The 53,183-nt window shown below is 52.5% G+C and carries 42 protein-coding genes and 2 pseudogenes; 37 read left to right on the forward strand and 7 right to left on the reverse strand.

Annotated features, from left to right (window positions below; translation table 11 throughout):
* Window positions 1-536 precede the first annotated feature (536 nt).
* From CHH67_RS07275 to CHH67_RS07365, 18 genes and pseudogenes are all read left to right on the forward strand, one after another.
* A complete protein-coding gene (locus CHH67_RS07275) occupies window positions 537-1,985 on the forward strand; it encodes an MDR family MFS transporter (RefSeq protein WP_230875613.1) in 1,449 nt (482 codons plus the stop codon).
* Between the two features lie 31 nt (window positions 1,986-2,016).
* The gene (locus CHH67_RS07280) at window positions 2,017-2,613 is read left to right on the forward strand and encodes a TetR/AcrR family transcriptional regulator (RefSeq protein ID WP_155617571.1); all 597 of its coding nucleotides are present in this window, start codon (window positions 2,017-2,019) and stop codon (window positions 2,611-2,613) included.
* Window positions 2,614-2,987: 374 nt separating this feature from the next.
* On the forward strand, window positions 2,988-4,316 hold the full coding sequence (locus CHH67_RS07285) for an MFS transporter (protein ID WP_095264506.1): 1,329 nt from the start codon (window positions 2,988-2,990) through the stop codon (window positions 4,314-4,316).
* Window positions 4,288-5,202, forward strand: a complete 915-nt coding sequence (locus tag CHH67_RS07290; protein ID WP_095264508.1) for a polysaccharide deacetylase family protein — start codon at window positions 4,288-4,290, stop codon at window positions 5,200-5,202. The genes CHH67_RS07285 and CHH67_RS07290 overlap by 29 nt, the downstream gene beginning before the upstream one ends.
* A gap of 285 nt (window positions 5,203-5,487) precedes the next feature.
* Complete coding sequence (gene aspA, locus CHH67_RS07300; RefSeq protein WP_095264549.1) at window positions 5,488-6,906, forward strand: aspartate ammonia-lyase; 1,419 nt, start codon at window positions 5,488-5,490, stop codon at window positions 6,904-6,906.
* Between the two features lie 20 nt (window positions 6,907-6,926).
* Window positions 6,927-8,120, forward strand: coding sequence for a M20 metallopeptidase family protein (locus CHH67_RS07305; RefSeq protein WP_095264512.1), 1,194 nt, complete (start codon window positions 6,927-6,929; stop codon window positions 8,118-8,120).
* Between the two features lie 569 nt (window positions 8,121-8,689).
* Window positions 8,690-9,358 carry a helix-turn-helix transcriptional regulator gene (locus CHH67_RS07310; RefSeq protein ID WP_095264550.1) on the forward strand — a complete coding sequence of 223 codons (669 nt, stop codon included), beginning with the start codon at window positions 8,690-8,692 and terminating at the stop codon, window positions 9,356-9,358.
* Window positions 9,359-9,802: 444 nt separating this feature from the next.
* The gene (locus CHH67_RS07315) at window positions 9,803-10,957 is read left to right on the forward strand and encodes an alanine racemase (protein ID WP_244908119.1); all 1,155 of its coding nucleotides are present in this window, start codon (window positions 9,803-9,805) and stop codon (window positions 10,955-10,957) included.
* Between the two features lie 94 nt (window positions 10,958-11,051).
* Window positions 11,052-12,215: a M20 family metallopeptidase gene (locus CHH67_RS07320; RefSeq protein WP_095264514.1), complete on the forward strand. Its 1,164-nt coding sequence runs from the start codon at window positions 11,052-11,054 to the stop codon at window positions 12,213-12,215.
* A gap of 30 nt (window positions 12,216-12,245) precedes the next feature.
* A complete protein-coding gene (locus CHH67_RS07325) occupies window positions 12,246-12,704 on the forward strand; it encodes a RidA family protein (protein WP_095264517.1) in 459 nt (152 codons plus the stop codon).
* A 445-nt stretch (window positions 12,705-13,149) separates the two neighbouring features.
* Complete coding sequence (locus tag CHH67_RS07330; RefSeq protein ID WP_095264518.1) at window positions 13,150-14,766, forward strand: Na/Pi cotransporter family protein; 1,617 nt, start codon at window positions 13,150-13,152, stop codon at window positions 14,764-14,766.
* A 224-nt stretch (window positions 14,767-14,990) separates the two neighbouring features.
* The gene (locus tag CHH67_RS07335; protein WP_095264519.1) at window positions 14,991-16,337 is read left to right on the forward strand and encodes a hypothetical protein; all 1,347 of its coding nucleotides are present in this window, start codon (window positions 14,991-14,993) and stop codon (window positions 16,335-16,337) included.
* 201 nt (window positions 16,338-16,538) lie between these two features.
* The gene (gene sdaAB / locus CHH67_RS07340; RefSeq protein WP_095264520.1) at window positions 16,539-17,222 is read left to right on the forward strand and encodes an L-serine ammonia-lyase, iron-sulfur-dependent subunit beta; all 684 of its coding nucleotides are present in this window, start codon (window positions 16,539-16,541) and stop codon (window positions 17,220-17,222) included.
* Entirely contained in the window at window positions 17,219-18,130 is a 912-nt protein-coding gene (sdaAA, locus tag CHH67_RS07345; protein ID WP_095264521.1) for an L-serine ammonia-lyase, iron-sulfur-dependent, subunit alpha, read from the forward strand. Before sdaAB ends, sdaAA begins: the two co-directional genes overlap by 4 nt.
* Window positions 18,131-18,739: 609 nt before the next feature.
* Window positions 18,740-19,969 carry a family 8 glycosyl hydrolase gene (locus CHH67_RS07350; protein WP_095264522.1) on the forward strand — a complete coding sequence of 410 codons (1,230 nt, stop codon included), beginning with the start codon at window positions 18,740-18,742 and terminating at the stop codon, window positions 19,967-19,969.
* Between the two features lie 352 nt (window positions 19,970-20,321).
* Window positions 20,322-20,722, forward strand: a pseudogene (locus CHH67_RS07355) (DoxX family protein).
* Window positions 20,723-20,740: 18 nt separating this feature from the next.
* Window positions 20,741-21,367, forward strand: a complete 627-nt coding sequence (locus tag CHH67_RS07360; protein ID WP_095264523.1) for a nitroreductase family protein — start codon at window positions 20,741-20,743, stop codon at window positions 21,365-21,367.
* 214 nt (window positions 21,368-21,581) lie between these two features.
* Window positions 21,582-22,715, forward strand: a complete 1,134-nt coding sequence (locus CHH67_RS07365; RefSeq protein WP_095264524.1) for a hypothetical protein — start codon at window positions 21,582-21,584, stop codon at window positions 22,713-22,715.
* 116 nt (window positions 22,716-22,831) lie between these two features.
* Here CHH67_RS07365 and CHH67_RS07370 read toward each other — a convergent pair whose 3' ends face one another.
* From CHH67_RS07370 to CHH67_RS07390, 5 genes are all read right to left on the reverse strand, one after another.
* Window positions 22,832-23,275, reverse strand: a complete 444-nt coding sequence (locus tag CHH67_RS07370) for a DUF6376 family protein (protein WP_095264525.1) — start codon at window positions 23,273-23,275, stop codon at window positions 22,832-22,834.
* Between the two features lie 199 nt (window positions 23,276-23,474).
* Window positions 23,475-24,125, reverse strand: a complete 651-nt coding sequence (locus CHH67_RS07375) for an amino acid ABC transporter permease (RefSeq protein ID WP_095264526.1) — start codon at window positions 24,123-24,125, stop codon at window positions 23,475-23,477.
* 46 nt (window positions 24,126-24,171) lie between these two features.
* Window positions 24,172-24,786: an amino acid ABC transporter permease gene (locus tag CHH67_RS07380; RefSeq protein WP_425320434.1), complete on the reverse strand. Its 615-nt coding sequence runs from the start codon at window positions 24,784-24,786 to the stop codon at window positions 24,172-24,174.
* Window positions 24,787-24,902: 116 nt separating this feature from the next.
* Complete coding sequence (locus tag CHH67_RS07385; protein ID WP_095264528.1) at window positions 24,903-25,754, reverse strand: ABC transporter substrate-binding protein; 852 nt, start codon at window positions 25,752-25,754, stop codon at window positions 24,903-24,905.
* Window positions 25,755-25,781: 27 nt separating this feature from the next.
* Window positions 25,782-26,510 carry an amino acid ABC transporter ATP-binding protein gene (locus CHH67_RS07390; protein ID WP_095264529.1) on the reverse strand — a complete coding sequence of 243 codons (729 nt, stop codon included), beginning with the start codon at window positions 26,508-26,510 and terminating at the stop codon, window positions 25,782-25,784.
* 184 nt (window positions 26,511-26,694) lie between these two features.
* On the opposite strand from CHH67_RS07390, the gene CHH67_RS07395 reads away from it, so the two are divergent.
* From CHH67_RS07395 to CHH67_RS07440, 10 genes are all read left to right on the forward strand, one after another.
* The gene (locus CHH67_RS07395; protein ID WP_095264530.1) at window positions 26,695-27,909 is read left to right on the forward strand and encodes an acyltransferase; all 1,215 of its coding nucleotides are present in this window, start codon (window positions 26,695-26,697) and stop codon (window positions 27,907-27,909) included.
* Between the two features lie 27 nt (window positions 27,910-27,936).
* Complete coding sequence (locus CHH67_RS07400) at window positions 27,937-28,413, forward strand: pyridoxamine 5'-phosphate oxidase family protein (RefSeq protein ID WP_095264531.1); 477 nt, start codon at window positions 27,937-27,939, stop codon at window positions 28,411-28,413.
* Between the two features lie 303 nt (window positions 28,414-28,716).
* Window positions 28,717-28,917: a cold-shock protein CspD gene (gene cspD, locus CHH67_RS07405; protein ID WP_006207896.1), complete on the forward strand. Its 201-nt coding sequence runs from the start codon at window positions 28,717-28,719 to the stop codon at window positions 28,915-28,917.
* Between the two features lie 119 nt (window positions 28,918-29,036).
* Window positions 29,037-29,273, forward strand: coding sequence for a cold-shock protein (locus CHH67_RS07410; RefSeq protein WP_095264532.1), 237 nt, complete (start codon window positions 29,037-29,039; stop codon window positions 29,271-29,273).
* A gap of 274 nt (window positions 29,274-29,547) precedes the next feature.
* Window positions 29,548-30,768 carry a multidrug effflux MFS transporter gene (locus CHH67_RS07415; protein WP_095264533.1) on the forward strand — a complete coding sequence of 407 codons (1,221 nt, stop codon included), beginning with the start codon at window positions 29,548-29,550 and terminating at the stop codon, window positions 30,766-30,768.
* A gap of 384 nt (window positions 30,769-31,152) precedes the next feature.
* Window positions 31,153-32,154, forward strand: coding sequence for an ABC transporter permease (locus CHH67_RS07420; protein WP_095264534.1), 1,002 nt, complete (start codon window positions 31,153-31,155; stop codon window positions 32,152-32,154).
* An 18-nt stretch (window positions 32,155-32,172) separates the two neighbouring features.
* Window positions 32,173-33,054: a carbohydrate ABC transporter permease gene (locus CHH67_RS07425; protein WP_095264535.1), complete on the forward strand. Its 882-nt coding sequence runs from the start codon at window positions 32,173-32,175 to the stop codon at window positions 33,052-33,054.
* Between the two features lie 110 nt (window positions 33,055-33,164).
* The gene (locus tag CHH67_RS07430) at window positions 33,165-34,829 is read left to right on the forward strand and encodes an extracellular solute-binding protein (protein WP_176475642.1); all 1,665 of its coding nucleotides are present in this window, start codon (window positions 33,165-33,167) and stop codon (window positions 34,827-34,829) included.
* Window positions 34,830-35,006: 177 nt separating this feature from the next.
* A complete protein-coding gene (locus CHH67_RS07435) occupies window positions 35,007-36,938 on the forward strand; it encodes a sensor histidine kinase (protein ID WP_095264536.1) in 1,932 nt (643 codons plus the stop codon).
* Window positions 36,913-38,514, forward strand: a complete 1,602-nt coding sequence (locus tag CHH67_RS07440; protein WP_095264537.1) for a response regulator — start codon at window positions 36,913-36,915, stop codon at window positions 38,512-38,514. Before CHH67_RS07435 ends, CHH67_RS07440 begins: the two co-directional genes overlap by 26 nt.
* Window positions 38,515-39,035: 521 nt before the next feature.
* Here the strand turns inward: CHH67_RS07440 and CHH67_RS26155 are convergent.
* Window positions 39,036-39,197 carry a hypothetical protein gene (locus CHH67_RS26155; protein WP_179292079.1) on the reverse strand — a complete coding sequence of 54 codons (162 nt, stop codon included), beginning with the start codon at window positions 39,195-39,197 and terminating at the stop codon, window positions 39,036-39,038.
* Window positions 39,198-39,361: 164 nt separating this feature from the next.
* Window positions 39,362-40,231 (reverse strand): helix-turn-helix transcriptional regulator, encoded by an 870-nt coding sequence (locus CHH67_RS07445; protein WP_095264538.1) that lies wholly within the window; start codon window positions 40,229-40,231, stop codon window positions 39,362-39,364.
* Between the two features lie 158 nt (window positions 40,232-40,389).
* Between CHH67_RS07445 and CHH67_RS07450 the strand changes: the two genes are divergently transcribed.
* The 9 genes and pseudogenes from CHH67_RS07450 to CHH67_RS07495 all read left to right on the forward strand — a co-directional run bounded on the left by CHH67_RS07450 (window position 40,390) and on the right by CHH67_RS07495 (window position 52,493).
* Window positions 40,390-41,793: an MATE family efflux transporter gene (locus CHH67_RS07450; protein ID WP_095264539.1), complete on the forward strand. Its 1,404-nt coding sequence runs from the start codon at window positions 40,390-40,392 to the stop codon at window positions 41,791-41,793.
* A gap of 179 nt (window positions 41,794-41,972) precedes the next feature.
* Window positions 41,973-42,965, forward strand: a complete 993-nt coding sequence (locus tag CHH67_RS07455; RefSeq protein WP_095264540.1) for a LacI family DNA-binding transcriptional regulator — start codon at window positions 41,973-41,975, stop codon at window positions 42,963-42,965.
* A 173-nt stretch (window positions 42,966-43,138) separates the two neighbouring features.
* Complete coding sequence (locus CHH67_RS07460; protein WP_095264541.1) at window positions 43,139-44,635, forward strand: glycoside hydrolase family 32 protein; 1,497 nt, start codon at window positions 43,139-43,141, stop codon at window positions 44,633-44,635.
* Complete coding sequence (locus CHH67_RS07465; protein WP_095264542.1) at window positions 44,632-46,053, forward strand: sucrose-specific PTS transporter subunit IIBC; 1,422 nt, start codon at window positions 44,632-44,634, stop codon at window positions 46,051-46,053. The genes CHH67_RS07460 and CHH67_RS07465 overlap by 4 nt, the downstream gene beginning before the upstream one ends.
* 276 nt (window positions 46,054-46,329) lie before the next feature.
* On the forward strand, window positions 46,330-46,869 hold the full coding sequence (locus CHH67_RS07470) for an RNA polymerase sigma factor (protein WP_095264543.1): 540 nt from the start codon (window positions 46,330-46,332) through the stop codon (window positions 46,867-46,869).
* Window positions 46,859-47,704, forward strand: coding sequence for a hypothetical protein (locus tag CHH67_RS07475; protein WP_095264544.1), 846 nt, complete (start codon window positions 46,859-46,861; stop codon window positions 47,702-47,704). The genes CHH67_RS07470 and CHH67_RS07475 overlap by 11 nt, the downstream gene beginning before the upstream one ends.
* A 130-nt stretch (window positions 47,705-47,834) precedes the next feature.
* On the forward strand, window positions 47,835-48,473 hold the full coding sequence (locus CHH67_RS07480; RefSeq protein WP_095264545.1) for a hypothetical protein: 639 nt from the start codon (window positions 47,835-47,837) through the stop codon (window positions 48,471-48,473).
* A gap of 1,197 nt (window positions 48,474-49,670) precedes the next feature.
* A pseudogene (locus CHH67_RS26715) lies at window positions 49,671-50,858 on the forward strand (right-handed parallel beta-helix repeat-containing protein); the annotation flags it as partial.
* Between the two features lie 420 nt (window positions 50,859-51,278).
* Window positions 51,279-52,493 carry an asparaginase gene (locus CHH67_RS07495; RefSeq protein WP_095264547.1) on the forward strand — a complete coding sequence of 405 codons (1,215 nt, stop codon included), beginning with the start codon at window positions 51,279-51,281 and terminating at the stop codon, window positions 52,491-52,493.
* Window positions 52,494-53,183 lie beyond the last annotated feature (690 nt).

A 53,183-nucleotide genomic window follows, 5' to 3' on the forward strand; every position in this document is an offset into this window, starting at 1 on the left:
CTTCATCGCGATCAACGCCTCCATGCAGGCTTCCTCGCTGTGGTAACGGCTGTGGAATGGTTGAAGCACTGTCTCCTCACGAAACTCCATATCTGCTCATCCTCCCGAACTTGAAATCCACGCACATACGTTCCCTTTCTCCTATATTATACCAAACGTACGTTCTGTTATCAAATGAAATTATTAGTTCAGCACAAAAAATGTATCTTTAGCATAGAAAAGTCGCATTCTATCGCTTTCTTCGACCTTTTTGCATTTGCCCGTTATTCTGGAAACTGTCCTAGCGCTCAACCGCTAAACCTGAACGAAAGGGATAATCGTGAAAGGGGGAGGAGGCAGGGATACCAACAGCAGGAGAGCACGAGGACAAAGGCGATAACAAGCTGTTAATAGCGTGATCTATCACTTACGAAGCGTGTGAAAATAATAAAATTTAAAGGAATTGACGACCGGACAATTGTCCGTTACAATAGAACAGCGTTGCCGGACAATTGTCCGGCAATACATAGATATAAAGGAGGATTAAGGTCTTGGATATGGGAGTGGGGCCTGGGCAGGCCAACATTGATTTAAGCAAGATAAAGAGAGGGCCCATCGTGGCTGCGTTAATTATCGGGGCGTTCGTATCCATACTGAACGAAACGCTGCTGAACATTGCATTTCCGGCTTTGATGACCCAATTCGGGATCGGAGAGGCTACGGTACAATGGCTGTCAACGTCATACCTGCTGGTGGTTGGTATTTTGGTGCCGGTAACGGCGCTGCTTCAGCTGTGGTTTACGACAAGGCAGATGTTTATTGGGGCGATGAGCCTGTTTTTGATCGGTACGATTGTTTGTGGATTTTCGCCGGTATTTGGCATGTTGCTGTTTGGCCGGATCTTACAGGCGGTCGGAACAGGGCTAATGCTGCCGGTTCTTATGAATACAATTCTGAGTATCTATCCGCCGGAAAACCGCGGTGCGGCAATGGGAATGATCGGTCTCGTTATTATGACGGCTCCGGCGATCGGCCCGACGCTTTCCGGTTTCATCGTAGAGGCGCTGAACTGGCGCTGGTTGTTCTATCTGGTTATTCCGCTGGCACTCTTCTCGATTGTGTTCGCAGCGATATATTTGAAGAACGTGTCGGTGCTGACCAAACCGAAGGTGGATTACCTCTCGATTATTCTGTCGACGATTGGCTTCGGCGGTATCGTATATGGTTTCAGCAGTGCGGGTGAAGGTTCTTGGTCGGATCCGCTCGTGACGTGGTGCATTCTTGCCGGTGTGATTGGCTTGGGGCTCTTTGTTTGGCGCCAGTTGACGGTGAAGGAGCCAATGCTGGATCTGCGCACCTTTAAATATCCGATGTTCGCACTTGTAACGGTGCTGATGCTAGTTCTGATGATGAGCATGTTCTCCACCATGATCATGCTGCCGCTGTTCCTTCAGAATGCGCTCGGATTGACGGCACTTGCCGCCGGTCTCGTCCTGATGCCGGGCAGTATCGTCAACGGTCTGATGGCGCCGATTACAGGCAGGCTGTTTGACAAATTCGGACCTCGGGTGCTTGTCATCCCAGGACTCAGTCTGATGGTGATTGCTGTGTTCCTGTTCTCGCGTATCGACTCTTCTTGGACTGGTGGTAACGTCATCTTTATCCATGTTATGATGATGCTGGGAATTTCAATGGTTATGATGCCGGCTCAGACAACGGCGCTAAATCAGCTGCCGCGTCTGTTGTACCCGCACGGGACGGCGATTATGAATACGTTGCAGCAGGTAGCCGGGGCTGTCGGGATGGCGCTGTTCATCAGCATCATGACAGCTGGTGCGAGAAATTATGCGGTCACAACCGGAGATCTGAATCCTGTGGAAGCGATGGTTGCAGGTTTGCATAATGCGTTTATCGTCGGTCTGGTTATGGCCGGGATCGCCTTGGTGCTGGGCTTGTTCGTGAAGCGGACGTACTCTCCTACAAGTGAGGAGAAGTCTGCTGCGTAACTCCAAGCATGGTTCAGAAGGGGAAACAAGCATGCGGATAAGAAAAGAGAATGATGAGCTGAGTCAAAAAATTCTGGATACGGCACAGGCCTTGTTTGACAAATACGGGGTTGAGGATGTTTCCATGCATCAGGTCGCAAAGACCGTCGGTATAGGTCAGGGAACGTTGTACCGGCGCTATCCGAGCAAAAGCAAAATCTGCTTTTCGCTAATGGAAACGAAGATCGACCGCTTTATGAAGGAAATCAAGGCCTACCTCGAATCAAATGGGGAACTTCCGGTGGCGGTCCGGCTGCGGACGGTGCTGACCCGGGTCATTCTTCACTTCAATGAGGATTTGGAATGGCTTCGTGTGATGCTGACTGCCGACAGGCTGGAGGAAACCAAGAAGAATGTGTGTGAGTCCCCACCCTTTGATTTTCTGCAAAAGGAGATCCAAGGACTACTGGAGGAAGCTGCCGAACAGGAAGGACTGATGCCGGTTGACCCGGGGTTTACGTCCATCATGCTTGCTTCTCTGCCACGTGCTGACGTCATTTTGTATTTTCGGGATCATGGACATAGTGCCGAGGATATTGCAGAGCAATATTGCCGGAGCTTTGTGGATCCGCTGTTTATAAGCCGTTGAAACACAGCTAACGCTGCTCGTGTTAGTGTTAGGCTAAGGTAGTGCTAATGCTAATAATGTTAAGGCTAGTGCCAGTGTTAAGGCTGAGGCTAAGGCTAGACTAATGCTAGTGCTAATGCTAATGCTAATGCCAGTACTATCGTTAGTGATCAGGCGGCCTAAGCTTGATCGGGGCTTGCATTTCATACAAAACAGAGCTGTCCGCCAATTGGCAATCAAGAGCCGGACCGTGCAGGGGATAATCCCTGGCGGTCCGGCTTTTCGCATGGAGATTTAACTTATTACAGCTCCTGGGCGGGCAGGTATATTCTTCTTCCTTGCAGAATACTGTACAACAAAAGCATCCGGACATGGACCTTATGGGGGGAAGCGCTATGCATCGCCTGCGCCGCTGGATCAATTCACCGTATTCATTCTCGCTCGGCATGTTTGCGATGATGGTGCCGAGTCAGGCTTTCAGTTCCTTTTATAGCTACTTTTATGTAGAGAAGCTAGGTCTGGGCATCGGGCTGGCCACGCTGGCAAGAATGATCTTTCTGATCTGGGATGCGGTTAACAACCCGCTTATGGGTTATTGGTCCGACCGGACCCGGACGCGCTTCGGACGGCGAAGACCGTGGGTGTTTGGCGCGATGCCGGTGTTCATGCTAATGTTCATCATGGTATTCTCGCCTCCGTCGGGACTTGCCCAAGGCGGATTGTTCGCGTGGTTCTTGATCGCGCTGCTGCTGTTCGAGGCAGCGGCTACGGTGCTGTGGGTAAACTACGGCGCATTATTTCCCGAGCTGTTCAGAGGAGATCGGCTGCGTGCCAAAGCCTCCGCTATCCAGCAGGGCTACCAGGTGGTGGCGCTGCTCATCGGAACGGCGCTGACCCCCATTTTGTTTGACGCGATAGGCTTTTCCCGCATGGCTGTCCTGTATGCGTTCCTGTTCGGAATATTCATGCTGCTCTGCATGTTATCGGTACGGGAAAACGAGACATACGCTCAACAGAAGCCGCTTAAACTGGTGCGGGCATTTCGGGAAACATTGAACAACCGCAAGTTTTGGGTGTTTCATATATCGAATTCATTTGCTCAGACGGTTAACGGACTAATTAGCTCGATGATTCCGTTCTACGCCAAATATGTGCTTGGCATACCGGAGGCGCTTGTATCGGTGCTGCTTGCTTCGGTTTTTGTATCTGTCATCCCGCTCGTGTTTGTGTGGTACTGGATTATTCGCACGATGGACGGCGTGAAGGCATGGCGGCTGTCGCTGGCAGCTTACGGGCTATCCGTCATCCCGCTCTGGTTCGGTCAGGATCTGACCAGCGGCATTCTGGCAGGCGTTATGGTCGGATTCGGCCTGGCTGGCTTTCTCGTTACGCCAGCGATCGTCAGCGGGAGAATTATCGATGAGGATGAGGCGCGAACCGGGCTGCGCAGGGAAGGGATCTATACGGCTGTGGGTGGATTTATTACACGTTCAAGCGGGTTGATCTCGGCCATTGCCTTCTGGATCGTAGGCATCATATTCGGATATGAAAGTGGCGACAACCCGGGGAACAATCCGGAAGCGACCTTCCGGTACCTGACAAGTGTGGTTCCGCTGATACTGCTTGGAATCGCCTTCCTCATATCTTTTATGGTCAAAATGGATTTCAACAACACACTAAAAGGGGAACTCGAACATGGAACGAAGACTGATCATCAACTGTGATGATTTTGGACAGAGCCCGGCAGCAAACAAAGCGATCTTCCACCTGCTGGAAGAGGGCAAGGTATCGTCGGCAACAGTCATGGCGGTTGCGCCCGGTTATGAAGAAGCTGCGTCCTGGTGTGCCCGCAGGCAGCAGCCCAATGTGGGACTTCATCTGACCTTGACCAGCGAGTTTGAGGCGCTTCGGTGGGCCAGTCTGACGGGACACCCGTCGCTTCATGATGAGACTGGCCATCAATACCGGACTGTGCAGGAGTTCGAGACTGGTGCAGCTGCTGGCGCAGTGATGAAGGAACTTGAGGCCCAATATCAGTTGGCCCGGAAATCCGGAATCCGGCTTAGCCATATCGATAACCATATGGGGAGCCTGTATGGTGTGGAGACCGGCCGTAGCCTGATTCCGCAAATGCTGTGGAAAGCCAGGCGCTGGCGGCTGCCGGCCAGGCTGTTCCGCTATATTGATCCGAGCGATCCGCTGCTCAGCACCTTGTCGAATATCCAGCGGCCGGTGGCGCTGGCTTCCGGACTGGCCGATGCCTTCGGCGTACCGATCCCGGATTATTTGCTGTCCCACCCTTACCGGATTGTGGAGGGGGAGAGGTATGATCGCTTCAAGCAGTCGATCATCGCCAGGCTGTACAAGCTGCCGGAAGGCGTGTGCGAGACGTACGTTCATCCAGGCGCGGAGGATGAATGGATGCAGGCATCGATTCCGAACTGGGACAAGCGGATATGGGAATTCCGGCTTTTGTTTGATGATGATTTTGCCTATGCTATGAAAGATGCGAAGGTGATTTTGACAGACTACCGGTATGTCGAGCGATATTTGCGGCGCCCTCGCGGGCGGTCGGCAGTGAAGCTGATGAAGGTGCTGATCGCTAAATAAGGTGGCTGTCAGGCCGCAACTATAGCGGTCGTCCTTACGAGGAGGGACGATCGCCTTTTTATGACAGAAAGTGCGCACCTATCCGTCGATTCCGGGCGATGTCGGACGTACATTAGAGATAAGATAAGAAAAAGGAAAAGAGACAGTCCAAGGAGAATTGTTATATATCCGGGAATGCTGGATATTAACAGGATCACTTTACAAGAGGATTATGTTCTGATGCACTGGGAGTCGTTCGGCGCATAATCCCGACAAATACAGACAAAGGCGGCGGTGATGTTGTCCATGGTACAGTTTCGGATTGAGAAGGATTTTCTGGGGGAAAAGCAGCTTCCATTGGAGGCCTACTACGGAATTAACACGGTCAGGGCTGTTGAGAACTTTCCGATCAGCGGCGTGCCGATCCACAGCGAGCTGATCACGGCGCTTGCCGAAGTGAAGAAGGCGGCTGCAATCGCCAATATGGAGCTGGGCTGGCTTCCGAAGCGGATCGGTAACGCCATTTCGGAGGCAGCCGACGAGATTATTGAAGGCAATCTTCGTTCGGAATTCATCGTGGACTCGATTCAGGGAGGTGCAGGCACCTCGATCAACATGAACATGAATGAGGTGTTGGCCAACCGTGCGCTGGAGCTGATGGGCCAGCAAAAAGGGGAGTATTTCCATTGCAGTCCAAACAACCATGTGAACATGTCCCAGTCCACGAACGATGCAATCCCGACAGCGATCCGGATCGCTTCGTTTCGACTGACGCAGGATCTGCTTCAGGTGTTTCGCACATTGGTGACAGGAATCCGGGCGAAGGCCGAAGAGTTTGATGATGTCATCAAGATGGGGCGCACTCATCTACAGGATGCGGTTCCGATTCGTCTCGGACAAGAGTTCGGTGCTTACGCCAACGTGTTGGAGCGGGATATAGCCCGTATTGAACGTGCGGCGCAAGGGCTGCTGGTTGTGAATATGGGGGCGACGGCTGTCGGTACCGGGCTGAATGCCACACCGGATTACATGCGCAGCGTCGTGCAGCATTTGAACGAGCTGACCGGCTTCTCGCTCAGGCAAGCGGATGATCTGGTCGATGCGACACAGAACACCGATGCGTATATGGAATTGTCAGCGGCGCTAAAAGTATGTGCCGTCAATATATCGAAGATGTGTAATGACATCCGCTTGATGGCGTCAGGGCCACGGGCAGGGCTGGGCGAGCTCAACGTGCCGCCAAGGCAGCCGGGATCGTCGATCATGCCGGGCAAGGTAAACCCGGTTATGGCTGAGGTGATGAACCAGATTGCATTCCAGGTCATCGGCAACGATCATACGATCAGCCTGGCCTGCGAAGCAGGGCAGTTCGAGCTGAACGTAATGGTTCCGGTGGCAGCCAACAATCTGATGCATTCCCTGAAGATTTTGAAGAACGGCATGGATGTATTTTATAAAAACCTGATGATTGACCTGAAGGCGAACAGAGAGAGCTGCAAGTATTATGTTGATAACAGCTACGGCATTATTACAGCATTGAATCCGCATCTGGGCTACGATGTGGCTTCCAGATTGGTGAAGGAAGCGCAGCAGACGGGCCAGGGTATTCGGGAAATCATTCTGGAGAAGGGCCTGCTGACCGAAGAACAGATCAATGTGATTCTAGACCCGTATCATATGACGTCTCCGGGGATCGCAGGCGAGGAGTTTTTGCTGAATCAGTAGGCGAGTGAGGGGGAGGCCAGATGGATATCCAAGCGATGTTCAAGGAGATTGAAGAGGAATTTCAGACAGTGGTGGAATGGAGACGGCATTTGCACCAGCATCCGGAGCTGTCTTTTCAGGAGCAGAATACAGCGGCGTTCATCACGGACAAGCTGACAAGCTTTGGTCTGGAGGTTCGGACCGGCATTGGCGGCTATGGGATCGTGGCTGTGCTGAAGGGCCGGGAGGAAGGCAAGCGAATCGCCCTCAGAGCAGACTTTGACGCGCTGCCGATCGCCGACGAGAAGGAGGTGCCGTACAAGTCACGGTATGATGGCGTAATGCACGCCTGCGGCCACGACGGCCATACGGCGGCGCTGCTCGGCACGGCGAAGGTGCTGTCCCGATATCGCGATCAGCTGAAGGGAACGATCCATTTCATATTCCAGCCTGCAGAGGAGCTTCCTCCTGGCGGCGCCAAGGCAATGATCGAGGAAGGAACTCTGGATGAGGTTGATGCGGTATTCGCTATTCATCTCGCCACCGATGTGCCTGTCGGTAAGATCGCGGTCGGTGCGGGCTACCAGATGGCCGCGGTGGATAAATTTGATATCGTGATCCATGGAAAAGGGGGCCACGGCGCCAGACCGCATGAAGCGATTGATTCCATTGTCATCGGCAGTGAACTTGTCGGGGCGCTGCAAAAGATCGTCAGCCGCCGAATCAACCCGCTTCAGGCAGGTGTTGTCACGGTAGGCCAGTTCCATGCTGGCTCGGCCTTTAATGTCATCGCCGACACGGCTCGTCTGGAAGGGACAGTACGCTCCTTCGATGAAGGCGTGCGCGACTTGATTGAAGAGGAGATCCGCTCGATCGTGGATGGCATCGTGTCCGGGGCGCATGCCTCGTACAGCATAGACTATTTGCGCGGCTATCCGGCACTCTTTAACCATAAGGAGGCGACGGAGGCGACTCGAAGGCTACTGGCCGAATCATTCGGGGAAGATGCAATGATGGAGATGGAGCCGAGCATGGGGGCGGAGGATTTTGCTTATTTTCTGAAGGAGAAGCCAGGAACCTACTTCAAGGTCGGCGCCAGAAATGAACATGAGTCCACCCAATATCCGCATCATCATCCGAAGTTTGATTTTGACGAGCAGGCGCTGCTGATTATGCAGAAGGCTTTTATTGAGATTGTACGGGGATATGCTCTATTAGAGAACGAAGGAGAGTAAACATTAATCGCCTCATACCTTAACGGTATGGGGCTTCTATGCGGTGGAGTCCGACTCGTGGAATGCTGTGCGGACTGTGGAGTGCGGCGTCTGCTGGTGAAGTGCGGACTGTGCTGTGCAGTTCGGACTTGTACCGGGAGAGCCTTGCATGATTATCCCGTTAGATCAGGAGTTTTTTGCCTGTTCCGCCTATCTGCCATCTTCTTTTCCTGCTCACCAGCCTTCCTGACTTCTACCCTCATATCCTCATACCCTCGCATCCTCACATCCTCACATCCTCACATCCTCACATCATCATATACTCGTATACTTCTGTCCCCCTGTCTCCCTGAACGAAAGGGATAATCATGCAAGGGGTGGGGGAGAGACTAGTGTTGTAAGGAGGAAAGGGGGAATAAAGCGTTGCTCGTACTGCGCATCTCATTCGCTTGACAAAGCGCTGAACATTAAGGACACTAAGAGCGATAACTGTGACAGTTCCAAACATGATTCTATAGATTGTACAAAAACACTTGTACCAAGGTGATTTGCACCAAATTGACGAAATCAAAGCAGAAAGTGTGTGAATGATGGAAAATATCAAGGACGAATTGAATGTGCTTCTGCCGGTTGTGCGCTGTATCGCTGCCCAGTTTGGCAACCAATGTGAAGTGGTGCTTCACGATCTGAGCCAAGGCTATGAAAGCACGATTGTGGCGATCGAGAACGGGCATATTACGGGCAGAAAGGTGGGGGACTGCGGAAGCAATCTCGGGCTGGAAGTGCTTCGGGGAACTGTGACCGAAGGCGATCGGTACAACTATATCACCCAGACGAAGGATGGGAAGATTCTGCGGTCATCGTCCACGTACTTCAAGAACAGCAAGGGCGAAACAATTGGTGCGCTGTGCATTAATTTTGATATTTCGGATTTTCTGGTGGCGGAGAATACGCTGCGGTCGCTTACGATGCATAGCCTTGATCAAGAGGTTAAGGAAGTATTCGTGAATGACGTGAACGATCTGCTTGAATATCTTCTGCAGGAGTGCCAGAAGGAGATCGGCAAGCCGGTATCTCACATGAACAAGGAGGATAAGCTGAAGGCGATCCAGTTCCTGGATATGCGCGGCGCGTTCCTGGTCAAAAAAGCAGGGGACAAGGTGTGCCAGTTTCTGGACATTTCGAAGTTCACACTGTACAACTACCTTGATGAAGTCAGAGCCGGTAAGGACAAGACCCCTTCGGAGAATCTGCTTTAATCCTCGCGCAGGCAAGGGCAGATACATGAAAGACTCCCGAAGTCCCGCAGTCCCGAGGTTTCTGAAGTTGCCTATGGTGCATCTGAATCTGAAGTGCCTCTGAAAGGCCTAAGTGCCTCTGAAAGGCCTAAGTGCCTCTGAAAGATCTTATAGTACCTCAAAAGTACCTCTGAAAAAGTGCCTGTGGTGCCTCAAAAGTGCTTACCAGTGTATTTAGGTGCCTAAAAGTGCTAGGCATCATAGGTGCCTCTATAGTGCCCCTATCGCTTCGCATGCTCCCGCCGTACGAATAGATCATCGGCAATGGCGTCCTCGAAGCAGGGGCCTAACATCCCCCTGTCACCCCTCGATTTATGATTGACAAATTGATCGGGCACCCTTCATAATTTGATTAATCTAAAAAATATTCTTATTATCTAATTATTTTTATTGTGGAAAGAACGGATGCCAATAAAAGGCCGGATTGCGGTGGAGCAGGTTCTTGGTTGGAATGCTTCCGGAAAGGATCGTGAACAGATGAACGTATCTACGCCCGCTGTCGTTGTTGATCTGGATATTGCCGAGCGCAATATCAGGAGAATGGCCGACGTTGTTAGGAGTGCCGGTATCCGCCATCGTCCGCATATCAAGTCTCACAAGTCGGTTTATTTTGCGCGCAAGCAGCTTGAGGCCGGGTGTGCGGGAATTACATGCGCCAAGCTTGGCGAAGCTGAAGTGATGGCCGAGGCTGGCATCGATGATATTCTCATCGCTTTTCCGATTATCGGAGCGGACAAGCAGGAGCGGCTATTTCGCCTGGCGCAGCATACCCAGGTTACATGTGTAGCTGATAGCCTGGAAGCGGCCGTCTCGGTATCGCAAGTTGGCGAGCGTCTGCAGCGCACAATTCCGCTATACATCGAGGTGGATGGGGGGATTGGCCGCTGCGGGCGTCAGCCGGGGCAGGATACGGCCGAATTTGCCTTGCAAATTTGTGATCTGCCGGGGATTGAGGTTGTCGGGGTGCTGTCGTATGCGGGGCAAATCTATGCCGAACAATCCCGAGAAGATATCCGGGAGATGGCGAAGCAGGAAGCGTGTCTGCTGAAGCAGTCGGCCGATATGATCCGCGCAAACGGCATGACCCTGCCGGTGGTTAGCGGCGGCTCCTCGCTCTCTTCGAAGTTTGCCCAGGACCTGGACGGCGTGACGGAGGTCCGTGCCGGGAACTATCTGTTCCACGATGTGGGCCAGCTGTCGATGGGCATGGTTGGCGTTGAAGATTGCGCGTTGCGGGTCGTGACCACGGTGGTCAGCACTCCGGCTCCCGGCAGAGCGATCATCGATGCAGGATCGAAGACGCTGACAACAGACACAATGCCCTTCTCCAAGGGCTACGGATATATTGTCGAGCATCCGGAGATCGAGATTTTCAAGCTGAACGAGGAGCACGGCTTTCTGCGTTATCCGCCTGAACTTTCGGTTCGGATTGGCCAGCAGCTGACGATTATCCCCAATCATGCCTGCGTGATTCCGAATTTGTGCGATGAGGTGCTGGGCGTTCGGGACGGCGAGGTCGTGCTTAGCATCAAGATCGATGCGAGGGGCAAGAGTAGCTAGACGCAAGAGAGCAGGGCAAGAGAGCGGGGGCAAGAGCAGTCAGGGGCAAGAGCAGCTAACGGCTAACTACACATGGGAAAGGAGTGGTCTGACAATGAACCGTTCTTGGGAGGACGTGTTTGACGAGCAGGAGCTGCTTGACATTACCTCCGGTCTTATCCGATGCCAAAGTGTAAATCCTCCAGGGCATGAGGAAGTTGCGGCACGATACATAAAGGAACTGCTTGAGCGAGAGGGCATACAGGCCGAGCTTCAGTGGCCCGCGCCAGGACGGGCGAATCTGACGGCAGTTCTGACGGGACAGCGGCCGGGTCCGAGGCTGCTGCTGAACGGGCATCTTGATGTGGTCCCAGCCGGAGAGGATTGGAGTGTAGACCCATTTGCAGCGACGATAAAGGATGGCTTTCTGATCGGCAGAGGGGCCGCGGATATGAAGTCAGGGGTAGCGGCGATGCTGTATGCTGCTATTTGCCTGCAGCGGTCGGGCAATCCGTTCGCCGGCGAACTGATCCTGTTCTTTAATGCCGATGAGGAGAGGGTTAACCTTGGAATGCGTCATTTCGTGGAACACCCGATACACGCAGATTACGCGGTCATCGGCGAGCCGACAGAGCTTGACATCTGCATAGCGCATAAGGGGATTGGGCGGTACCGGGTCCGCACCTCTGGCGCGGCGGCTCACGCGGGGAAGGTGAAGTCTCCGGACAACGCCATTCCGAAAATGGCCGCCCTGATCGCGGGGCTGCAGCCGCTTCGAAGCCATCTTCAAACGCAATCTCATCCCATTCTGGGCAGCCCGGCGCTGAATGTGACCCAGATCAAGGGAGGCACAGCTCCGAATATTATTCCGCAAAGCTGTGAGATCGAAATTGATCGCCGCTTGATTCCAGGAGAGACGCGGGAGCGTGTGCTGAAACAGTTGAACGATGCTTTGACCGCTGCGGCGGGAGGCAGCGATTTTGATTACGAAATCGAGGATTATTTGTTCCTCCCTGCCACCTTAATCGAGGAGGATCATCCACTGGTGCTTGGACTTGCCGATGCGGTCCAGGTTGTGCGTGGCAGTACCCCGGTAGTGGGCGTATTCGAAGCTTTCTGCGAAGCTCCGTTTCTAAGCGGGGATCTGGGGATCCCGACGGTTATTTTCGGGCCCGGGTCGCTGCTGCAAGCTCATGTGAAAGATGAATATGTTCCGGTAATCGAGATCGTTCAGGCAGCGAGAATTTACGGGAATCTGGCGATCGGCATACTGCAATAATCGACTTTTGATCAGGAGGAGAAATATAAAATGACAATTCAGGACAGATTAAAGGCATTGAACATTGAACTTGAAGAGGTCGGCACGCCCAAATTCTCATACGTTCCGGTAACCCAGACGGGAAATCTGCTGTATACATCCGGCCATGATTGCCGCAAGAACGGGGAACTGATTCTAACGGGCAAGCTGGGATCAGATCTCACGATTGAACAGGGGCAGGAAGCGGCGCGCCGTTGTGTCATCAACATTTTGTCATCACTGCAGGCGCATCTCGGGGATCTGAACCGGGTCACCAAAGTGGTGAAAATGCTTGGCTTCATCCAAAGCGCCGAAGGGTTTAAAGATCAGCCTTATGTGTTGAATGGCGCCTCCGATCTGTTGATTGACGTTTTTGGCGATAAGGGCCGCCACGCGCGTTCGGCCATCGGGACCAATGAACTGCCGTTCGATACACCGGTCGAGGTGGAAATTATTGTCGAGGTTGAATAGCCTCTATCCTGCGAACGAATAATAGACACTGAAATGTCACAAAGCATGGCGGCACCCAGGAAGTTAGCCTCTATTCAATATATTCCAGACGGAGCGTGCGATCTTAGCGTACTGTTACCCACTTCTCCGACATGAAAATTCGATTAATCCAATAAAAGCTTCATTAATATACTCGTTCGATGCTCTCCTTGGCTATGGAGGTTAACGCGGCTTAACCCCGGGCTGAAGGGGAGCTTTTTACACCTGAACATAGAGGTTGTCTATCATTTCCAGCTAAAGATTGAATATGTCTTAATTTAAATAGCTGTTTCTAAGTAACATATTATGATAAATTATTAGAGGGTTTTTTACAGATCGGACGGAGAGGCCTGCCGGAAGTTCCGCCGGTCACAGTTATTTCGGTTAAACCAATATATTAGGCGCACACTAGAAGGAGGATTCTCGCTTGGATTGGCAGGATATATTGTTTAAGTTTATTGGGGGTCTGGGTATCTTTCTGTTCGGCATCAAGTACATGTCGGACGGGCTGCAAAAATCAGCTGGTGACAAAATGCGGGGGTTACTTGCAAAATATACGTCAAATCCGGTTCTTGGCGTATTGGTCGGCATCGGGGTCACGATTCTGATCCAGTCCTCCAGCGGAACGACGGTCATGGCCATCGGATTGGTGAATGCCGGGCTGATGACACTTAGACAAGCTATTGGCGTGGTTATGGGGGCCAACATCGGTACAACCATGACCGCATTCATTGTAGGGATCAAGATTGAGGAATATGCGCTGCCTATCATCGCGTTGGGGGGATTCTTTTTATTCTTTTTAAGCAAGAAAACCTATCAATACATCGGACAGATTATATTCGGATTCGGGACGCTGTTCCTGGGTCTGTCTACCATGAGCGACGGGATGAAGCCGCTGCGGGAACTGCCTGCCTTTACCGATTTCATGATTAATCTGGCGGACCAGCCGGCGCTGGGGCTGCTCGTGGGTACTGTGTTCACGGCGATTGTGCAAAGCTCGAGTGCCACCATCGGTATTCTGCAGACGATTGCGGATGAAGGCATGGTGAGTCTGATCGGAGCGCTGCCGATTCTGTTCGGGGACAATATTGGTACCACCATCACAGCTGTACTTGCTTCAATCGGGGCTACAGTTGCTGCGAAACGCACGGCTCTTGTACACGTCATTTTCAACGTCATTGGAGCCGTGATCTTCACGCTGCTGCTGCATCCGGTCCATTCCCTGATAATGTGGATCGGCGAGGGCGTGAATATCCGGATGCAGATTGCCTATGCACACGGCATTTTCAATTCCTTAAATACCCTGATCTTCCTGCCTCTCATTCCTGCGCTGGCCTGGATTGTGACGAAGGTGATTCCGGGGAATATGTATGAGCTTGAGTTCAAGCCTAAGTTTCTGGATGATCGGCTGCTGGCAACGCCTAACGTGGCGCTTGGACAAGCCCAGCATGAGATTCTGCGGATGGGTCAATATGCTCGTGAAGCGTTGAATGATGCGTCGGACTTCTTCTTCGAGAGAGACCCGAAGGTGGGCGAGCTAGCCTTGCAGAAGGAAGAGCTGATCAACGAACTGAACCGCAAGATTACGGACTATATGGTGAAAATCCATCAGAGCGGCCTGTCCGAAGCCGAGTCGGAGAAGGCAACCGGATGGTTCCAGCTCGTCAATGATATTGAACGCATCGGCGACCATGCGGAAAATGTCGTTGAGCTGTCGGAATTCAGCATCAACAATAAAGTGGAATTTTCGAGCGAAGCCGAGCGCGAGCTGAAGGAAATGCTCAGCCTGGCCGACAAGGCGGTGGAGCGGGCGCTCTACGCGCTGGAGCACAACGACCTGAAGGCTGCGGAAGAGGTTCTATCCTACGAGCTTGAGCTGGATGAGCTGGAGGTTCGGTTCCGCAAAAGTCATATTCAACGCTTGAACCAGAATCTCTGTTCTGGCAATTCAGGGGCCGTGTATCTGGATATCTTGAGCAATCTGGAGCGGATTGGGGACCATAGCAAGAACATCGCCCAATTCGTCCAGCATGAGGAAGCTTAATTCCTGGGATTTCAATAACATGATTTCAGCAACGCTTTTCAGCGCCGCCTGTTCCTGTTTGAGGGAGGGCGGCGTTTTTTGTCTGAATACAGCAATGAAAAAAACTGACAAAGCTGGTGACGTTGCGAAAATGGCGGGAGCGAGTATGATTTTAGGTATCCGTTCCTGCCTCAGGGGGTGGGCAGACACGCTTGCGGATAAGAGAATGAAGGGGAGTGGAGAGGATGATTGAACATCATCAGTTACCTATTCATCAGATCCGTATTGGCATTTACGGCACCTCAACCATTGTTGATCGCATTATGAAGGTGATGGCTTCCTTCCCCGTCTTTGCTCCGGTTCCGGTCGTTGTTTCGGAGGAGCAGGAAGCTCCTGAGCTGACGGATCGCATGCAAGGAGAAATGGAGGCCATGCTGCTCGCCGATCCGCTCGCTCAGCGCAAGCTGGCGACAGGTGAATGGCTGCCGCTGCCTGTGTATCCCGTCCCGGTGAACGAGGCCGGATTCTACAGGGCGCTGTTCGCTGCCGAGCGCCAGGGGAAGCTCACCGGCGGCATCTCGGTTGACACGATGCCGGAGGGTGTGGTGAGGCAGGTGATGCAGGCGCTGGATCTTTCGAATGTTCAGGCAGCGATATACGCTGGACCTGAACGGGAACCCGGGACTAGTGCCCCGGGTGAGCGCATCGCGGATTTCCATCAGGCCTGGTATGACTCGGGAGCATGCTCCGTTGCGTTAACCGGCATTGAGTCGGTAGCCAGAGAGCTGAGCAAGCGCGGCATCCCTCATGAGCGTGTGCTCCCTTCGGATCAGGATATTCAGATGTCGCTGGAGCAGGCTATGCTGTCCGCCGTCTCGCGCCGCAGCAGGGAAGGGCAGATGGTGGTGGGCATGATCCGCATCGACGATTTTGCTGCCCAGGCCTTGAAGCGCAACAACGAGCATGAGGTGCAGAAGCTGAAACTGGATATCCATCGTATGATGCTGGATTATGTGGAGTCGCTGGACGGCTGCCTGAGCCACTTGGGAGGAGACGAGTATATGTTCTTCACCACGCGCAGCGTTTTCAGGCGGGAGACCGGGGGCTATAAAGCAATTCCGCTGGCAAAGGCTGTGAATAAGACATATGGCATTTCGCTGAGCATCGGCATCGGATTCGGCCATTCCGCGAGCAGCGCGGGCACGAACGCTCGAATCGCGCTTAGCAAGTCGAAGGAGGCTGGCGGCAACGCCTGCTTCATCATCCGGGAGGATCGCACGCTGATCGGGCCGCTGGCGATGGCTGAGCCGGAACGAGACGCGCTGTCCTTCACGGATGCCTCATTCATCAAGCGGGCGGAGGAAGCTGGCATGGCCAGTGCCTATCTAAGCAAGCTGCTGCATCAGCGCGCCCGGTTCGGGAAATATGAATACAAGGTGCACGAGCTGGCTCATCTGCTCGGCATTACGGTCCGCAGCGCGCACCGGCTGCTGCAGCTGTGGTCAGATCATGATCTGGTCGAGATTTCGGGCATTGAGAAGGTACCGCGGGGCAGGCCTCGGCAAATTTTTAAATTTTCGTTTCTGGAGTAGCCTTGAGGACTGCTATGTAGGGAGATCAAGCCGTTTTGTTACCGGGCGATTCACAACGCAGCAGGCAATGTTAATATGATATGACAGAGGCTCTTCTTGGAACAGCGGGACGAGCAGATGATTCGCGCGGTCATCTGGAACAATCGGTGACGGACTGATACAATGAGGGCATATACAGAAAGAAAGCGGGGACAATCGCGTATGCGGTTTAAAGATGTTTTTTCCATAATCGGACCCAGCATGGTGGGACCATCCAGTTCGCATACCGCAGGAGCGGTGCGAATCGGCAGAGCGGCCCGGCGTATATTCGGAGCGTTTCCGGAGGAAGCCGAAATTATATTCTATGGCTCGTTCGCAGAGACGTACAGAGGGCACGGGACCGATCTGGCGGTGGTCGGGGGATTGATGGATTATGATACAGATGATATGCGAATTCGCAGCTCCATTGAGCTGGCGGAGGCGGCAGGGATGAAATTGACCTTTAAAACCGCTCAAAATGTTGCATTCCATCCCAACACCGTGATGCTGAAGCTGAAGGACGGGCAGCGTGAAGATACGATTGCGGGAGCCTCGATCGGCGGCGGCAGTGTGGAGATGCTTCGGGTGAACGGATTTGATGTCAAATTCACGATGAATTATCCGGTGCTGCTTGTATTCCATGATGATGTGCCGGGCATGGTTGCGCATATCGCCCGCATCCTGGAGGGCGGGGGCGTCAATATCGCCTATATGGATGTGGATCGTAAGGGACGCGGCGGAGATGCCATTACGGTGGTCGAGTCCGATGAGGTCGTGCCGGCGAGTCTGATCGCGCATATTGAAGGCCTGGAGAGCGTGCGCCGCGTCGTGTTCGCCGATTTGACATCGAAGGAGGGGCAGTCATGAAGTTTTCTACACTGCAGCAGATCATCGAAATGTGCAGCGCAGATCAGGTGACGATCGGCGAGCTGATGTTGCGCGAGCAGGTGAGAGAGACCGGGAAGAGCCGGGAGGAAACGTTCAAGCAGATGAAGGATTACTATGCGATCATGAAGGAAGCGGTGCATAGAGGAATTCATGAACCGGTTCCATCCCGCAGCGGTCTGACCGGCGGGGATGCCGTCCGTGTTCACGAGTTCATGACCAGCGGCGTTCCGGCACTGGGTGAAGAAGCCTGCACCGCTTTGGCTTACGCCTTGTCCGTTTCCGAGGTGAACGCCTCAATGGGACGCATCGTAGCTACGCCGACAGCCGGCTCTTGCGGCATTATTCCGGGAGTGTTCGTCAGCACGCAGCAGCGCTATGGCTGGGACGATGACGACATGGTGATGGGGCTGTTCAGCGCCGGTGCGATCGGTTATGTCATCGCCAACAATTCCTTCATCTCTGGCGCCGAGGGCGGCTGTCAGGCCGAAGTCGGCTCTGCGATCGGCATGGCGGCCGGGGCGCTCACGGAGCTGAGAGGGGGCACGCCGGAGCAGGCCGTGCATGCGGTCGGCTTGGCGCTGAAGAACTCGCTCGGCCTGATCTGTGATCCGGTGGGCGGTCTGGTCGAAATTCCGTGCATTGTCCGCAACGGCTTCGGCGCCGTGACGGCGCTGGCTGCCTCGGATATGGCGATGGCCGGCGTCCGCAGCGTCATCCCTTCCGATGAAGTGATTGATGTGATGCTGGAGGTGGGGACGGCTATGCCTTCCAAGCATCGCGAGACAGCCAAGGGCGGGCTGGCGCAAACGCCGACAGGGAAGAAGATTTTGCGTGACCTGTACGGCAAGGACGGCAAGCGGGTCAGGGAGAAGGGCGCGAAGCAGTAGAGGAGGCAGCCTTTGTCCACCGACATTGCTTCACCGACATTGTCTCACCGACACTGTCGCACCGCGTGCAGCTTCCGGTACGCTAAGCCTTGATGCTTGATGTATGAAGGCGGTCGGCTTGACCACGCGGCCCTGAACGAAGTGATCGCGAATATTCGGAATTAACCGTGTGCAGCGATAAGACATCGACTTGGATATCGGCATGAACAGAGGCTTTCCCGATCGGGGAAGCCTTTTTGGCAAGCCTGGATTTATGTGCATAAAGTACGATTTACAAAAATATACAGCTCACGTATACTTGGACTAACCCACCTTATTCACGCATCCGCACCTGAAGATCTGTCATAAAGTCATGTTGTCTCCTCCTAGGCAGCCACCTTCTAACGCTCGTGATTTTACTTCCTAGTATGCAGCAGTCCGTGCTCGGCATTGACAAGCAGACCCGCTGAGCCCAGGCTGAGGCGGCAGTGTAAAGCAAGGCGCGGTTTCCATATCCTGCGTAGAATTAGTCGCTCCGAAAGGAGGCTTGCCCGTACACCAGGCGTTACCGCAGGGGGCGAAGCATGCGCCTGAAGGATCCGAATCGAAAAAACAAAGGAGCGATGATGAATGCGAAATGTTCGAATGTCATTGTTTCACAAATGTGTCTCGATGCTCTGTGTTGTCCTCATGATCACCCCGGCAGGCTTTGCGCTTGGAGCGAACAAGCCTTTCCCGCAGCATACTTCGTATACGAGCGGCTCGATCAAGCCGAATCATGTCACCCAGGCGGCGATGGATGATGCGGTCAGAAGCAAGTGGAACAGCTGGAAAAATTCCTTCCTCAAGCCTGCGGGAACCGGGCAATATTACGTACAGTATAATGCTGCCGGAGAAACGGTGTCCGAGGCGCATGGCTACGGGATGATCCTTACCGTATTGATGGCAGGGGACGACCCGAATGCGAAGACTTATTTTGATGGGCTGTATCGCTACTATCGGGCACATCCGAGCAACAATAACCCGTATTTGATGGCGTGGAAGCAGAACAGCAACTTCCAAAATATCGAAGGCGCGAACTCGGCGACGGATGGCGATATGGATATCGCCTATGCTCTGCTGCTGGCGGACAAGCAGTGGGGCAGCAACGACTCCATCAATTATTTGCAGGCAGCCCGCAACATCATCAATGCGATCATGAGCCATGATGTCAATCAAACGCAGTGGACACTGCGTCTCGGTGACTGGGCAACAAGCGGCAATTACAATACGGCGACGCGACCGTCCGATTTTATGCTGAATCATATGAAGGCATTTCGTCAGGCCACAGGGGATGCGAGATGGGACAATGTGATCAATCAGACGTACAGCATCATCCAATCAATATATAACGGCTACAGCCCGAATACCGGACTGCTTCCGGATTTCGTCGTGCGCTCAGGGGGGAGCTACCAGCCGGCAGGGGCCGGATTCCTGGAGGGGCCAAACGACGGCAACTACTATTACAATTCGGCCCGGGTTCCTTGGCGGATTGCAACCGATTATCTGATGACTGGCGATACAAGAGCACTGCAGCAGCTGAACCAGTTGAACACGTTCATTAAATCAACGACGAATGGCAATCCGGCTAATGTGAGGGCAGGCTATCTGCTGAGCGGAGGAGCGCTTGTTTCCTACAACAGCGGGGCGTTCTATGCACCGTTTGGCGTCAGTGCCATGATCTCTTCCAGCCATCAGGCCTGGCTGAATTCGGTGTGGAGCTATACCGTCAATGCATCAACGGAAGCGTATTATGAAGAGAGCATCAAGCTGTTCTCGCTGATGGTGATGTCAGGCAACTGGTGGACATACGAGGGCTGAGCGAAGCGTCAGTCATTCGACAAAGCTACAGAGCTACAAATCTACAAAGCTGCGGTACAGCATAGAAGCCGTCTCTTAGGTACAGTAATCCGAGAGACGGCTTTTTTCGTTTTCAGGTTAGCCAGAATCTGTGGGGGTGGCCTTTTTTTATTTTTACATAACAGGGTTGACAGCAGTTCTAACTTGCTTTATCTTTGAATAAAGATTAGTAACTAGATAAAAGTTAGTTATTGACGGAAAGGAGTCAGGACGTTGAAGAAGCGTTAGATGCGGGGTGTCAATTTTTTTAAGAATATATCTTTATTTCAAGATAAATACCAAATTATATATTTAATTTAAAGGAGTGTTATAGATGATGGAGCTTGGTTTGTTGATTCTTCGGTTGGTCGTCGGTTTGTCGTTTATGGCGCATGGCGCGCAAAAGCTGTTTGGCTGGTTTGGCGGGTATGGCCCGAAGGGGACTGGCGGCTTCATGGAGTCCCTCGGCCTGAAGCCGGCGTTGCCGCGGCGGTTGTAGTCGGACTGATGGAACTTCTCGGCGGCTTGCTGTTCACACTCGGTTTCCTGACCGTGCTGGGCTCGATTCTGATCATTATCCCGATGCTGGGAGCGATCGCGAAGGTGCACTGGAGCAACGGTTACTGGGGATCGGCCAACGGTTATGAGATGAATTTGCTTATTATTGCGGTGGCTGTTGCGATTGCTTTAACGGGTGCCGGCGCTTATTCGCTGGATGCGGTCATGTTTAACTAAGGAAAGGGGCGCTCACGGTTGGAATTCACAACATTAATTAAAAATCGCAGATCGTCGAATCTTTTTCTCGAAGGTGTCGACATTCCGGACAGGGATCTTGAAGAAATCTTTCAAGTTGTAAAATATGCCCCCTCCGCGTTTAATTTGCAGCATGCGCATTACATCGTGGTCAAAGATGCCGCGGTGAAGAACAAGGTGTATGAAGCAGCTTTCAAGCAGTATAAAATTCAAAGCGCATCGGCCGTCATCGCGGTGCTCGGGAATCGGGAGGCCTACCGGGATGCAGGCAAAATTCACGAGGGTCTGATGAGCCTCGGTGTCATCGACAAGCAGGAGTACGATATGACGGTGGCTTCCATCCAAAGCTTCTATGAAGAGCGGGGCGAGACGTTTATGCAGGAAGAGGCCATCCGGAATGCAAGCCTGTCGGCGATGATGTTCATGCTCGCAGCTAAAGACAAGGGCTGGGACACCTGCCCGATGATCGGGTTTGACCCGGAAGCTCTGCGTCAGGAACTGAAGATTCCGGACCCTTATGTTCCGGCAATGCTCATTGCCATCGGCAAGGAGAATAGCACCAAGGCGCGTCCGCGCGGATATCGCAAGCCTGTTGCGGAATTTGTGAGCTATAACCAATTTCAATAATTTAGCACTGTCATGACGGTTGTAAGACCACTGTAAATCATGAACAGGCGTTCTGAAGAGGGTGCTGCACGCTGGTAAAGGGCAATTTCTTCGTAAATCGATCAAATTCATAAACAATCCCGCCTTGAATGACGATGATGATTATAGAGGACAGGATCGGACAGTTCGTCCGGTGCTGCAGTGGTTATCGTAACGGTCCAAGGAGGGGGAAGGATTGATCAGTCATATAAGAGGAAATTGCCTGGCCAGAGTTGCAGCCCTGCTTCTGCTGCTCATCATTGCTGCCTGCGGCAATTTGGAGAATGCATCTGTACAGGAAACCTCATTGGCAGCTCAGACTGAACAGCCTTCAGCGCATATAGATACGATTAATACACAAGCGCTGGCGAATGAAGAGGAAGGATCGGAAGCGGTTAGTCTTGGGGTATCCGAAGGCGGCTCGGGGGTGCGGGAAGGCCGTGGCGGTGGCAGCCAAGCGAAGCTGAGCGAGCAGGCGGTGGACGTTGTGGCTCAGATGTATGAGGCGCTGGAGGCAGGGAATCAGCCTGCGTATCTCAAGCTGGCGGACATTCCGGAAATGCGCCATTCTCCGGCGAAGACACAGGCACTTTTTGATGAAGCTCGCAAGCGGAAGCCGCATGCTGATCGCTTTAAGCTGCTGGGCAAGCAGGAGCTGGATGAAGAGAGCCGCGAGCTGCTCGATATCACCTATGGCAGTCAGGCTGAAATTGTGCTGGAGGAGCTCAGCCAAGGGGATCGGCACGTGTGGATTGTGACGATATTTCCGGACGGAGCCAAGGTTGTGGACCAGAGCACCATTTACCCGGGGGCCTATGAGTTAGGAAGGAATGCTTCTATCGAAGAGCTGGTTCAGGCAAGCATCCTGAAATTGATTGATGATCGACAATTCCTTGCATCCAAGCATAAAACCCCGTTGTTCACTCCGGTACAGACGGTAGCGCTTATCTACCAGGCTGCGCAGGAGGGGAATGAGGAGGCTTTTTTTGCTGCATGCGGAGGGGAGGAAGGATTCTTTGCAGGCGGCCGTGCAGGGGATATGCTGGAATTCAACCAGTGGATGAGCAAGTTCGGCAGTGTCCTGTCTTTTCCGATCCAGGAGCTGGCCCGCACCCATCTGAACGCCGAGTATACCGCAGAGTATGACGGGCGTTTTGGGCCGGACTGGCATTTTGTAGCCGCAATGGATCCGGATGATCGGTATGCGCACCGCGGGACGTACTGGATTCTGACCCCGAACAACGATGCCACTCGCTATGTGGTGAGAGAAGCCTTTACAACAGAGCTGGATCCTTTCTTGAACGATGCTTTCAAAGCGCAGTTAAGGTAGAGCAGCTGAATAACATATCCCGAATGAAAAAGAGGCTCCGATCCGCTGATAAGGCTGGTTCGGGGCCTCTTCTTGTTATATCCAGGACATCCAGCTGGCGGCTGCGTCTCCTCTGTTTATGGCTGCAGGTTTTCCAGCAAGTTCATCGTTTCATTGATTTTATCGATCGTCTGCATGATTCCGGAATTCTGGAACTCGGTAACGCCGTTCTGAATCTGTTCCATATAGCCGTTAATATCTGTTAACAGTGTATCATTCAAGCTGGTCAGCTGCTCATGGATACTCTGGGCGAGTGCAGGGGCTTCCAGCCCATTGAACTCGGCGATGCGGTTTTTCATCTGTTCCAGCTCCTGCGTGAGCGCCTCCTTCGCCTGTGGATCCGTTGCGGCTTGTCGGGCTAAATCGGGCAAGGACTGGGCAAATTGGGATGCTTCATTGATATAAGTGCCGGCCTCATTGGTATAATCAAGCGATTCGTTGACCGTGTCCAGGACATTACAGCCGGATAAGACGGCAACGATGCATGCGACCCATAATCCATTCATCCATTTACGCAACATGATAGACCTCCTGTCTTTCTGGATTGTGCGTTCTTCCTTAATACGTATTACCCGCGATGAAGGTTTATCTTTTTTTTATGATCGCGTTAGCGCTATTCTAACAGATCGGGCGGATAATAAAAAACCCCCTCTCGTGCTCGGGAGAGACGGGAGGGGATTCGTTGGTACTGATTCAATTGTAAGTAGGATGCTCCTTTGATCAGGTCTGTCTGGCTTCAAGCCGTTTCGCGACCAGAGACAGCGAGTAATTGACGGTGAAATAGAGTAATGAAGCAAAGATAAGTGCTGGAATGACGTAAGCGAAGCTTGAGCCGCTCAATACTTGCACGTTCCGCATTAGCTCCGGAAGTGAGATGATCACTGCCAGCGATGTGTCTTTGATCAGGGCGATAAACTGGCTGACCATCGGCGGCGACATGCGGCGCAGGCCCAGCGGCAGAATGATATGCCTGAGGGTCTGCATATAACTTAACCCTGAAGCCCGGGCCGCTTCCACCTGGCCTTTGTCCACAGATGAGAGACCACTGCGTACGATTTCGGCAATCATTGCGCCTTCAAATATGCTAAGCCCAACGACGGCGGCCCAAAATACGGGGAGCCGTAGCCCTGTTTGTGGAAGAACAATCCCGATAAAAAAGATGATTAGCAAAAGCGGCAGGTTGCGGATGGTATCTACGATAAAAGCGATGACTGTCGACAGCACAGGAATGCGGGCATAACGTATCGTGCCCAGCACCACGCCGAGAATAAAGCTGAACACAATCGCAAGCCCGGCAACCTGCAGCGTCATCCAGAAGCCCTGCAGCAGAAAGCGCAGATTGGGCCAGGAATAAGCACCGGCAAAATCCAACTCGCCCCACCTCCTCTGTTGTCATTTCATGAATGGACTATTTGATTCATGCATTGCTGCGGGCAAAGCGGCGTTCCATATAATGAACCGCCATGCTAAGCGGTACGGTAAGTACAAGATAGAACAGAGCGACAAACGTATAGACCGGGATCGGCAGGAACGTGTCCGAACTGATCAGGTCGGCATAGTACATGAGGTCAAGCCCTGCTACGACGCCGAGAATGGCAGAGTTCTTCACCAGGTTAATCATCTGGTTGCCTACTGCGGGCAGCACTACCTTAACTGCTTGCGGCAGGACGACATGCCACATGCTCTGCACATAACTCAGCCCGGAGGAGCGGGCAGCCTCGGTCTGTCCCTTGGGCACGGCCTGGATGCCAGCCCGAATGGCTTCCGCAATGAACGAGGAGGTATACACCATCAGGCCGATCGTGCCGGAAGAGAATCCGTCCAGCGGAATGCCTAGAGAAGGCAAGCCGAGAAAGAAGAAAAAGACGACAACCAAAAGTGGAATATTCCGTAAAAACTCGACATAGGCCGCTCCGAACACATTCAGCCAGCGATAGGGCGAAATGCGTAAAATCGCGATGATCGTGCCGATGATCAGACTTCCGATCAGGGCAAGAAGGCTTGCCAGCACGGTCTGACCGAATCCTTGCATGTAGCGGTCCCAATGGTCAAACAGCACGCTGGAATCCCATATGACCAATCACATTCACCTCCTGTTGCTCTAAGTTTGCGGTGTTATATCGGTATTCGGTGATACCATCCCGTCGTTTATTCGGGTTTTACACCCATCCACTGCTCATACAGTCGGTCGTATTCGCCGCTTTCCTTCATCTCGCTCAGCAGCTCATTCACGACGTTAACGAACTCGGTCTCGCCTTTCTTAATCGCCATGCCGTACGGTTCATCGGTGAAATTGCCGCCAACAAGATGATAGTTCGGGTCTTGCTGCTGCATGCCGAGCAGAATGGCGTTATCGGTCGTGAGCGCATCCCCTTGACCGGCTCGCAGGGCTGTAAAGGCATCCTGATAATTCTCAAATTCCAGCACCTGGGCATCCGGCGCTTTCTCTCGGATGTTCTGCGCGGAAGTCGAGCCTTTAACAGCGAGCACCTTCGTATCTTTATTCAGACTTTCCAGTCCGGTGATCGGACTGTCCACCTTGACGAGCAAGGATTGGCCCGCTTCAAAATAGACATCGCTGAAATCCACCTGCTGCTTGCGTTCATCCGTAATGGTCATCGTGGCGATGATGATGTCGATCTCACCGCTTTGCAGGAGCGGGATGCGCGTCTTGGAAGTGACCTCCCGCAGCTCGATCTTCGTTTCATCACCCAGAATTTTTTTGGCCAGCGCTTTGGCAATGTCGATATCGAAGCCCTCAACATTGCCGGTAGCCGGATCCTGGAGGCCGAATAGCTTGGTATCATATTTCACCCCGGCAATCAGCTTATCGCGTTCCTTGATCGCCGCGAGCGTTGCGCCGCCGGCTTCGGAGGAGCTTCCTCCTTCGGATGCGTTGCCTCCCGTAGCGTTGTTGCCGCATGCGGCAAGCACGAGAATGAAGATGAGTGACAGCATAGCTACACTCTGCTTGAATGTTCTTGTAAATCCGTTCTTCATGTATAAGTCCCCCTTGAAATAGGATGATTAATGATGAAGCAAACGACTTAGGAACGTGCGGGCTCTCTCTTCCTTCGGTTGTTTGAAGAAGTCTTCGGATGTGGCATCCTCGACGATCCGTCCCTCATCCATGAATATGACGCGGTCGGCCGCTTCCTTGGCAAAGCCCATTTCATGCGTAACAATCACCATCGTCATCCCTTGATGGGCCAGTGAGCGCATCACATCCAGCACCTCGCCGATCATTTCCGGATCAAGGGCGGAGGTCGGCTCGTCAAACAACATAATTTTCGGGTTCATCGTTAATCCGCGGGCAATCGCCACTCTCTGCTGCTGTCCGCCGGACAGCTGGGAAGGATAGCTGTCGGCCTTGTCGCCAATGCCGACCCGGTTCAGGTAGGTCATGGCTTTCTCCCTGGCCTCTGCATTGGACATTCCAAGCACTTTGACAGGGGCGAGAATGATGTTATCGATGACTTTTTTGTGAGGATACAGATTGAAGTGCTGGAACACCATTCCGATTTCCCGGCGGAAACGATTGATGTCGATCTTCTTGTTGTGGAGGGGGACGCCATTGACAACCAGTTCTCCGTCGGTTATCGTCTCGAGCCGGTTGATGCAGCGAAGCAGCGTGCTTTTGCCGGAGCCTGAGGGGCCGACAATGACGACCACTTCTCCCTGGCGAATCGTCAGGTTGATCTCCTTCAGTACATGAAAACTGCCAAAATACTTGTTGACATGCTTAAACTCAATCAGTCAGAATCGCCTCCTAAAATATGTTAGTTTAGCGTCACCTATGTGTGAGCTTCATTAATATGGAGGTGTTAACCTTATTAAACAAATATGGTTAACCCTGTCTGTACCATACCAATTTCAGATAAATTTAGCAAGAGTTTAGGGGTTTGATGTATAATACATGTCATGAAGGTAGGGGAGAAGGATGGAGAAACGAGCGAAACTGCATGAACTCGATATGGTTCGTGGCATGGCTATTATGGGGGTTATGATGGTTCATGCGACTTCTTTTGCCACGGTCCAGATGCGGGGCGACCGCTTTTTTGGGCTATATAACTTTTTAAACATTTTTTCCAAAGTTGGAACCACAACGTTTATTTTTTTGAGCAGCTTTGTGCTGTTCTACAACTACTTCCGCCGTCCGCTGGACAAGGAGGTTTTTGTCCGGTTTTACCGCAATCGGCTGATGTATATCCTGGTGCCGTATGTGTTGTTTTCGGTGCTGTTTTTTATATTGACCTGGGCAGACAGGGGGCTGGAGTGGAAGGCTGCGGCGATGCTTCAAGACTTCTGGCCTAAACTGCTGACGGGCAAAGCCTACACGCATTTGTATTTTATCTTCATTAATATACAGTTCTACCTTCTGTTTCCAGTTATTCTCCTGTTGCTAAGACGCTATCGGTGGGCGGCAGCATGGAGCGTATGGATCGGGATAGCGCTGCAGTGGCTGTTCTATACAGCCAATGACGCATGGTGGGATGTGACGAACCGGAACAGCTGGTCCTTGTCTTTTCTGTCCTACTATTTTCTCGGGGCTTGGCTTGGCATTTACTTTGATCGTATTCAAATATGGCTGCAGGATACCCGGGATGCGGCCCGGCCGTGGCTCCGGCAGCTTGGCTGGGCGGCGCTGTGGATGGCCTGGCTGGCTGCAGGCATAACCCATGTTGTACTTCGATATCGGGAACGCCTCTATGAGATGGCGTATCATCCGCTGCTGTTTGACGCGTTCTGGAATGTGCATACGCTGGCTACGGCGCTTGTGATGGTGCAGACAGCGCTCTGGCTGCGAGATGTCAGCACCTGGTGGGGCAAAGGGCTTCGCTGGCTTGGCGTTTATTCGTTTGGCGTTTATCTTGTTCATCCGCTCGTCCTGTTCGTCTATCGCAAATTTCCTCCGGTATCGGAGCAGTCCTGGATTCAGCTTGGCTGGTATGCAGGAGGATTGGTTAGTGCGGTGGGCATCTCCGCTCTGCTTGTCTATGGGATGAGCCATATGGGAAGATGGACATGGGCGCTGTTCGGCCGGCTGCCTGGCAACACCCGTCCTCGCGGCAGGGACAATGCACCTGGATCAGGGGCACCAGTCCCCGAGACGCCGGTTCCGGACGGAAGCAGCACGAGCACGCTGCAAGGATAACTGCATGATGAAGGGAGTGTGGACGGAATGAGCGAGAACAAGGAGCTGCCGCAAGGACTGTGCGAGTGGCTGAACGGCCGGGATCTGGAATCCAAGTCAGATACCGCGATGGTGCTGCTCACGGTGACGGAGGATGGATGGCCGCATACGGCGATGATCAGTGCGGGCGAGGTCATTGCGCTGGATAGAGGCCGCCTTCGTCTGGCTTTGTGGCCGGGGACGGTGACGGCCGGCAATATGAAGCGGACCGGGCAGGCGACGCTGGTTACCGTTCATGATGGTGCGGTCCACTCCATTCGGCTCCGGGTCAAGGCGCTCCCTGACGTCGAGGGGGCACGCCATCCACGCCAGCGTTTTGCAGCCGACGTTGTCCATGTGCGCGAGGACCGGGCGAAGTATGCCGAGGTGCTGAGCGGGGTCACCTTCCGGCTCCATGACCCTGCCGAAGTGCTCAAGCGGTGGAGCGAGACGATTGCGGAGCTGCGGGAAGAGGAGGCGCGTTAAGCGCTCTGGAATTTTTCCTTCCCATGAACCTCCTTGCTTGTCATAAAATTGGGACAATCGGTATATACTTAGTTATAGGAAGCGGCCTTGAGGCGGCTTCGAAAAAAAGAATATCGAAAATGAAGTGCCGAGTGTTTGCTATCGGACATAAACTGTGGTAATATAGGAATATCGAAATCGACCTGAATTCACATATTGTAGAGGGTTGTCATTTCCGGTAACCTTGTGCAATATGTGAATTTTTTTATTCCGTCTGTGAAGAAAAAAGGTCATATAAATATAGTTTAAAGGAGGACATATCCCATGCAAACAGGAACTGTTAAATGGTTCAATGCAGAGAAAGGCTTCGGTTTTATCGAGGTTGAAGGCGGTAACGATGTATTCGTTCACTTCAGCGCGATTCAAGGCGACGGCTTCAAAACGCTGGACGAAGGCCAACGCGTTGAGTTCAACATTGTTGAAGGCAACCGTGGACCACAAGCTGAGAACGTTGTAAAGCTGTAATGATATGAGGTTGGGCTGCTCTTAATGTGCGACATTAAGAGCAGTCTTTCTTTTATTTGCATCCGCAAAAAAAACGCTGGGGACGATTGTTTAACCAGACAAGGAATGGAGGAGCGCTCATGTATTCACGTAAAAATTCAATGGAAAGTATTCCAGAGGAATTAACGGAGGTTTGGTCATGCACACAGGATGATTGCAAAGGATGGATGCGTGATGACTTCGCGTTTGAAGTGGAGCCTGTGTGTCACCTGTGCCAATCCCCCATGATCAAGGAAACAAGAACTCTGCCCTTGCTTGTCAACACGAACAAACAACAGAAATCCCTTGGAAAAGGGATTCAGATCGAGCGTAAATAGCATAGCCGCCAATGCGTACTACAAGCGGACATCGCGTTACGAAATCACGTTAACGAAATCGCGCTGATCCCCGAGTTCCGGATGACCTCGGAGCTCTGGAGGAGCGCGTCATAGCGGGCGGGTTGTCATATTGATGACAGCTCGCTTTTTTTTGATGGGAGCCGGCATGAAAGACCGGAGATGACAGATGCCTATGGAGATGAACGTACAGCAAGAGCTGTGTCCGAAAGGTTAAGCTGTTAAAATACTCATCCGCTGAATGAAAGGGGAAGACATGGAACCAACAATCATCACGAATAAAGAAGCTCTCCCTGCACCCAAGCAGAGGAAGCTGTGGATCGTTTTCTTGCTCGGAAGCCTGTCGGCGTTCGGGCCTTTGTCGCTGGATATGTACTTGCCGGCCCTTCCCAAGCTGGCCGACGATCTGAATACGACCGTTTCACTGGCTCAGATGAGTTTGACCGCCTGCATGCTGGGACTTGCGCTGGGCCAACTGCTCGCAGGCCCTTTGAGCGATGTGAAGGGAAGACGGGGACCCTTGCTCGTGGGACTGATGGTCTACACCGTAACATCGGTGCTGTGTGTGTTCACGAGCAGCATCTGGGTGTTCCTGCTGCTTCGGTTTATTCAGGGACTGGCGGGCGCTGCGGGAATTGTCCTCTCACGCGCGATGGCAAGGGATATGTATGAAGGGACGGAACTGACCAAATTCTTCTCCATGCTCATGCTTGTCAATGGAGCAGCGCCGATACTGGCTCCGATTCTCGGCGCGCAGGTGCTGCTGTTTGCGGATTGGCCGATCGTATTCATCGTGCTGGGCGTTTATGGGCTTCTGATGCTCGTGTGCGTATTTGCCGGACTGAAGGAGACACTGTCTCCCGAACGCCGCTCGACGGGCGGAATCCAGGCGACGCTCAAGACGTTTGGCAATCTGATGAAGGATCGGGTGTTTATGGGCTATGCCTTGACCCAGGGCTTCATTATGGCGGGGATGTTTGCCTATATTTCAGGCTCGCCATTCGTGCTGCAGGATATTTATGGCGTATCGCCGCAGATGTTCAGTTTGATTTTTGCCTTGAACGCGCTCGGCATTATTGCTGCTGCCCAAGTGACCGGACGGCTTGCCGGCAGAGTCGATGAAGCGAAGATGTTCCCGGCCGGGGTGACGCTGGCCACCATCGGCGGGGTGCTGCTGCTTGGTGCGCTGGCTGTTGGAGGCGAGCTGTACCTGGTGCTGCCGCCGCTGTTCCTGGCCATAGCAAGCGCCGGCATTGTCAGCACTTCCGGTATGGCACTGGCGCTGCGCAACCACGGACATAATGCCGGCAGCGCATCTGCGCTGCTCGGACTGTTAACGTTCATTATCGGCGGTATGGCTGCTCCCCTCGTCGGCTTGGGCGGGAAATCGACGGCATTGCCGCTTGGCATCGTGATTGCTGCCTGTGAGCTGGGGGCGGTTCTCTGCTACTTGGGCATGGTGCGGCGGAAGCGATAATCCGGTTTAACCTGATATAAGGATAGTTGTGCATATAGGAAACTCCGATCACCTGGCTGCTGATCGGGGTTTTTTCGTCTGTTTGTTTATGACCTGCACACGGCGCTTCGTCGTTCGGATGTTCGGCAGATGAAGAATTTAGGCCTGATGGCATGGTTGTTGGTGCAAGGGCCGAACCGAAGTGCGCTGCAACGGACAGCATACGATGCTTTTTGACAAGCACCAGGAGAGCGGTCATATGGACCAAATTCCTATAACCCGAAAAAGCGATCCCTAATACGAAATCTGAAACCTTACATAAAGGGTGAAGGGAGTATAAAATCAAAGTACACATCAACATTGTAAGGGTTTACATTCGACAGTGCTCACCTGGAGGTTAGAATTATGCAGAACACACCACAAGCTGGGGCTTTACCCGACATCAGCATCGATCCGGCGGCCAAACCGGGGCCAAGTCCGGAGGACAAGCGGCAGGCCAGAAAGCAGTGGCTCAAGAAGCTGTACAGTCAGCGCCACCTGCAGATTATGGCGCTGCTTGGTGTCGCTTGGATGTTCGTCTTCAACTATATTCCGATGTACGGGATTATCATCGCTTTCAAAGAATTCAATATCATCAAATCCATTAGCGAAGCCCCGTGGGTTGGCCTGGATCACTTCAGGGAGTTTTTCTCCAACGATGATTTTGCGGTGGTCATGAAGAATACACTGGGCATCAGCTTGCTCAAGTTGTTCATTGGATTTCCGCTGCCGATCATCTTTGCGCTCTTCTTGAACGAAGTCCGATCGGTACGCTACAAGCGAACGATTCAAACGATATCGTATCTGCCGCACTTCCTGTCCTGGGTTATTCTCGGGGGGATCCTGATCACCTGGCTGTCCGACGTCGGGGTGATCAATAAATTGCTGCTGACGCTGAACCTGATTAACGAGCCGATCACGTATCTGGCGGAACCGCAATATTTCTGGGGCATTGTCATCGCCTCGGATATATGGAAAGAGCTCGGCTGGTCGGCGATCATCTACCTGGCGGCCATTGCGAGTGTGTCGCCGGAGATGTATGAGGCAGCGACGATTGATGGAGCTGGCCGCTTCCAGAAGATGTGGTACATTACACTTCCGAGCATCAAGGCGACGATCTCGATTCTGTTCATTCTCGCCATTGGCGGTGTGCTTAACTCCAACTTCGATCAGATTCTCGTGCTCCGCAATCCGCTCAATGAAAGCGCGAGCAACGTTATCGACATTTTTGTGTATCACACAGGGCTTCAGAACGGGCGATACTCCTACGCGCAGGCGGTCGCATTGTTTAAATCGGTGATTGCCATCATTCTGCTCCTGATCGCGAATCGCGTCACCAAGAAGCTGAACGACACATCGCTATTCTAGGGAAGGGGAGTGCCTTGTATGTTTAAACGAAAAACAAAAGGCGAAGCGGTTTTTGACCTATTTAACAACTTCGGCATGCTGATTGTGTGCTTTATCACCATCTATCCGATCTGGTACGTGCTTGTGAATGCCTTTAACGAAGGGCAGGATGCGATGCGCGGGGGCATCTATTGGTGGCCCCGGGTGTTCAGCCTGGAGAACTTCGAGGCTGTATTCCAGAGCTCCGGCATTATGACGGCGATGGGAGTGACTGTCGCCAAGACGGTAATCGGCGTTGTGGTGCACGTGCTGTTCACCGCGATGGTCGCGTACGCCTTCTCCCGCAGAGGGCTGATCTTTGGCAAGTTTTACATTTTGATGGGGACGGTCACGCTCTTCTTTGGCGGCGGATTGATTCCGACCTACCTGTTGATTCGGGATTTGAATATGCTTGACAGCTTTATGGTATATATCATTCCGGCCATGTTCAGCTTCTTCGATCTCATAATCTTCATGACCTTCTTCCGGGATATTCCCGATGGTCTTGAGGAAGCAGCCAGAATTGACGGGGCCAACGACTGGTCGATCTTCTTCCGGGTTGTGCTGCCGGTATCGATGCCGGTTGTCGCGACGATCGCGCTGTTCCACGGCGTGTATCAATGGAATGATTACTTTACCGGTGTCATTTATATCAACAATGCCGACTTGCAGCCGATACAGACCTATCTGTACAAGGTTGTTGCCCAGTCAAGCTCCAACCAGATGATGGCTCAGGTTCCGGGCGGTGTGGCCAAGACGGTCACCTCGCAGTCGATCAAGCTGGCCACGATGGTTGTAACCACACTGCCGATTGTGTTTGTATATCCATTCCTGCAGCGATATTTTGTCAAAGGCATGATGATTGGCTCAATCAAGGGCTAATGGATCCGGCGATTGCCGGGGCTGTCCGCTTCAGTGAATGCTGCAAGTGGACAGCGCATGTCTTGACATGATATAAATAATAATTTTAATACAAGAAAAGGGGAAAAAACATGAGCAAGATGCTTAAGCCAAAAAGCCTTCTGTTGTTGATGTTTGCGCTTGTGATGGCCTTTACGACGGCATGTTCGTCGGGTGGCGGCACAACCGCTTCCGAGAAAGAGCCAGAAGCGCCGGCAAACGACGTACAGCTGACTGAAGATCAGCCGGGCTGGCAAGTCGACACTTCACCGATTACATTTGACTGGTATATTAACTTCGCCTGGTTCCCTAGCAAATGGGGTGAGGACATCACTTCCCAATACGTGACGGAGAAGACGGGCGTCAACATTAACTTCATCGTACCGGCTGGTAATGAAGCCGAGAAGATGAATACGATGATTGCATCCGGCAGCCTGCCTGACTTTATTACCCTCGGCTGGTATGAGGACGCGGTTAAGAAGATGATTGAAGGGGATCTGGTATTGCCACTGAACGAGCTGGCCGAGCAGTATGACCCTTACTTCTTCAAAGCAACAGATCCGGCGAAGGTATCCTGGTATACGCAGGAGGACGGCAACATTTACGGCTATCCGAATGCTTCCTCCTCGCCGAAGGATTACGAGAAATTTGGCGACAATATTACGTCCAACCAGACGTTCCTTGTCCGCAAGGATATGTACGAGGCGATTGGCAGCCCGGATATGCGCACACCGGAAGGATTTTTGAAAGCGCTTGAGGATGCCAAGAAGATGTTCCCAGAGGTTAACGGTCAGCCGCTGATTCCGCTTGGTCTGCATGACTTCCATGATAAAGGAAACAGCTCGCTCGAAGGTTACCTGCAAAACTTCCTGGCCATCCCTTATGATGAGAACGGCCAGCTGTTCGATCGCATTACTCACCCAGATTATGTGAAATGGCTGAAGACGCTCCGTCAAGCGAATGAAAAAGGACTGCTGTCCAAAGACATTTTCGTAGATAAGCGTCCGCAGATGGAAGAGAAGATCGCTCAAGGCCGCTACTTCGCTATGCTGTTCCAGCGCAGCGACATGGCAGCTCAGCAGAACGTTCTGTATGCTAATGACCCGAATTCCGTATATATTGCTGTAGACGGTCCGGCTAACTCCAACCTGGATCAGCCAACGCTGTCGGGTCCTTCGATCTCCGGCTGGACCGTAACGCTGATCTCCAAGGATGTTAAGGATAAGGCACGTGCCATCCGCTTCTTGAGCTACCTGATCTCGGAAGAAGGACAACGTGACACGTACCTGGGTAAAAAAGGCGTAACTTGGGATACCATCGACGGCAAGGATCAGTTCCTGCCTGAGATTGCCGAGCTGCTGAACAGCGACCGCAGCACTTTTGACAAGGAATATGGCGCATCCCACACGTTCTGGATGATGATGGACAACAACATGACTGTAGATTGGGCTCCGCCTGCCGTAGAGCCGTTCAAGCAGATGGAAGACTGGACACGCGGCAAAGCGCAAAGCTTCTCCCAATTCGACCTGATTGATCCAGATGGCAGCAGTGAAGAGGGAATTATCAATGATAAAGTGCTGATCGAGTGGGGCAAGGCGCTGCCGAAACTGCTGCTCGCTTCATCCGAGGCTGAGTTTGATAAGATCTGGGGTGACTTCCTGGCGAAGCGCGATTCCCTGGGCTACGCCAAGGTACAAGAATATAGACAGAAGAAGTATGAAGAGAATGTGCAGAAGCTGGAGGAATTCCTTCAGTAATCCCTCTCCCCGTGGGAATGCAATAGGAAATTAACGGCTGCAAGGTACCTCGTGTCCGAATAAAATCGGATAAGGGGTGCCTTTTGCCGCGTGAAGAGCTATGATAGTGATGTTATCACGTATCGGCGGGTCTTACTTGCCGGTAGAAGTCCAAGAAACAACAGGAAGTGACCCGTCATGAATCGTATAGCGTCAATGGTTGAAGATTTTCGATATTGGTTCGGGCGCAGATCGATGCAAAGCCGCCTGGTGGCCACGTATATTGTCATTCTTTTGATTCCTAGCATCATCGTGTCGAATTACTTCTTTACCCAGATTCAGGACACGTATATCAGCGATGCGCTGAATCAGAATTCGTTTCTGCTGGAAATGGAAAAAATCAATATGCTAAGCCAGATTGAAGCGATGGAAGTGGCGGCGCTGCTAGCGGTTTCAGATTCGGCCATCAAGGAATACCTGAAGACCGATGACGAGCTTGAACCGGCTGGCCTGATTGATCTGGCACGAGGGCCGATCAAGGATATCGAGCGAATCCAGACAAATAATCCGAATATTTTGCATTTGCGACTGCATACGAACAATCCGTTTGTGATGGAGATCTGGCCGGTGATTTTTCAGGAGCGGCGCATTATTCAGGAGCAGTGGTATGCCGATGCCAAGAAGCTGGATGGGCGAGAGATGTGGGTGTTCAATCATCGGGACCCGGATCTGCTGCGCCGGAATGCAACCGACGTGTTCGAGGAGCGGCCGAAAGTATCGCTCATTCGCGAGATGGACATCGGGGCGTACTCCGGTATTCTCCAGGTTGATATGCTTATGATGCATTTTGCTCCGAAAATGTTCGCTGGCATCTACGATGAGGGCTCTCAGATGGCGATTGTGGACCGGGAGGGCCGGTTGTTCATGGACCGCAACCAGTCGTTTATGGCGAATAATGAAGCGCTTCAGCAGGAAGTATTGTCACAATTAGCCATGTTGAAGGAGCAGGCCGAGGAGAACGAGGAGCGCAAGGATATCGTCCATACCCGGTTTGTGGTGGAGGGAGAACCGTATCTGCTGATCACCACGTCTCTTGAACGTCTTCAGGCGGATGTGCTCAACGTGGTGTCTTTGGAGGGGGCGCTTGATCAGGTGTCCGGGGCGCAGAAGCAGATTATTACCGCATTTGTCATTCTGATCGGTGTGCTCTCGGTCATTACGTATTTCATGAATACGTTTATTCTGAAAAATCTGCGTCGATTAACGGAGACGATGAAGCGTGTCAGAAGGGGTGAGGTGGAATCCCGAATCGATATTCGCGGCGGCGGAGAAATCGGGGAGCTGGCCCATCATTTCAACAAGCTGATCCATACCATTCACGAGCTGATCGCCCAGGGCGTTCGCAAGCAGGCTGTGACTAAGGAAGCGGAGCTGCGCACGCTTCATAGCCAAATCGACTCTCATTTTCTGTATAATACACTAGAAAATATTAAGATGCTGGCGGAGATCGAGGGTCAGCGGACGATATCAGATGCATTGACTTCCCTTGGAGGGATGATGCGCTATAACTTTAAATGGTCAGGTGAGTACGTCAAGCTGAAGGATGAGATCCAGCACATACGCAATTATATTGATGTGATGAACATCCGTTTCGACGAGCCGGTCCGGCTCGAGCTGTGCATTCCATCAGAGTTCATGGAGCTGGAAATGCTGAAGATGTCGCTGCAGCCGATCGTGGAAAACGCAGTGAAGCATGCATGGCCAGGTATTGAGGACGGAGAGCGCAAGATTAAGATCGAGGTCGTGGCCTGGCAGGAGGATGAGATCACCATATATGTGACCGATAACGGGATCGGAATTGAGCCGTATCGGCTTGGCCGCCTGAACGAGAATATCCGGATGTCGGAGTTTCATGAGCTGCCGCAGGCGGGATATGCCCGCAGTGATCAACGGACAGAGGGCATAGGTCTGCGAAATGTTCATCAGCGTATCCAGCTCTTTTATGGCAAAGAATACGGTCTTGACGTAAGCAGCGAGGAAGGGCAGTACACCATGGTCACCATCACGTTTCCAAAGGTGTTAATTTCAAGAGGGGGCATAATAGATGAGAAGTCTGATGATCGTGGATGACGAGCGTAATATCCGGTACGGACTGAAGACGATGATCGAAAGAGAATTTCCGGACATGTATGATATCCGTATGGCCGCTCATGGACGAGAGGCTGTGGGGATTTACCAGGAACATGCGGCAGATATTGTCATAACGGATATTCGTATGCCTGTGATGGACGGAATCGAGCTGATTAAGTCCCTGGCTGATATGGAGAGCGGAAGCGGGCGAGGGATAAGGCCGATTGTGATTATTCTGAGCGGATATGATGATTTTGAGTATGCGAAGGCTGCAATCCAGTATCAAGTCAAGGATTATTTGCTGAAGCCGATCCGGAGGGATGAGCTGTTTGCCGCTCTCCGAAAGTCGGAGGAAGCGCTGAGCCGACAGGCGGATATGACCAAGAAAGTGGCGGAAAGCGAAATGTATCTGCAGCAGCTTCGAATCGAGCGTCTGAAAGAGCTGCTGGAGCTTCCGGAAGGTCAGGAGATGAATGAGGAGAACGGTGAGGGAGCGATTGGATTCGATGCCTTTACGAAGCCGTTCTGGGTCGCCGTGATGAAATACAAGTATATGGATGGCACTGTTATGAATCGGGATGAATTGAAGCAGTTGGTGGAGAACCTGCATGACGGATCGCTAGGCAAGGTAAATGCTTGTTTCCATAACGGAACCGGAAGAGTTGTCATGGTTGGCAGCTCCATGGAGATGTTCGAGGAGTTGTCCCGGACGTTTGCAGTAAGAGAGCTGGATGGACTGTTCCTGGGGATCAGCAGGGAAGGACGGGAGTATACGGACATTCGGAAATGTTACAGAGAGGCGTTTACAGCGCTGAGCTATACGTTTATCTATCCGAATATCCGGCTGATGAAGCATAAGGACATTGAGGGGCAGCGCCGCAGCTATCCGGTGCCGGAAGAGGGAATACGCAGATTGGGCAACCTGCTGGGCACGGAGCGAGAGCGCGATCTGAAGGTTCTGCTGTCGGAAATTTTTCACATAGAGGATATGCCGAATGTGGACATCGAGTATTTGGAGCGGGTGAGCCGGCGGATCAATGAACAAGTATTTGACGAGGTGTTCCGCAAGTATGGGGAGTCGCTGGTCGAGGTGCTCAAGCTGTACCGCAGAGTCGGCACGATGGACAACTTCCGTCATTTCCATGACTACTATCGCAATCTGGAGTTTCTGCTGCTGGGGGTGAATGATTACATTAAAGGCGTTCGCACCGCCCACAGCGAGCATTCGGAGATTAAAGCGGCGATAACCTTCATGGAGGAAAACTACCATAAACCGCTCAATATGGCGATGGTGAGCAATCATGTATCTTTGAATTATTCGTATTTCAGCGAGGCGTTCAAGAATCATACAGGGGAGAACTTTGTGGTCTACCTGAAGAAGCTGCGAATCGCTAAGGCCAAGGAGCTGCTGGAGAAAGAATCGATGAAGACGATGGATATCGGCAAGGCGGTCGGCTTCGAGAATTCCAAGCAATTCTCCCGCGTGTTCAAGGAGCTGGAGGGCATTTCCCCGCATGAGTACCGGTTGAAGCTGCAGATCGAAGCGAGCTTGAACAGCGATTCGGACTGCAGCTAGGACATTCCCCTGCAGCTTATCAGGCCCTGGGAACCATGTTGATGTTCTGGGAAGGAAAGCAAAGGAAGGAGCCTTGCGGCACACACACCCACGCCTTAAATTGTATGGAGAAGAAAGCAGTCCTCTCTTCATTGGGGGGCTGCTTTTTGCCATCTTGATGCGTGTTTGTTGCCTTTCCGTACCTCCTTAGCATCATTATCCCTTTTGTTCAGGAAGGTAGCTGCCCTGACCAAAGGGGATAATGATGCTAAGCCCCCGGTAAAGCGAGTCCGTGCTTTGGCCACGACCACGACCGCACGATTGCACGGGGCCCGCATGGACCCCATCGACCGCATGACTGCACGGTCTGCATGAACCCCGTCGACCGCACGACTGCATGGCCTGCATGGACTCCAGCGACCGCATGACTGCACCGACTGCACGGCTGGCTAACGCTAAGGCCCAATAGAAAACGCGTGCCTGAGAGGCACGCGCTGCATAGTGGAGTAAACGTATCTTTCGTCAAACGACAAGTCTCTATCTTATTGCCCAGCTGTAGCGGCGGACTCCATGCAGGACAGGTTCATCGCCATTTTGCGGGTGATTTCCTTCTGCCATTTCTCATCGCCAAGCTGAATCGCCAGATTCAACAGGTCCAGGTAATCGTCAATCTGCAGAGAACTACGCTTAAAAGTGGTTTTCATCGGGCATCCGGCTCTCCTTTTATATAAACTCGCAGTCAAGGGGGCACGTTCTCAGTGCTTTCTCACTTGTCCGGTAATGATAATCATTATCATATAACTACCTTCATTATAACGACTTCCCGGTCAAATGCAAGTTTTTTTGTAGGATTATTTAGCCGAACGCATTATTTCATAAAGAAACGCTGTCGATACTGGCGCGGGGAAATCCCTTCGATCTTGGCAAAAGAGGATGTAAAGTAGGCCGCGTGATTGAAGCCGACCTCTTCCGCAACACGGCTGATGCTCATGTCGGTTTGCAGCAGCAGCATTTTCGCCTGTTCGATCCGGTAGCGCTGCAAATATTCGACAGGGGAGCAGCCGAATTCCTTCTGCATGCATCTGGCGATATAGACCGGGTGAAAATTGATGCTGTCCCCGAGCCTCTGAGCTTTGAAGTCCTCCCGGTAATGCTGGCGCAAATAAGCGGCAGCCTTCTCCGCGCAGGCGGATGAAGGAGAGGCGGCGGGCGTGTCAAGCGCCGCGGCCAGCTGCTCGATCAGCTCCTGAAAAACGACCTGCTGCCGCCACAGCGACTTCGGCTGATGGCCATGCTGGGCGAGCGAGGACAGTGCGGCCAGCAGTTCCAGCGCTTTCGCAGGCTGGGGCAGGGTGCCGAACAGCGGGATTTTGATCGTGAAATAGTTAGGCGTCATTGCCTTGAGCTCCGTAATCTCTTCCTTCCTTAGGAGTGTGCCGGACTCGTCCGCGCTCCACTCGCCTGAAGTTTGAAAGTGGAGCCAGTAATAATCGGTATCCACCACACATCCTCGGGTCCCGTAATGGTGGGTATCCGGCCGCAAAATAAGGAACATGCCCGGCTTGATCTCATACGGACGGCCATTCTCGGTGACGTCCAGCTGTCCTCTTCTCACAACAAGAAGATCGAAGATGCCGATATTGATGCGATTCGGATGTCCGGCTCCGATGGGAGCATGGGTCATCCCGCTATGAATGTATTCCGGAAGCGGGGGAACCCGGAAGTTCAGCAGTGTCATAAAAAGAAAGCCCTTTCGTAAATTCGAGGTTTGAATATTTAAAATTTACGTTCGTAAACTGATATTTTATCTCCAGTATACCATCTATAATGTGTTAAGGCTAAACGCGGTTTGGCCCAAGTCAGACAGAATTGCTCTATACTTCACTGGAGGTTGGAATGTTGGATAAAGATACTAAAAAATTCACGTTATGGGTACTCGCATGGCCCATATTTATTGAGCTGTTCCTGCAGTTTCTGCTGGGGGCAGTTGATACATTGATGGTCAGCCGGATATCGGATGATGCGGTGGCCGTGGTCGGATTCTCCAACCAGCTGTTTCAGGCGATGACGACCCTGTTCGTGACGGTGGCCAGCGGTGCGGGCATCCTGATCGCCCAGAAGCTCGGCTCCCGCAAGTCTGGCGATGCACGAATCATCGCGATTATGGCGGTTAGTTCGACAACGATCATCGGGATTGCATGCAGCGTCGTTTTGTATGTCATGCCCGAATCGATTGCTTCGGTCCTGCAAATGCCGGAGCATCTGCTGCCGCTGGCAGGAACGTATATTTCCATCGTCGGCGGGGGCATGGTACTGGTTGCCATGATGTCCACGCTGAGCACGGTCATTCGCAACACGGGCAATACGCGCGGGCCGATGTATGTGGCGATTGGCATGAACATCATTCATGTGATTATGAACTACGGGTTTATTTTTGGTGCGTTCGGGTTCCCGGAGTGGGGACTGGCGGGTGTGGCGATCTCTACGGTGGCCAGCCGTTTGCTGGCGGTGCTGCTGCTGATATACATGTTCCTGCGGTCGTTTGAATACCGGATCAAATGGCGTGAATTCAAAGTCTTTGATCGCCCGCTGTTCGGCGAAATTCTGAGAATTGGCTGGCCGCTTGGCGTCAATCTGTCCTGCTGGGTGTTCTCGCAGCTGATCATTTACGCCTTCATCGCGACTCTTGGAGCGACGGAGCTGGCGGCAAGAACCTATATGAACACGCTGGAGTCGTTCTGCTTCCTGCTTGGCTCCTCGATTGCTATGGCTGCCCAGATTCAGATTGCGCATCTGTACGGGGAAGGCCGCATCCGCGAAGCATACCGGAGTGCTTACCGGGCGCTGGGGTTCGGGCTAATCTATGTCGTCGTGAACGCGTTCATTCTGTATGTGTTCGGCAAACAGCTGCTCGGTCTGTTCTCGAGTGACCCGGCGATTATTGCGCTTGGCGCATCCCTGCTCGGGATGAATCTGATTCTGCAGCCGGGCAAAATGATCAACATGGCGCTTGGCAACTCGCTGAACGCAGTGGGCGACACCCGGTTCACGATGTATATCTCGCTCGGCTCGATGTGGATTGTGGCGACGGTCCTGTCCTATGTGCTGGGCATCCGGCTGGGCTGGGGACTGATCGGCATCTACTCCTGTATGATTGCTGACGAATACTTGCGTGGAGCGCTGTCATATCTTCGTTGGCGCGGTCAGAAGTACTTGCGGAAGGCAGAGAATCCGGACGGAGCTGTTCCGGCAGATGCCGTGAAGAAGCCGGGAGAACCGGTTGCAGCTGCGGGTGTGTAACCTATTAAGCGATGGGACCTGGTCCGGTACGGACGGATCAGGTCCTTAGTTTCCTGCTAACCTGCCTGCATGTTATATTTAGAATGCAAGTGAGGATCGGGATGAGTGTGCTGCCTTGCAGATAAGATGTCCCGTCCTTCAGGCAGGACAGGCCTTGGATAAGGTTCACGGAGGATAACATGAAGAATACCATTTCAGATATTGCAAAAATCGCGGGTGTGGCCAAAAGCACGGTGTCGCGCTACTTGAACGGCGGTTCGGTCAGCGAGGCAACCCGGCGGAAAATCGAGCATGTCATCAAGGAAACGGGATATATCCCGAACTCCTTTGCCCAGAGCTTGAAAGCGAAGAAGACCAGCATGATTGGTGCGGTGGTGCCCCGGCTTGATTCCTTCGCTTCATCCCAGACGGTGACCGGCATGGACGAAGCGCTGCGGGAGAGCGGCTACCAGCTGCTTATTATCAACACGAGCCAGGATCTGTCGCGGGAGATCGAGGCATTATATGACCTCGCCAGGCAGAAAATATCAGGGATCGTCTTATTTGCTACACAGATCACAACGTCTCACCTGACGGCGATTGAGGAAATCGGAATCCCCGTTATTCTACTCGGTCAGCAGCATCAGGATGTCCACAGCATTATTTATGATGATTTCGCGGCGGGATATGATATTGGCCGGTATATTTTAGCCAAAGGGCACCGGGATATCGCTTATTTAGGAGTAACCGAGAAGGACGTGGCCGTAGGAGTCCAGCGCAAGCTTGGATTTCAACAGGCGCTCAAGGAGCATGGGGGGGCTTCGGCCGACTTTTATGAGAGCGGGTTTCGAATGTCGGCAGCGGTCGAAGCGGCCTCTGACATTCTGGGCAGCCGTGACCGGCAGCCTTCAGCGATCGTATGCGCAACCGACAACATTGCCCTTGGGGTGATGAAGGCAGCCCATATGCGGGGAATCCGGATTCCGGAGGATATCTCGGTTACAGGCTTCGGGGGTTACGATGTGACCGAAGTCATTCATCCCGGTCTGACCACCATCAAATATGGCTATGCAGCGGCGGGCCGTCTGGCAGCCCGGCATGTCATCAAGCTGGTGCAGGAGGAGCATGTTGATCCGCTTACCGTATTGTCCTATGAATTTATGGAGCGGGAAAGCGTTGACAATCGGAAATAACATCCTTTATACTCTAATCAAACGGAACCGGTTCCAATATGGTGAAACGCCTCTTTGGAACTGTGTTCATTATTTTTACTATTCACTGGAACCGGTTCCAATCAAGGTGTTGTTTTAGCTGTTTCATCGTTGGTGTTTCGTGCCGCCACAACTCATTCAGTAAGGAGAAGGATATGAACAGAGAACAGAAATACCGCCGCCTGGAACAGGCTTCTCCCGAAGAAATATCGGACTTGAGGAAGAAGGTGAGGGATAGCGTCTGGAGGCAGACGTATCACATTCAGCCGATTACCGGCCTATTGAACGACCCGAACGGATTTGCTTATTACGCAGGTGAGTATCACCTGTTCTATCAATGGTTCCCGCTGGGCGCCTACCACGGGCTTAAATATTGGTACCACACGGCATCGAAGGACCTGGTCTTCTGGCGCAATGCCGGCATCGCCATCGAGCCGAAGGAGCCGTATGATCAGTATGGGGCTTATTCAGGAAGCGGCATCGTAAAGGATGACCAGCTGTATCTGATGTACACGGGCAATGCCAGGGACCGGAACTGGAACAGGCGCTCCTATCAGTGCATGGCTGTGATGGATGCGAATGGGACAGTGACCAAGCTGGCCGAGCCGCTCATTGACCATGTGCCGGAGGGGTACACCGAGCACTTTCGCGATCCGAAGGTGTGGAAGGATAAGGATAGGTATCGGTGCGTGATCGGTGCTCAGCGGGTGGACGCTACGGGAACCGCCGTAATGTATGAGTCTCTGGATCTTCTGGAATGGCAGTTCGTCGGGGAGATCCAGACGAAGCTGAAGCATTTTGGCTACATGTGGGAATGTCCGGATTATTTTGAACTGGATGGTCAGGGAGTCCTGCTGTTCTGTCCGCAGGGCATTGCGCCAGAAGGAGAACAGTTCAGAAATATTTATCAATCCGGCTACCTGACCGGTCAGCCGCTTGACCGGGAGACGCTGGTGTTTGAGCATGGCGCCTTTCAGGAGTTGGACAGGGGCTTTGATTTCTATGCGCCGCAGACCATGGTGGATGAACGAGGACGCCGTATCCTCGTCGGCTGGTTGGGGCAGGCGGAGATCGGTTATCCGACGGATGCGCATGGCTGGGCACATTGCCTGACCATTCCGAGAACGCTGGAGCTTCGAGGCGGCAAGCTAGTGCAACAGCCGGTTGAGGAGCTGGGTAAGCTGAGAAGAGAGCAGCGTGAGGTTCAGGACACTATAACCAATGAGAAAAAGTCTTATGCAGGTGTCAGCGGCACTGCATTTGAGCTTATCGGCGAGTTCGATGAGATCGATGCGGAAGCAGTAGGAATCGAATTCCGGGCGGCGGGGGCGGAGCGGACCGTCATTCATTATGACACGGTCCGGCGAACGTTAACGCTTGACCGTTCGGAGGCCGGGGCGATGATTGACAGCACGCACGGCTCGACCCGCTCATGCAGGCTGGAGGCGAAGCGCCTCAAGCTCCATCTGTTTGTGGACACCTCCTCGGTGGAACTGTTTGTGAATGATGGGGAAGAGGTGTTTACAAGCCGGATCTTTCCACATCCGGACAGTACAGAAATTCGCTTTTTTGCCAATAACGGCAGTGCCCGTCTGAAGGTCGTCCAATGGGACGTGGCGCGGGCCGTAAATGATATGGAAGGGAATGAATGAGCATGGCAGCAAGCAACCAGGAGATTGCTAAACAGGTCATTGAAGCCATCGGCGGCAGGGAGAATATCGCCTCCTTCGCGCATTGTGCAACCCGGCTTCGCATTATGGTTCACGATCAGCAGAAGATCGACCAGAAGAAGGTTGAGAATATCGACAAGGTAAAAGGGGCTTTTTTCAACGCCGGTCAGTATCAGATCATCTTCGGTACCGGTACCGTCAATCAAATCTTTGAAGCTGTGGAGAAACTCGGGCTGGAGAGCACCAGTACCGAAGAGCTGAAATCCGAGGCCAAAAAATCAGGCAACGTGCTTCAGCGCGCGATCCGCACGTTTGGTGACGTGTTCGTCCCGATCATTCCGGTATTGGTGGCGACGGGGCTGTTCATGGGACTTCGAGGGCTGCTGACCCAGGAGACGGTGCTCGCCTGGTTCGGGATGGCGCCGGACGATATTTCGGCTAACTTTCTCATGTTCACCCAGGTGCTGACGGACACGGCATTTGCGTTTTTGCCTGCCCTGGTGGCCTGGTCAACTTTCAGAGTGTTCGGGGGCAGCCCGGTGCTGGGCATCGTGCTTGGCCTGATGCTTGTCAATCCGGCCTTGCCCAATGCCTACAACGTAGCCAACGGGTCTGAAGAAGCACTGATCATGTTCGGTTTTATCCCGGTGGTTGGCTATCAGGGGTCGGTATTGCCCGCGTTCTTCATGGGGCTGCTCGGAGCGAAGTTCGAACGCTTCCTAAGAAAGCGCATTCCTGATGCGATCGATTTGATTATTACTCCGTTTGTCACATTACTGGTCATGATCCTGCTCGGTCTGTTCGCGATCGGTCCGATCTTCCATTCGCTTGAAGATGTCATTCTGAGTGCGATCATCTACCTCCTTGATCTTCCGTTTGGTATCGCGGGACTGTTGATCGGCTTCTTTAATCAGATCATTGTTGTAACGGGAGTTCATCATATCTTTAATTTCCTGGAAATCCAGCTGCTGGAGCAGACAGGGCGCAATCCGTTTAATGCCATTGTCACCAGTGCTATGGCGGCACAGGGCGCAGCTTGTCTGGCTGTCGGCATGAAGACGAGAAACAAGAAGCTGAAAGCATTATCTCTGCCGTCCTCGTTCTCCGCATTTCTCGGCATATCGGAGCCTGCGATATTCGGGGTGAATCTGCGCTATGTGAAGCCGTTCATTATGGGTCTCATCGGCGGAGGCATCGGGGGCTTCATGGCCTCGATCTTCAACCTGGCGGCGACCGGCATGGCGATTACGGTGATTCCAGGCACACTGCTGTATCTGAACAGCCAGCTGCCGATTTACATCCTATGCAATCTGACCGCGATGGCGGTGGCCTTTGTCCTTACCTGGATGTTCGGCTTTAATGATAAAATGATGGATGAAGTAAAGACAGAGTCGAAATAACGAGCGTGAAATAGCCTATGAGCAAGCATGTGCAAGGCGTCTTCGCCGGGTCTACCACCCGGGAGAAGGCGCCTTTTTGTTGTTGGCAGCCGTTCCGCGCTGCTGCAGGCAGGGGGCACATGACAAGGAGCTCGTGCTGCTAGATCGCGGGAGCTGCTTTTCACCAGCCATTTTTTGCATGGCCCCCACAATATGAGAAAATAAAATAAATTAAAACTTTTCGTTTCCATGCCGGGTATTGTAAGTGATTGGCCAATTGGAAAGGAGGCAGCACGGTTGGAACACGACCTTATCGTACGATTACAACAGGAATACAGTGATGAGTTGTTTGAACAGCTATACCGGCTGTATGCGGATCGTGCGATCCGTACGGCAGCAGCGATTACCGGCAGTGCGGCGAGCGCCGCGGATGTTGTGCAGGAGACGTTTATCCGGGTATACCGCAATTTGGGCTCCTATGATCTGGACAGACCGTTTGAGCCTTGGTTTTATCGGATTCTCTATAATGAGTGCAATCGTTATTTAAAGAAGCATGCCAGAATGGTGCCCTCGGAAATTTCGGAGGAAAAGGATCTTCCTTCGGAGACGGACACTTACGAGTTTGATCGCCACGGCGAGGTGTATGAAATGGTGCAGCAGCTGGATGACAAGCATCGCATTCCCGTCATCCTGAAATACTTGAATGACCTGGCGGAGAAGGATATCGCCGAGCTGATGGATCTGAATGTGAACACGGTGAAGTCAAGGCTGTTTCAGGCGAGGAAGAAGCTGAAGGAATGGGTATTGAACAGAGGAGGGGAGTTTCATGGCTCGTGAACACATTGACAAGCAGCTGAAAGACGATTTGGAAAAAGGGACAGAGGATGCCCTTCGCTACAAAGAGGAAATTTGGACAGCGATCAAGGGACGCATTGAAGAAGAGCGGATGGATGGTCAGGCGAATAATAAGGAGTCTGCCGTTCCCGGCTCGGAGGAGCCAACATTCAGAGCACGCGGAACACGGCGGGGCCGCGGACGCTCCCGTGCTGGCAAACGTGCAGGACTCCTCCTGCTGACGACGGCGGTGGCGGCGTCCATATGGGTCGGTCTGAATTTTCAGAGCGCGCCGGTCCAGGCGTGGTTCGATCAGGTGAAGGCATGGTTCGCTCCTCAGAAGGAGGTGCAGCAGGAAATAGAAGGAATGCCGGAGAGCAGCGAGAATTCGCTGTATGAAGGGGCAAACAGTGACTATGTCATCTACATTGACGAAAGCTGGTTCCAGATGATTCATGGAGACGGGATAGACCGGATCGAGCCGAAGGAGAAGCCGGAGGATGATCGCTATCCAGAAGTGTATATGGAGATCAGCCAGCGGAATGAAGCCCCTCAAGCTGTGGCTGAGCAGCTTCAGGCTGAGCTCAAGGATTATCCTAAACTGGAGGCTCAATCGATCGAAGAGCCTGTCCAGGGATGGGAAGTGCGCGCCATTGGCGGCAGCGGCGGACAGGAATGGGATGATCCGGTGATCCGTTACTATGTGTTTGATAACGAGCAGGGAGGCAGCTTCACCGTGAAGCAGCATTATTTCCTTGAAGCTTCGGAAGGTTACGGAGCGAGATTTTATCATATGATGAAGGAGTTTTATATTACGGGTTCAGCGCCGCCACAGTAACCGAAATCAATGAACAGCATGACAGTGAAAAGTATCGGAGAAGATGAGAAGATGAATACAAAGCGCCAGAGAGTGACGGAGATAAGCGACAGAGAGAGATAACAAGGCGTATGAAAGGGAGTTCAGCGATATGCACAAACAGATAGCGATTGTGATCACCATGATCGGCGTATTGATACTGAGTGGCTGCAGCGGGGAAGGCAAAGCGCCTGCTGAAGAGGTTGGAGGTCCAGGAGGCGAGCAGGGAATCGATATCACGCTGCCAGAGTCGGAGCGTGGGGAAGTCGATGATCCGGCAGTGGCGGAGCCGGAGGACGGAGCTGACGATAACGGTCCAGCAAAGGAAGGTAACTCGGAAGGAAGCGATAAGGAAACAGCGGGAACGGAGGATGCCGGGACACCTGTGCCGGAGAATTCAAATAATGATGCCGGCATGTACACAGCCGATTCGCTGAAGGAGCAGCCGATTCTGGGCAAGCCAGCAGCCGAAATTCAAGCGATGTTCGGTGAACCGTCGGCTGTCGAGAAGCTTCCGGGCTTCACAGCATGGAGATATGACTTTGCGGAGGAAGGGTACCGGTTTGATTCCGAGGTGAACGCTGTAGATATCGAGGGCCTGACGAACGGACAGATGCGGGCTCAGCTCATGGTCATGCTCGACGGGGATGTGGCCAAGGAGTTTTATGTGCATCATGTCGTCGAAGACCAGATCATGACCTACTGGAAAACCGAAGAGAATGCAATAGAGTACCCAGCCGGGGCGGATTAACCGCCCCTTTTTTTTTATTTCGCTAAGCCTCACCGAAAAGATTCCATACCTCTTTGGACCAGCTCGGTAGACGAAGCGCAGAAGGGGATTCGGGACGTAAAGTTGCCGCTCACAGTTCCTGAACGGCTTAAAATTTAGAATATCTAAGATAATGATTATTGTGGTTATCCTGGTATTTATGTAAATTTAAGGGGCGCTTTCATCGATAACATGAAGTAATGATACTCGGTAGGAAGAGGTGAGCGTGCAATATTATAAGTTCGGGAGGATGATGATGGTATGCTGATGCTAAAGACAGAAGGTAACCCCCCTTGTCCAAGAACAAGGAAAAGGCCGAAAGTGACGATGCTGTCCCTGCTATTGTGTTTGTTGTTGCTGATTCAGACGGGATCCTGGACTGCCTTTGGCTCGACGAACCATGTAAGCGCTGACATTCTCTACGCAGTGCAGGACGATTTCGATTCCGAACCTGTCGGACAGCCGCCAAGCGGCTATATCGTCTCTCCAAGCCCTTCCACCGCCCACAATCAAGTGACGGTAGCAGCTGCTCCCCAGCGCAGCGGTCACGCGCTTTACATCGAGGATCGCTCTTCTTCCGCCCAAACTCAGCTCATTCGCCAACTGGATCAGCCCCTCACAGGCATTGTAACCGTACAATTTGATTGGTACCACGAAGGAAACGTGCGTGCTAGCTCGCTTCGTCCGATGGAGATTTTCTCCTCTGCTTCAGAGTCCTCTTCAACTACGATCGTCGAAATTCAGACCCGTGACGGCGGACGGCATCTAGCCCAAACCGTTAACGGTACACATCATCAGCTTGTTACCGACTTTGCCCCGGACACATGGTACCGCTTCAATATCGTGATGAATACCGATACCAAAAAGGTTGATACGTACGTTAACGGTGAACTGAAGCTGGAACAGGCTAACTTTGCTTCGACCTCCGCAGCTCAGGTGCAGCGCCTGAAGATCTATTCCCAGAACAGTCCGACAATCGGTCAATACATCGATAATCTGTACGTGTATATCGGCAGCAATCCAGGCACAGATCCGGGGCCGGGACCAAGCCCAGGCACCCCCGATCCGGGAACAGATCCAGGTACAGGTCCAGACCCAGACCCAGACCCTGGCAGTCCTGATCCGGGCACGAATCCTAACCCGGGTCATCCACAGGATCCCGGTCCGGCACCAGAGCCTGCAGAAGGCGATCTTATTGTGGCACCGAACGGACAGGAGGGTAGCCCCGGCACCCTGAATCAACCGACCACGCTGACATCCGCCATTACGCGCATTCAGCCCGGGCGGACCATCTATATGCGCGGCGGCACCTATGCCTTCAGCGAGACGGTGTTGATCGAGCGTGGCAACAACGGACTGGAGGGAGCGCGTAAACGCATTGTAGGCTACAACGGTGAAAAGCCTGTTCTGGACTTCTCAGCCCAAGCGTTCGATCCGATGAACCGCGGTCTCCAGATTAACGGCCACTATTGGCATGTTCAAGGAATTGAGGTTAAGGAGGCCGGGGATAACGGCATATTTATCGGTGGCAATTACAATCGAATCGAAAATGTGGAAACCCATCATAACAAAGACACCGGTCTGCAAATTTCCCGCTATTCTTCTTCCGCCACACGCGACGAGTGGCCTAGTTACAACGAAATTATTAATGTTTACTCCCATAACAACTATGACCCGGACGACGGAGAGGACGCCGACGGTTTTGCGGCCAAGCTGACATCCGGTCCAGGCAACGTGTTCGACGGGTGCATTGCCGCCTATAATGTCGATGACGGTTGGGACCTTTACACCAAGAGTGACACCGGTGCCATCTACCCTGTCATTATCCGCAACAGCATCGCATACAACAACGGTTCGACCGAAGGCGGCCATTCCACCTCCAACAGCGACGGTAACGGGTTCAAGCTGGGCGGCTCGAATATTCCAGTCAACCATATTGTCGAGAACAATATGGCGTTTGGCAACAAGAAGCATGGATTCACCTACAATAGCAACCCGGGTTCGATTACGATGACCAACAATACGAGCTGGAATAACGGGACCCGATCAGGCAGCAACTTCGCTTTTGACAGAGGCACGCATCTGTTCGCGAATAACCTATCGTTCGAAGCCTCGTCAAGCGACAAGTACGCGACCAGCGCGGATATCGACGGTTCCAACCTGTGGTGGCACAATACGAAAGGCAGTCAGAATGCCAAAAACCTGAAGGTAACCGCATCGGATTTTATCAGCCTGATCCCAACGGTCAGCCGCGATGCTAACGGCGCTCCCGTCATTGGCGGCTTCCTGCAGCTGACCGGCAGCAGCAGCCTGAAAGGTGCAGGAACGCCGGCAGGGACAGATATTGGAGCACGCTTCCCGAGATAGCGGGATGCAAGTCGGGGTCCTTCCCATATTATGACGATCGAAGAACATAACGTACACCACCGGAGAGTGCCACTCATTTGTGAAACTGGGTGCTCCCGGTGGTGTTTTTGTAACATGAGGTGGCTTGTGTGTGTCTCAAGCTCGCGATCCCCATAGCGCCCTCCGCATTTATGTAATGTTTTATAACATAATTGTTCGGTAGATAAACTAAGATTACTGGGAATGACATTGCCAACTTTTTCTTATATATACTCAAAAACGAATGAAAATAATGGGATATCTCTAATATTCTTAATTTGAAAGCGGATTCCCTTGTCGATGTCAAGTTTGTCATAATAACTGACGTTAAATACAATGAATTTACATTCATACCGGTTTTCGCGTAATAAAAACTTACATAACATCAAGGAGTGAGCGTACATGAAGAAAAGCACAAAACATCCTCTGGCCGTATGGAGCACGGCAGCCTTGGCGGCATTGATGATCTCGGTGTCCCCTGTTGGGGCTTACACGGCACAGGCCGCAACCGTAACGGAAGTGAAGGGAACAGCAACCGTAGTAGCGCCTCCGGCACCAGCAGGCCCGGTTCGGAATACGACCATTCCTCCGCTATTGGATGCCTTCAAGCAGTCCCAGCGTCCAAACGTGCTCGTCATTGGCACCGGCGGAACGATTGCGGGGCAATCGACGGATGCTACCAGTTTCCAGACCTACAGGGCGGGTACGCTGGCGATTGAAGACATGGTGAATGAGCTTCCGGACAAGGATAAAATGGCGGACGTCAGCACGCTCCAATTCGGCAACGCTGGATCAGGCTCCTATACGTTTAATGACCTGTACGACTTATCGTTGACGGTTGACAAAGCGCTGGAAGTGTATGACAGCGTAGTGGTCACGACAGGCACGGACACGATGGAGGAGATCGCGTATTTCCTGGATCTCACCGTTCAGAGCGATAAACCGGTAGTTATTACAGGCGCCATGAGACCATGGACGGTGGTGGGCTCCGATGCCCAGGCCAATCTGTACAACGCGATCAAGCTGGCTGCCAGCGGACGGACAGAATCGTTCGGAACGGTGCTCATGCTGAATGACACGATTCATCCTGCTCGCGGTGTGACGAAAACCGATGCTAACCGTATGGACACTTTCCAGACTCCAATGCTGGGTGCTATCGGATATGTTGATGAGAAGACCATCCGTATCTATCGCGCTCCAAAACGTGTGACACTCCCTGAGGGAGAAGGTAAACCGGTCTTCGACTTGTCGAAAATCTCCAAAGAGGATCTGGCCAAGGTGGAGATCGCCGTTTCCTATCAGGAAGCTGGCGGCGGCGCGATTCGAGGCTTTGTAGCTGACGGAGCACAAGGTATCGTAACCGCTGGAACCGGTGCAGGCGGCATCTCGCGAGACATGAGTGCAGCCCGCAGGGAAGCCATCGAGAAGGGCGTTATCTTCGTATCGACGACGCGCACCGGATCGGGCAGTGTGTACAGCAGCGGTGAAGGGATTATCTCTGGTGATAATCTGAGCCCTCAGCAGGCACGGGTACTGCTTCTGCTCTCGCTTTCCTTCACTAAGGATTTCGATACCATCAAAGGTTGGTTTGAAACTTACGGGACACCGGAAGTTTGATTCATACATTGGTTGTGGATACTTGCTTAATGATCTAATTGTAGTTCCTTCCTCTTATTCCTATATATTGTTGCCGCCAGGGCTGCCCTGGCGGTCTTTTTTTCTTGCCCATTGCCTATTGTCATTACCGGTTGTCCATTACCGGTTGTCCATTACCCATCGCCCGTTAACCGCCGTTCGTTGCAATTGCTCTTTGCCCACTACCCGTTGTTCGTTGCTGTTCGCCCGTTCCAATCACCTGTCCCAATCACCTGTCCCAATCACCTGTCCCAACTATCTGTGGCTCATCACTCGTTGTTCGTTACTTTTGCCCTATACCCTGTTGTGACATCTTTTCATGATTATCCCTTTTGTTCAGGGTTAAGGGGGGGATGCGAAGAGGAAGAGAGGGCGTGAGGAGCCTAGAGAACAGGGGCATTTAAGGGAGCAAGTAAGGGAGCAAGTAAGGGAGCAAGTAAGGACAGATTGATATACAGGGTTGCAGGAAAATAATAGATAACAAATTGACGGTTTCCGTTGAAAACAGAACGTATGTTTGGTATAATATAGGAGAAAACGAACGTATGTACGTAAATTTAGAGTTCGGGAGGATGAGCAGATATGGAGTTTCGTGAGGAGGCAGTGCTTCAACCATTCCACAGCCGTTACCACAGCGAGGAAGCCTGCATGGAGGCGTTGATCGCGATGAAA

This window comes from Paenibacillus campinasensis (genome assembly GCF_002272015.1).
In the GTDB taxonomy this organism is placed as follows: Bacteria; Bacillota; Bacilli; order Paenibacillales; family Paenibacillaceae; genus Paenibacillus_AQ; species Paenibacillus_AQ campinasensis.

Excerpts from the sequence above, each read along its gene's own strand:
- CHH67_RS07285 (WP_095264506.1), top strand. The coding sequence starts at position 2,988 with ATGCATCGCCTGCGCCGCTGGATCAATTCACCGTATTCATTCTCGCTC.
- CHH67_RS07465 (WP_095264542.1), top strand. The coding sequence starts at position 44,632 with ATGAGCATGGCAGCAAGCAACCAGGAGATTGCTAAACAGGTCATTGAA.
- CHH67_RS07435 (WP_095264536.1), top strand. The coding sequence starts at position 35,007 with ATGAATCGTATAGCGTCAATGGTTGAAGATTTTCGATATTGGTTCGGG.
- CHH67_RS07335 (WP_095264519.1), top strand. The coding sequence starts at position 14,991 with ATGATTGAACATCATCAGTTACCTATTCATCAGATCCGTATTGGCATT.
- cspD (WP_006207896.1), top strand. The coding sequence starts at position 28,717 with ATGCAAACAGGAACTGTTAAATGGTTCAATGCAGAGAAAGGCTTCGGT.
- CHH67_RS07430 (WP_176475642.1), top strand. The coding sequence starts at position 33,165 with ATGAGCAAGATGCTTAAGCCAAAAAGCCTTCTGTTGTTGATGTTTGCG.
- CHH67_RS07455 (WP_095264540.1), top strand. The coding sequence starts at position 41,973 with ATGAAGAATACCATTTCAGATATTGCAAAAATCGCGGGTGTGGCCAAA.
- sdaAA (WP_095264521.1), top strand. The coding sequence starts at position 17,219 with ATGAAGTTTTCTACACTGCAGCAGATCATCGAAATGTGCAGCGCAGAT.
- CHH67_RS07350 (WP_095264522.1), top strand. The coding sequence starts at position 18,740 with ATGCGAAATGTTCGAATGTCATTGTTTCACAAATGTGTCTCGATGCTC.
- sdaAB (WP_095264520.1), top strand. The coding sequence starts at position 16,539 with ATGCGGTTTAAAGATGTTTTTTCCATAATCGGACCCAGCATGGTGGGA.
- CHH67_RS07385 (WP_095264528.1), bottom strand. The coding sequence starts at position 25,754 with ATGAAGAACGGATTTACAAGAACATTCAAGCAGAGTGTAGCTATGCTG.
- CHH67_RS07315 (WP_244908119.1), top strand. The coding sequence starts at position 9,803 with ATGCCAATAAAAGGCCGGATTGCGGTGGAGCAGGTTCTTGGTTGGAAT.
- CHH67_RS07420 (WP_095264534.1), top strand. The coding sequence starts at position 31,153 with ATGCAGAACACACCACAAGCTGGGGCTTTACCCGACATCAGCATCGAT.
- CHH67_RS07415 (WP_095264533.1), top strand. The coding sequence starts at position 29,548 with ATGGAACCAACAATCATCACGAATAAAGAAGCTCTCCCTGCACCCAAG.
- CHH67_RS26155 (WP_179292079.1), bottom strand. The coding sequence starts at position 39,197 with ATGAAAACCACTTTTAAGCGTAGTTCTCTGCAGATTGACGATTACCTG.
- CHH67_RS07370 (WP_095264525.1), bottom strand. The coding sequence starts at position 23,275 with ATGTTGCGTAAATGGATGAATGGATTATGGGTCGCATGCATCGTTGCC.
- CHH67_RS07400 (WP_095264531.1), top strand. The coding sequence starts at position 27,937 with ATGAGCGAGAACAAGGAGCTGCCGCAAGGACTGTGCGAGTGGCTGAAC.
- aspA (WP_095264549.1), top strand. The coding sequence starts at position 5,488 with ATGGTACAGTTTCGGATTGAGAAGGATTTTCTGGGGGAAAAGCAGCTT.
- CHH67_RS07410 (WP_095264532.1), top strand. The coding sequence starts at position 29,037 with ATGTATTCACGTAAAAATTCAATGGAAAGTATTCCAGAGGAATTAACG.
- CHH67_RS07290 (WP_095264508.1), top strand. The coding sequence starts at position 4,288 with ATGGAACGAAGACTGATCATCAACTGTGATGATTTTGGACAGAGCCCG.
- CHH67_RS07305 (WP_095264512.1), top strand. The coding sequence starts at position 6,927 with ATGGATATCCAAGCGATGTTCAAGGAGATTGAAGAGGAATTTCAGACA.
- CHH67_RS07280 (WP_155617571.1), top strand. The coding sequence starts at position 2,017 with ATGCGGATAAGAAAAGAGAATGATGAGCTGAGTCAAAAAATTCTGGAT.
- CHH67_RS07380 (WP_425320434.1), bottom strand. The coding sequence starts at position 24,786 with ATGCAAGGATTCGGTCAGACCGTGCTGGCAAGCCTTCTTGCCCTGATC.
- CHH67_RS07475 (WP_095264544.1), top strand. The coding sequence starts at position 46,859 with ATGGCTCGTGAACACATTGACAAGCAGCTGAAAGACGATTTGGAAAAA.
- CHH67_RS07495 (WP_095264547.1), top strand. The coding sequence starts at position 51,279 with ATGAAGAAAAGCACAAAACATCCTCTGGCCGTATGGAGCACGGCAGCC.
- CHH67_RS07395 (WP_095264530.1), top strand. The coding sequence starts at position 26,695 with ATGGAGAAACGAGCGAAACTGCATGAACTCGATATGGTTCGTGGCATG.
- CHH67_RS07450 (WP_095264539.1), top strand. The coding sequence starts at position 40,390 with ATGTTGGATAAAGATACTAAAAAATTCACGTTATGGGTACTCGCATGG.
- CHH67_RS07275 (WP_230875613.1), top strand. The coding sequence starts at position 537 with ATGGGAGTGGGGCCTGGGCAGGCCAACATTGATTTAAGCAAGATAAAG.
- CHH67_RS07425 (WP_095264535.1), top strand. The coding sequence starts at position 32,173 with ATGTTTAAACGAAAAACAAAAGGCGAAGCGGTTTTTGACCTATTTAAC.
- CHH67_RS07325 (WP_095264517.1), top strand. The coding sequence starts at position 12,246 with ATGACAATTCAGGACAGATTAAAGGCATTGAACATTGAACTTGAAGAG.
- CHH67_RS07320 (WP_095264514.1), top strand. The coding sequence starts at position 11,052 with ATGAACCGTTCTTGGGAGGACGTGTTTGACGAGCAGGAGCTGCTTGAC.
- CHH67_RS07310 (WP_095264550.1), top strand. The coding sequence starts at position 8,690 with ATGGAAAATATCAAGGACGAATTGAATGTGCTTCTGCCGGTTGTGCGC.
- CHH67_RS07440 (WP_095264537.1), top strand. The coding sequence starts at position 36,913 with ATGAGAAGTCTGATGATCGTGGATGACGAGCGTAATATCCGGTACGGA.
- CHH67_RS07460 (WP_095264541.1), top strand. The coding sequence starts at position 43,139 with ATGAACAGAGAACAGAAATACCGCCGCCTGGAACAGGCTTCTCCCGAA.
- CHH67_RS07445 (WP_095264538.1), bottom strand. The coding sequence starts at position 40,231 with ATGACACTGCTGAACTTCCGGGTTCCCCCGCTTCCGGAATACATTCAT.
- CHH67_RS07480 (WP_095264545.1), top strand. The coding sequence starts at position 47,835 with ATGCACAAACAGATAGCGATTGTGATCACCATGATCGGCGTATTGATA.